This is a genomic window from Isoptericola haloaureus (assembly GCF_036689775.1).
Lineage (GTDB): Bacteria > Actinomycetota > Actinomycetes > Actinomycetales > Cellulomonadaceae > Isoptericola > Isoptericola haloaureus.
In genome coordinates this window covers 570,512-626,967 of record NZ_JBAGLP010000118.1, presented here as the reverse complement: position 1 = coordinate 626,967, position 56,456 = coordinate 570,512, and the positions used below count along the sequence as shown (strand labels likewise).

Annotated in this window: 53 protein-coding genes (2 of these 53 running past the window's edge); 33 read left to right on the top strand and 20 right to left on the bottom strand. The window is 73.8% G+C overall.

Annotation, left to right across the window (positions count from 1 at the left end; translation table 11 throughout):
* The 10 genes in view from pdhA to V5O49_RS13000 are tightly spaced (at most 53 nt apart) and all read left to right on the top strand, a layout consistent with a single transcriptional unit that may run on beyond the window.
* Positions 1–948, top strand: partial view of a pyruvate dehydrogenase (acetyl-transferring) E1 component subunit alpha gene (gene pdhA, locus V5O49_RS13045; RefSeq protein WP_332902577.1) — the 3' portion only. The gene continues 348 nt to the left of window position 1, outside the view; 948 of the gene's 1,296 nt are visible here — the last part of the coding sequence; the start codon falls outside the window, past its left edge; it ends in the stop codon at positions 946–948.
* Entirely contained in the window at positions 945–1,982 is a 1,038-nt protein-coding gene (locus V5O49_RS13040; protein WP_332902576.1) for an alpha-ketoacid dehydrogenase subunit beta, read from the top strand. The genes pdhA and V5O49_RS13040 overlap by 4 nt, the downstream gene beginning before the upstream one ends.
* Entirely contained in the window at positions 1,979–3,340 is a 1,362-nt protein-coding gene (locus V5O49_RS13035; protein WP_332902575.1) for a dihydrolipoamide acetyltransferase family protein, read from the top strand. The genes V5O49_RS13040 and V5O49_RS13035 overlap by 4 nt, the downstream gene beginning before the upstream one ends.
* Positions 3,337–4,959: a carboxyl transferase domain-containing protein gene (locus tag V5O49_RS13030; protein WP_332902574.1), complete on the top strand. Its 1,623-nt coding sequence runs from the start codon at positions 3,337–3,339 to the stop codon at positions 4,957–4,959. Before V5O49_RS13035 ends, V5O49_RS13030 begins: the two co-directional genes overlap by 4 nt.
* Before the next feature lie 17 nt (positions 4,960–4,976).
* A complete protein-coding gene (locus V5O49_RS13025) occupies positions 4,977–7,061 on the top strand; it encodes an acetyl/propionyl/methylcrotonyl-CoA carboxylase subunit alpha (protein ID WP_405001194.1) in 2,085 nt (694 codons plus the stop codon).
* Positions 7,058–8,239, top strand: coding sequence for an acyl-CoA dehydrogenase family protein (locus tag V5O49_RS13020; RefSeq protein ID WP_332902572.1), 1,182 nt, complete (start codon positions 7,058–7,060; stop codon positions 8,237–8,239). Before V5O49_RS13025 ends, V5O49_RS13020 begins: the two co-directional genes overlap by 4 nt.
* 11 nt (positions 8,240–8,250) lie before the next feature.
* Positions 8,251–8,748, top strand: a complete 498-nt coding sequence (locus V5O49_RS13015; protein WP_332902571.1) for a MaoC family dehydratase — start codon at positions 8,251–8,253, stop codon at positions 8,746–8,748.
* Positions 8,745–9,614 (top strand): HpcH/HpaI aldolase/citrate lyase family protein, encoded by an 870-nt coding sequence (locus tag V5O49_RS13010; protein ID WP_332902570.1) that lies wholly within the window; start codon positions 8,745–8,747, stop codon positions 9,612–9,614. Before V5O49_RS13015 ends, V5O49_RS13010 begins: the two co-directional genes overlap by 4 nt.
* Before the next feature lie 53 nt (positions 9,615–9,667).
* Positions 9,668–10,267, top strand: a complete 600-nt coding sequence (locus tag V5O49_RS13005; protein ID WP_278236421.1) for a thymidine kinase — start codon at positions 9,668–9,670, stop codon at positions 10,265–10,267.
* A 13-nt stretch (positions 10,268–10,280) separates the two neighbouring features.
* Entirely contained in the window at positions 10,281–11,000 is a 720-nt protein-coding gene (locus V5O49_RS13000) for a ThuA domain-containing protein (protein WP_332902569.1), read from the top strand.
* A 21-nt stretch (positions 11,001–11,021) separates the two neighbouring features.
* On the opposite strand, the gene V5O49_RS12995 is transcribed toward V5O49_RS13000, so the two are convergent.
* Positions 11,022–11,513, bottom strand: a complete 492-nt coding sequence (locus tag V5O49_RS12995) for a tRNA (cytidine(34)-2'-O)-methyltransferase (protein WP_332902568.1) — start codon at positions 11,511–11,513, stop codon at positions 11,022–11,024.
* 137 nt (positions 11,514–11,650) lie between these two features.
* On the opposite strand from V5O49_RS12995, the gene V5O49_RS12990 reads away from it, so the two are divergent.
* Both V5O49_RS12990 and V5O49_RS12985 read left to right on the top strand, forming a co-directional pair.
* On the top strand, positions 11,651–12,760 hold the full coding sequence (locus tag V5O49_RS12990) for an alcohol dehydrogenase family protein (RefSeq protein WP_332902567.1): 1,110 nt from the start codon (positions 11,651–11,653) through the stop codon (positions 12,758–12,760).
* Complete coding sequence (locus tag V5O49_RS12985) at positions 12,750–13,808, top strand: proline racemase family protein (protein ID WP_332902566.1); 1,059 nt, start codon at positions 12,750–12,752, stop codon at positions 13,806–13,808. The genes V5O49_RS12990 and V5O49_RS12985 overlap by 11 nt, the downstream gene beginning before the upstream one ends.
* 10 nt (positions 13,809–13,818) lie before the next feature.
* On the opposite strand, the gene V5O49_RS12980 is transcribed toward V5O49_RS12985, so the two are convergent.
* Entirely contained in the window at positions 13,819–15,081 is a 1,263-nt protein-coding gene (locus V5O49_RS12980) for a cation:proton antiporter domain-containing protein (RefSeq protein ID WP_332902565.1), read from the bottom strand.
* Positions 15,082–15,217: 136 nt separating this feature from the next.
* Complete coding sequence (locus V5O49_RS12975) at positions 15,218–17,134, bottom strand: phosphoenolpyruvate carboxykinase (GTP) (protein ID WP_332902564.1); 1,917 nt, start codon at positions 17,132–17,134, stop codon at positions 15,218–15,220.
* A gap of 128 nt (positions 17,135–17,262) precedes the next feature.
* On the opposite strand from V5O49_RS12975, the gene V5O49_RS12970 reads away from it, so the two are divergent.
* Positions 17,263–18,744 (top strand): helix-turn-helix domain-containing protein, encoded by a 1,482-nt coding sequence (locus tag V5O49_RS12970; RefSeq protein ID WP_332902563.1) that lies wholly within the window; start codon positions 17,263–17,265, stop codon positions 18,742–18,744.
* Here V5O49_RS12970 and V5O49_RS12965 read toward each other — a convergent pair.
* Positions 18,741–20,066, bottom strand: a complete 1,326-nt coding sequence (locus V5O49_RS12965) for a hemolysin family protein (protein WP_332902956.1) — start codon at positions 20,064–20,066, stop codon at positions 18,741–18,743. The genes V5O49_RS12970 and V5O49_RS12965 overlap by 4 nt on opposite strands.
* Positions 20,067–20,193: 127 nt before the next feature.
* Between V5O49_RS12965 and V5O49_RS12960 the strand changes: the two genes are divergently transcribed.
* From V5O49_RS12960 to V5O49_RS12925, 8 genes are all read left to right on the top strand, one after another.
* A complete protein-coding gene (locus V5O49_RS12960; protein ID WP_332902562.1) occupies positions 20,194–20,607 on the top strand; it encodes a DUF4260 domain-containing protein in 414 nt (137 codons plus the stop codon).
* Between the two features lie 10 nt (positions 20,608–20,617).
* Entirely contained in the window at positions 20,618–21,346 is a 729-nt protein-coding gene (locus V5O49_RS12955) for a GntR family transcriptional regulator (protein WP_332902561.1), read from the top strand.
* A gap of 139 nt (positions 21,347–21,485) precedes the next feature.
* Positions 21,486–22,544 carry a BMP family ABC transporter substrate-binding protein gene (locus V5O49_RS12950; RefSeq protein ID WP_332902560.1) on the top strand — a complete coding sequence of 353 codons (1,059 nt, stop codon included), beginning with the start codon at positions 21,486–21,488 and terminating at the stop codon, positions 22,542–22,544.
* Between the two features lie 64 nt (positions 22,545–22,608).
* Positions 22,609–24,294 (top strand): ABC transporter ATP-binding protein, encoded by a 1,686-nt coding sequence (locus V5O49_RS12945; RefSeq protein WP_332902559.1) that lies wholly within the window; start codon positions 22,609–22,611, stop codon positions 24,292–24,294.
* Positions 24,291–25,511, top strand: coding sequence for an ABC transporter permease (locus tag V5O49_RS12940; RefSeq protein WP_332902558.1), 1,221 nt, complete (start codon positions 24,291–24,293; stop codon positions 25,509–25,511). Before V5O49_RS12945 ends, V5O49_RS12940 begins: the two co-directional genes overlap by 4 nt.
* Complete coding sequence (locus tag V5O49_RS12935) at positions 25,508–26,434, top strand: ABC transporter permease (RefSeq protein WP_332902557.1); 927 nt, start codon at positions 25,508–25,510, stop codon at positions 26,432–26,434. The genes V5O49_RS12940 and V5O49_RS12935 overlap by 4 nt, the downstream gene beginning before the upstream one ends.
* 71 nt (positions 26,435–26,505) lie before the next feature.
* Positions 26,506–27,495 carry an ornithine cyclodeaminase family protein gene (locus V5O49_RS12930; RefSeq protein WP_332902556.1) on the top strand — a complete coding sequence of 330 codons (990 nt, stop codon included), beginning with the start codon at positions 26,506–26,508 and terminating at the stop codon, positions 27,493–27,495.
* Positions 27,492–27,980, top strand: coding sequence for a nucleoside deaminase (locus tag V5O49_RS12925; protein WP_332902555.1), 489 nt, complete (start codon positions 27,492–27,494; stop codon positions 27,978–27,980). The genes V5O49_RS12930 and V5O49_RS12925 overlap by 4 nt, the downstream gene beginning before the upstream one ends.
* Positions 27,981–28,122: 142 nt before the next feature.
* On the opposite strand, the gene V5O49_RS12920 is transcribed toward V5O49_RS12925, so the two are convergent.
* The 4 genes from V5O49_RS12920 to V5O49_RS12905 form a co-directional block, all read right to left on the bottom strand.
* Positions 28,123–29,439 carry an alpha/beta fold hydrolase gene (locus V5O49_RS12920; RefSeq protein WP_332902554.1) on the bottom strand — a complete coding sequence of 439 codons (1,317 nt, stop codon included), beginning with the start codon at positions 29,437–29,439 and terminating at the stop codon, positions 28,123–28,125.
* A 190-nt stretch (positions 29,440–29,629) separates the two neighbouring features.
* Complete coding sequence (gene glpK / locus V5O49_RS12915; protein WP_332902553.1) at positions 29,630–31,144, bottom strand: glycerol kinase GlpK; 1,515 nt, start codon at positions 31,142–31,144, stop codon at positions 29,630–29,632.
* 60 nt (positions 31,145–31,204) lie between these two features.
* On the bottom strand, positions 31,205–31,939 hold the full coding sequence (locus V5O49_RS12910) for an MIP/aquaporin family protein (protein WP_278236432.1): 735 nt from the start codon (positions 31,937–31,939) through the stop codon (positions 31,205–31,207).
* Positions 31,940–32,062: 123 nt separating this feature from the next.
* Complete coding sequence (locus V5O49_RS12905) at positions 32,063–33,805, bottom strand: glycerol-3-phosphate dehydrogenase/oxidase (protein WP_332902552.1); 1,743 nt, start codon at positions 33,803–33,805, stop codon at positions 32,063–32,065.
* A gap of 111 nt (positions 33,806–33,916) precedes the next feature.
* On the opposite strand from V5O49_RS12905, the gene V5O49_RS12900 reads away from it, so the two are divergent.
* The gene (locus V5O49_RS12900) at positions 33,917–34,870 is read left to right on the top strand and encodes a sugar-binding transcriptional regulator (RefSeq protein ID WP_278236434.1); all 954 of its coding nucleotides are present in this window, start codon (positions 33,917–33,919) and stop codon (positions 34,868–34,870) included.
* Positions 34,871–34,943: 73 nt separating this feature from the next.
* Positions 34,944–35,462 (top strand): amino-acid N-acetyltransferase, encoded by a 519-nt coding sequence (locus tag V5O49_RS12895; protein WP_332902551.1) that lies wholly within the window; start codon positions 34,944–34,946, stop codon positions 35,460–35,462.
* A 9-nt stretch (positions 35,463–35,471) separates the two neighbouring features.
* Here V5O49_RS12895 and V5O49_RS12890 read toward each other — a convergent pair whose 3' ends face one another.
* A complete protein-coding gene (locus V5O49_RS12890) occupies positions 35,472–36,542 on the bottom strand; it encodes a LacI family DNA-binding transcriptional regulator (protein ID WP_332902550.1) in 1,071 nt (356 codons plus the stop codon).
* 230 nt (positions 36,543–36,772) lie between these two features.
* On the opposite strand from V5O49_RS12890, the gene V5O49_RS12885 reads away from it, so the two are divergent.
* On the top strand, positions 36,773–38,815 hold the full coding sequence (locus V5O49_RS12885; protein WP_332902549.1) for a beta-galactosidase: 2,043 nt from the start codon (positions 36,773–36,775) through the stop codon (positions 38,813–38,815).
* A 182-nt stretch (positions 38,816–38,997) separates the two neighbouring features.
* On the opposite strand, the gene V5O49_RS12880 is transcribed toward V5O49_RS12885, so the two are convergent.
* A complete protein-coding gene (locus tag V5O49_RS12880; protein WP_332902548.1) occupies positions 38,998–39,867 on the bottom strand; it encodes an HhH-GPD family protein in 870 nt (289 codons plus the stop codon).
* Between the two features lie 546 nt (positions 39,868–40,413).
* Between V5O49_RS12880 and V5O49_RS12875 the strand changes: the two genes are divergently transcribed.
* The gene (locus tag V5O49_RS12875; RefSeq protein WP_332902547.1) at positions 40,414–41,304 is read left to right on the top strand and encodes a hypothetical protein; all 891 of its coding nucleotides are present in this window, start codon (positions 40,414–40,416) and stop codon (positions 41,302–41,304) included.
* A gap of 3 nt (positions 41,305–41,307) precedes the next feature.
* Here V5O49_RS12875 and disA read toward each other — a convergent pair whose 3' ends face one another.
* Positions 41,308–42,393 carry a DNA integrity scanning diadenylate cyclase DisA gene (gene disA / locus V5O49_RS12870; protein ID WP_278236442.1) on the bottom strand — a complete coding sequence of 362 codons (1,086 nt, stop codon included), beginning with the start codon at positions 42,391–42,393 and terminating at the stop codon, positions 41,308–41,310.
* 31 nt (positions 42,394–42,424) lie between these two features.
* On the bottom strand, positions 42,425–43,855 hold the full coding sequence (gene radA / locus V5O49_RS12865) for a DNA repair protein RadA (protein ID WP_332902546.1): 1,431 nt from the start codon (positions 43,853–43,855) through the stop codon (positions 42,425–42,427).
* On the opposite strand from radA, the gene V5O49_RS12860 reads away from it, so the two are divergent.
* The 3 genes from V5O49_RS12860 to V5O49_RS12850 are packed head-to-tail and all read left to right on the top strand — an operon-like array spanning position 43,848 to position 46,101.
* Positions 43,848–44,630, top strand: coding sequence for a hypothetical protein (locus V5O49_RS12860; protein WP_332902545.1), 783 nt, complete (start codon positions 43,848–43,850; stop codon positions 44,628–44,630). The genes radA and V5O49_RS12860 overlap by 8 nt on opposite strands.
* A gap of 11 nt (positions 44,631–44,641) precedes the next feature.
* Positions 44,642–45,469, top strand: a complete 828-nt coding sequence (proC, locus tag V5O49_RS12855) for a pyrroline-5-carboxylate reductase (protein WP_332902544.1) — start codon at positions 44,642–44,644, stop codon at positions 45,467–45,469.
* 20 nt (positions 45,470–45,489) lie between these two features.
* On the top strand, positions 45,490–46,101 hold the full coding sequence (locus V5O49_RS12850; protein ID WP_278236446.1) for a TetR/AcrR family transcriptional regulator: 612 nt from the start codon (positions 45,490–45,492) through the stop codon (positions 46,099–46,101).
* Here the strand turns inward: V5O49_RS12850 and V5O49_RS12845 are convergent.
* The 6 genes from V5O49_RS12845 to V5O49_RS12820 all read right to left on the bottom strand — a co-directional run bounded on the left by V5O49_RS12845 (position 46,067) and on the right by V5O49_RS12820 (position 51,483).
* Complete coding sequence (locus V5O49_RS12845) at positions 46,067–46,942, bottom strand: ABC transporter ATP-binding protein (RefSeq protein WP_332902543.1); 876 nt, start codon at positions 46,940–46,942, stop codon at positions 46,067–46,069. The genes V5O49_RS12850 and V5O49_RS12845 overlap by 35 nt on opposite strands.
* Positions 46,939–47,751 carry an ABC transporter ATP-binding protein gene (locus V5O49_RS12840; RefSeq protein ID WP_332902542.1) on the bottom strand — a complete coding sequence of 271 codons (813 nt, stop codon included), beginning with the start codon at positions 47,749–47,751 and terminating at the stop codon, positions 46,939–46,941. The genes V5O49_RS12845 and V5O49_RS12840 overlap by 4 nt, the downstream gene beginning before the upstream one ends.
* Entirely contained in the window at positions 47,751–48,803 is a 1,053-nt protein-coding gene (locus V5O49_RS12835) for an ABC transporter permease (protein WP_332902955.1), read from the bottom strand. The genes V5O49_RS12840 and V5O49_RS12835 overlap by 1 nt, the downstream gene beginning before the upstream one ends.
* Positions 48,804–48,871: 68 nt before the next feature.
* Complete coding sequence (locus V5O49_RS12830) at positions 48,872–49,393, bottom strand: P-loop nucleotide/nucleoside kinase family protein (protein WP_332902541.1); 522 nt, start codon at positions 49,391–49,393, stop codon at positions 48,872–48,874.
* Positions 49,390–50,058: a potassium channel family protein gene (locus tag V5O49_RS12825; RefSeq protein WP_278236449.1), complete on the bottom strand. Its 669-nt coding sequence runs from the start codon at positions 50,056–50,058 to the stop codon at positions 49,390–49,392. The genes V5O49_RS12830 and V5O49_RS12825 overlap by 4 nt, the downstream gene beginning before the upstream one ends.
* Before the next feature lie 30 nt (positions 50,059–50,088).
* On the bottom strand, positions 50,089–51,483 hold the full coding sequence (locus tag V5O49_RS12820; protein ID WP_332902540.1) for a TrkH family potassium uptake protein: 1,395 nt from the start codon (positions 51,481–51,483) through the stop codon (positions 50,089–50,091).
* Between the two features lie 85 nt (positions 51,484–51,568).
* On the opposite strand from V5O49_RS12820, the gene V5O49_RS12815 reads away from it, so the two are divergent.
* Complete coding sequence (locus tag V5O49_RS12815) at positions 51,569–52,744, top strand: acetoin utilization protein AcuC (RefSeq protein ID WP_332902539.1); 1,176 nt, start codon at positions 51,569–51,571, stop codon at positions 52,742–52,744.
* A gap of 169 nt (positions 52,745–52,913) precedes the next feature.
* Entirely contained in the window at positions 52,914–53,012 is a 99-nt protein-coding gene (locus V5O49_RS12810; RefSeq protein WP_012085056.1) for a 30S ribosomal protein bS22, read from the top strand.
* A gap of 104 nt (positions 53,013–53,116) precedes the next feature.
* On the opposite strand, the gene V5O49_RS12805 is transcribed toward V5O49_RS12810, so the two are convergent.
* Positions 53,117–53,932, bottom strand: coding sequence for an HAD family hydrolase (locus V5O49_RS12805; protein WP_332902538.1), 816 nt, complete (start codon positions 53,930–53,932; stop codon positions 53,117–53,119).
* A gap of 80 nt (positions 53,933–54,012) precedes the next feature.
* Between V5O49_RS12805 and V5O49_RS12800 the strand changes: the two genes are divergently transcribed.
* Together V5O49_RS12800 and V5O49_RS12795 are read left to right on the top strand one after the other, a co-directional pair.
* Positions 54,013–54,255, top strand: coding sequence for a glutaredoxin family protein (locus V5O49_RS12800; RefSeq protein WP_278237443.1), 243 nt, complete (start codon positions 54,013–54,015; stop codon positions 54,253–54,255).
* Positions 54,252–54,944, top strand: coding sequence for a redox-sensing transcriptional repressor Rex (locus V5O49_RS12795; protein ID WP_332902537.1), 693 nt, complete (start codon positions 54,252–54,254; stop codon positions 54,942–54,944). Before V5O49_RS12800 ends, V5O49_RS12795 begins: the two co-directional genes overlap by 4 nt.
* A 217-nt stretch (positions 54,945–55,161) precedes the next feature.
* Here the strand turns inward: V5O49_RS12795 and V5O49_RS12790 are convergent, their stop codons facing one another.
* The gene (locus V5O49_RS12790) at positions 55,162–55,713 is read right to left on the bottom strand and encodes a YceI family protein (RefSeq protein WP_332902536.1); all 552 of its coding nucleotides are present in this window, start codon (positions 55,711–55,713) and stop codon (positions 55,162–55,164) included.
* 229 nt (positions 55,714–55,942) lie between these two features.
* On the opposite strand from V5O49_RS12790, the gene V5O49_RS12785 reads away from it, so the two are divergent.
* A protein-coding gene (locus V5O49_RS12785) for a histidine phosphatase family protein (protein WP_332902535.1) crosses the window boundary here: on the top strand, positions 55,943–56,456 show its 5' portion. Its footprint extends 131 nt past the window's final position; the window shows 514 of its 645 coding nt (coding positions 1–514); its start codon is at positions 55,943–55,945; the stop codon falls past the right edge of the window.

The following is a 56,456-nucleotide window of genomic DNA, read 5'->3' as shown; positions in this document are numbered from 1 at the left end:
GCCGCGCAGATCGGGTCGGCCCGCGCCCTGCGCCCCGACGACTTCGTGTTCTCCAGCTACCGCGAGCACGGCGTGGCACACGTGCGCGGCGTCGCGCCCACCGACCTGTTGCGCGTGTGGCGCGGCGTCTCCGGCTCCGGCTGGGACCCGTACGAGCACCGCATCGCCCCGATGCAGGTCATCATCGGCGCCCAGACCCTGCACGCCGTCGGCTACGCCGTCGGGATGCTCGTCGAGAACGCCACGGCCGGTGGAGGACCGGACATCGCTCCGCCCGCGGCCGACGACCAGGACGCCCCGGAGCGGACCGCGGCCACGATCTCCTACTTCGGCGACGGCGCGACGAGCCAGGGCGACGTCCACGAGGCGATGACCTTCGCCGCCACGTGGGCCGCCCCGACCGTGTTCTTCTGCCAGAACAACCAGTGGGCGATCTCCGAGCCGGTGGCCCTGCAGTCCAAGGTGCCGCTGGTCGAGCGCGCCCGCGGCTACGGGATGCCCGGCGTGCGCGTCGACGGCAACGACGTGCTCGCCTGCCTGGCGGTCACGCGCGAGGCCCTGCACCGGGCCCGCACCGGCGGCGGACCGACCCTCGTCGAGGCCGTCACCTACCGGATGGGCCCGCACACCACGGCCGACGATCCCACGCGCTACCGCACCCCCGACGACCTGGAGGCGTGGGCCGAGCGGGACCCGATCGACCGGCTGGCCGCCCACCTGAGCGAGCGCGGCGTGCTGGACGACGACGCCCGGGCCGCGGCGCAGCAGGCTGCGGACGACCTGGCCGCCGAGCTGCGTGCCGGCATCACCGAGATCCCCGACCCGTCGTGGACCACGGTCTTCGACCACGTCTACGCCGAGCCGCACGCGCCGCTGGACGCCGAGCGGGACGCCTACGGGCGCTACCTGGCCGGCTTCGCCGACGCCCCCGAGGAGGCCGCCCGATGACCGACATGACCCTGGGCCAGGGCCTCAACACCGGCCTGCGGCAGGCCCTCGGCGACGACGACAAGGTCGTGCTCCTCGGGGAGGACATCGGCACTCTCGGCGGCGTGTTCCGCGTGACCGACGCGCTCCAGCGCGAGTTCGGCCCGCACCGCGTGATCGACACCCCGCTGGCCGAGTCCGGCATCCTCGGCACCGCCGTCGGGATGGCCTGGCGCGGGTTCCGGCCGGTGGTGGAGATCCAGTTCGACGGGTTCGTCCAGCCTGCCTGGGACCAGATCGTCAACCAGGTCGCCAAGATGCATGCCCGCACCGGCGGGGCCGTGCGGATGCCGATCACCGTGCGTATCCCCGTGGCCGGGGGCATCGGCGCCGCCGAGCACCACTCGGAGTCTCCGGAGGCGTACTTCGTGCACACCGCCGGGCTGCGCGTGGTGTCGGTGTCGAACCCGCAGGACGCCTGCACGGTGCTGCGCCAGGCGATCGCCAGCGACGACCCGGTCGTCTTCTTCGAGCCGAAGCGGCTCTACCACGTCAAGGGTCCGGTGGAGGTGGAGGACCTGGCCGCCGTCCGTCCGATGGGCGCGGCCCGCGTGGTCCGCCCGGGCGAGGACGTCACCGTCGTCACCTGGGGCTCGCACGTGTCGACGTCCCTGGACGCGGCCGAGGCGATGGCCGACGACGGCGCCTCGGTCGAGGTCGTCGACCTGCGCTCGCTGTCCCCCTGGGACTCCGACGCCGTGGTGGCCTCGGTGCGCCGCACCGGCCGGCTCGTCGTCGTGCATGAGGGCCCCCGCCAGGGTGGCGTCGGCGCCGAGATCTGCGCCGCCGTCACCGAGCGGTGCTTCGTCGAGCTGGCGATGCCACCGGTCCGGGTGACCGGCCACGACGTGCCCTACCCGCCGGCGAAGGTCGAGGGGCACTACGTGCCCGACCTGGACCGGGTGTGCTTCGGCATCGACCAGGCGCTCGGCCGGGTGCCGCTGGAGACCTTCGCACCCGCCCCGACCATGACGACCGGAGAGGTGGCCGCATGAGCGCCCAGGAGATCTTCCGCCTGCCGGACCTCGGCGAGGGCCTGACGGAGTCCGAGATCGTCGAGTGGAAGGTGTCCGTGGGCGACACGGTCACCCTCAACCAGGCGATCGCCGAGGTCGAGACGGCCAAGGCGATGGTCGAGATCCCGTCGCCCTTCGCCGGGACCGTCGCCGCGCTGCACGCCGAGGAGGGCGACGTCGTCGAGGTCGGCGAGCCGCTGGTCACCTTCGGCACCGGCGACGGCGACGACATCGGCGACGACGCCCCCGCCGGTGCCTCGGCCGACGACGTCGCGTCCGCCCCCGAGCCGGCGCCCGCGGCGTCGGCGTCGTCGGCGTCGGCGAACGGGACGTCGGGGGAGTCCTCCGGGGCGAACCTCGTCGGCTACGGCACCCGCGCCGCCCGCAAGGGCAGACCGACGCGACGGCCCCGCACGCCCGTCGAGGCACCACCCGCCCCGGTGCGGAACACCGGACCCAGCACCGGTCAGGCCACCGCCCCGGCCGCCACCTCGACCACCGCGCGGACGGCCGAGCACCGCGTGAAGGTGCGCAGCGTGCGCAAGCACACCGCGGCCGCGATGGTCGCCAGCGCGCGCGTCCCGCAGGCCACGGTCCACCTCACCTGCGACGTGACCGAGACGCTCGCCCTGGTGGCCCGCCTGCGCGAGCACCCGCGCACCCGGCACACCAAGGTCGGGCTGCTCACGGTCGTCGCCCGCGCGGTCTGCGGGCTGGCCCTCCAGCACCCGGCGCTCGTCACCCGCTGGGAGGAGCACGACGGCGGCGCGGCCGAGCTCGTCCGCTCGCCGCACGTCAACCTGGGCATCGCGGTCGCGACCGACCGTGGCCTGGTGGTGCCGCACGTCCCGCGGGCCGACGAGCTGTCGCTGGTGGGGATGGCGCGCGCCCTGCGCGAGCTGACCACGACCGCCCGGTCCGCGCGCACCCGTCCGGACCGCCTCACCGGCGGCACCCTGACGCTGACCAACGTCGGAGTCTTCGGCGTCGATGCGGGAAGTCCGCTGCTCAACCCGGGCGAGTCGGCGATCCTCGGCATCGGGCAGATCGCCCGCCGACCGTGGGAGCACGACGGCGAGATCGCGCTGCGCGAAGTCGTGACGTTCAGCCTCACCTTCGACCACCGGGTCGTCGACGGCGAGCAGGGCGCCCGGTTCCTCGCGGACCTCGGCGGACTGCTCACCGACCCGGCGCTGGCGGTGCTGCTCGGTGGACGCGACGAGCCCGAGCACGACGAGCCCGCGCCGGACGCGGCGGAGCAGGACGACGCGGAGCCCCACGACGGCGCCGCGGGGCGCAACGGCACGGCCGCGCCGCGCGAGGCGGTGACCGTATGACCGTGCTGACCTCCGCCGTCGACCCCGCCACCGAGGAGGTCCGGGCCAACGCCGACGCGCAGCGGGCGCTCGCGGCCACCCTGCGCGAGCGCACCGCCGTCGCCGCGCGCGGCGGTCCCGAGCACGCGCGGGCCAAGCACGTCGGGCGCGGCAAGCTGCTGCCGCGCGAACGGGTCGAGCGGCTGCTGGACCCGGGCAGCGCGTTCCTGGAGATCTCCCCGCTGGCGGCGTACGGCGTGGACGACGCCGCGGGCGGCCGCGGCGAGTGGCCCGGCGCCGGCGTGGTCGCCGGCATCGGCCGGGTCGCCGGGCGGCAGGTGATGGTCGTGGCCAACGACCCCACGGTCAAGGGCGGCACCTACCACCCGCTGACCGTGAAGAAGCACCTGCGCGCCCAGGAGATCGCGCTGGAGAACCGACTGCCGTGCGTCTACCTCGTCGACTCCGGCGGGGCGTTCCTGCCCCGCCAGGACGAGGTCTTCCCCGACCGCGACCACTTCGGGCGGATCTTCTACCACCAGGCCCGGCTCTCCGCGGCGGGGATCCCGCAGCTGTCCGCCGTGCTCGGGTCGTGCACCGCCGGGGGCGCCTACGTCCCGGCGATGAGCGACGAGACCGTCATCGTGCGCGGCCAGGGAACCATCTTCCTCGGCGGCCCGCCGCTGGTGAAGGCCGCCATCGGCGCCGACGTCACCGCCGAGGAGCTCGGCGGCGGCGAGCTGCACGCCCGCCGCTCCGGCGTCGTGGACCACCTCGCCGAGGACGACGAGGACGCGCTGGACCGGGTGCGACGCATCGTCGCGACGCTGCCGCCGGACCCGGACGCCGTGTGGGCCGTGCACCCCGCCGAGGAACCCGCCGAGGACCCGGCCGGGCTCTACGACGTCGTGCCGGTGGACGTCCAGCAGCCGTACGACCCGCGCGAGGTGATCGGCCGGATCGTCGACGGCAGCCGCCTGGACGAGTTCAAGGCCGAGTACGGCACCACGCTGGTGTGCGGTTTCGCGCGCATCCACGGGCACCCGGTCGGGATCCTGGCCAACCACGGGGTGCTGCTCGGCGAGTCCGCGCTCAAGGGCGCCCACTTCGTCGAGCTGTGCGACCAGCGCGGCGTGCCGCTGCTGTTCCTGCAGAACATCTCCGGGTTCATGGTCGGCCCGGACGCCGAGGCCGGCGGCATCGCCAAGGACGGCGCCAAGATGGTCACCGCCGTGGCCACCACCCGGGTGCCGAAGCTGACCGTCGTCGTCGGCGGGTCCTTCGGCGCCGGCAACTACGCGATGTGCGGTCGCGCCTACTCGCCCCGGTTCCTGTGGACCTGGCCGAACGCCCGCGTGTCCGTCATGGGCGGCGAGCAGGCCTCGGCCGTGCTCGCCACCGTCAAGCGCGACCAGCTCGCCGCCCGCGGCGAGGAGTGGGACGCCGACGAGGAGGCCACGTTCCGCCGCGGCATCCGCGACACCTACGAGGCCGCCGGCGAGGCGTACCACGCCACCTCGCGCCTGTGGGACGACGGCATCCTCGACCCGCCCGACACCCGCCGGGTGCTCGGCATGGCGCTCGCGGTCTGCGCGCGCACCCCGCTGCCCGAGCCCGCCTTCGGGCTCTTCCGGATGTGAGGGCCGTGCGCACCGAGATGTTCTCCACCGTCCTGGTCGCCAACCGCGGCGAGATCGCCTGCCGCGTCATGACCACCCTGCGCCGCCTCGGCATCCGCTCCGTGGCCGTGCACACCGGCGCCGACGCCGGCGCGCGCCACGTGCGCGAGGCCGACGTCGCCGTGTCGCTCGGCGAAGGACCCGCCGGCTACCTGGACCCGGACGCCGTCGTGGCGGCCGCCGTCGCGTCCGGCGCCGAGGCGGTCCACCCCGGGTACGGCTTCCTGTCCGAGAACCCGGCGCTCGCCCGGGCCTGCGCCGAGGTCGGGATCGCGTTCGTCGGCCCGCCCGTCGCGGCGATCGAGACGATGGCCGACAAGGTCGCCGCCAAGCGCCTCGTCGCCCAGCACGAGGTTCCTGTGCTGCCCGGGACGCTGGACGCCGCGCTGCCCGACGACGCCCTCGTCGCCGCGGCCGAGGGCGTCGGGTTCCCGCTGCTGGTCAAGCCCGTCGCGGGCGGGGGTGGCAAGGGCATGGTCGTCGTGCGCGACGCCGCCGCGCTGCCCGAGGCGCTCGCCTCGGCCCGTCGCGTGGCGACCTCCGCGTTCGGCGACGACGGCCTGCTGCTGGAGCGGCTCGTGGACACCCCGCGGCACGTCGAGGTCCAGGTGCTCGCCGACTCCGCCGGCACCGTCGTCCACCTCGGCGAGCGCGAGTGCACCCTGCAGCGCCGCCACCAGAAGATCGTCGAGGAGGCCCCCTCCCCGGCGTTGGACGACGCCGCCCGCGACCGGATGGGGCGGGCCGCCTGCGAGGTGGCCCGCTCGGTCGGGTACGTCGGCGTCGGCACCGTGGAGTTCCTGGTGCCCGCTGAGGCGCCCGAGGAGTTCTCGTTCATCGAGATGAACACCCGCCTGCAGGTCGAGCACCCGGTCACCGAGATGGTCACCGGCCACGACCTGGTCGAGGCCCAGCTCCGGGTCGCCGCGGGGGAGAAGCTGTGGTTCGCCCAGGACGACGTGCACCTGACCGGGCACGCGATCGAGGCGCGGATCTACGCCGAGTCCCCGGCGCGGGACTTCCTGCCCTCGGTCGGGGACGTCCTCGTCCTCGACGACGCCGGGGTGGGGGCCGGGCCGTCCGCGGCGCCGCTGCGGCTGGACGCCGGCGTCGAGACCGGGGATGCCGTCTCCGGCCACTTCGACCCCATGATCGCCAAGGCGGTCGCGCACGGGGCTGACCGCGACGAGGCCCTGGCCCGCCTGGACGGGATGCTGTCCCGCCTGGCCGTGCTCGGCGTGGAGACCAACACCGGGTTCCTGCGCGACCTGCTCGCCGACGCCGACGTGCGGGCCGGCCGCCTGGACACGGGGCTGGTGGACCGGCTCACCGCGCGTCCGGCCGCGACCGACGACGCGGGCGGGACCGACGACGTGGGCGGGACCGTCGGAGCAGGTGGGGCGGGCCAGGTGGCCGCGGCGCTGCTCGCCGGTCTGCCCGCGCCGTCCGCCGGCGTGCCCGACCCGTGGGCCGCCGACGGCTGGCGCCTCAACGCCGGGGCCGCACCGCGCCGGATCGGCCTGCGCGGCCCGGACGGCACGATGGCCGACCTCGAGCTCACCGGTGCGCGGGACGGCGCCACCCTCGTGCCCGACGGCGGTGACCCCGTCGACGCCGCGCTCCGGCCCGCCGGCGGTCCGGCGCACCGGTGGCTGCTCACCACGGCCGGGCGGACCCGACCGGTCTCGGCGCTGCGGGTCACCGCCGGTGACACCGACACCGTGTGGGTGGCCGTCGAGGGCCGCACCTCCGCGTGGACGGTGCTCGACCGTGCCGCCTGGGCGAGCCTGCGCCGCGCCGAGCGGGTCGCCGGCGCCGCACCGGACGGCGGTACCGCCGTCGGACCCCTCGAGCTCCGGGCGACGATGCCCGGCACGGTCACTGCGACCCACCCCGCAGGACCCGTCGACGCCGGCGCCGCCGTCGTCGTCGTCGAAGCCATGAAGATGGAACACCCCCTCACCGCACCGGCCGCAGGGACCCTGCGCGTCCTGGTGCGCCCCGGCGACCAGGTCCGCCTCGACCAGGTGGTCGCCGTCGTCGAACGCGAAGGAGCGTCATGATCGCCGATACCTCGTCCACCGCCCTGACCGACCGTCAGCGCAAGCTCAGCCAGACCGTCCGCGAGTTCGCCGACGAGGTCGTCGCGCCGGCGGTGTACCAGTACGACACCGAGCGGCGCCTGCCGATCGAGATCATCCACCAGATGGGCGAGCTCGGGCTGTTCGGGCTGCCGTTCCCCACCGAGGTCGGAGGGCAGGGCGAGGACTACGTCTCGCTGTGCCTGGCCGTCGAGGCGCTCGCCCGCGTCGACCAGTCCATCGCCGTCACCCTCGAGGCCGGTGTGGGGCTCGGCATCATGCCGATCTACCGGCACGGCACCGACGCCCAGCGCGAGCAGTGGCTGCCCGACCTCGTCACCGGCAAGGCCCTGGGCGCGTTCGGGCTCACCGAGGCCGGGGCCGGGTCCGACGCCGGAGCCACCCGCACCACCGCCCGCCTCGAGTCCGGAGCGGCAGGTGACGAGTGGGTCATCGACGGCTCCAAGCAGTTCATCACCAACTCCGGGACCCCGATCACCAGCGTCGTGACCATCACCGCCGTCACCGACCGGCGCGACGACGGGACGCCCGAGCTGTCCACCATCCTCGTCCCGTCCGGCACCCCGGGCCTGACGGTCGGGGAGAGCTACGACAAGGTCGGCTGGCACACCTCGGACACCCACCCCCTGACCCTCGAGGACGTGCGGGTGCCGAAGGACAACCTGCTCGGCGAGCGTGGTCGCGGGTACGCGAACTTCCTGCGGGCGCTCGACGAGGGCCGCATCGCCTTCGCGGCGCTGGCCACCGGTGCCGCCCAGGGCTGCCTCGAGGAGGCCGTGCGGTACGCGACGGAGCGCGAGGTGTTCGGCCACGCCATCGGGCAGAACCAGCACATCGCGTTCACCATCGCGCGCATGCAGGCCCGCGTGCACGCCGCCCGGCTGTGCTGGCTCGACGCCGCCCAGAAGCTCATCCACGGCAAGCCCTTCAAGGCCGAGGCGTCCGTCGCCAAGCTGACCTCCGGTGAGGCGGCGATGGCCAACGCCCGCGACGCCTCGCAGATCTTCGGCGGCTACGGCTTCCTCAACGAGAACCCCGTGGCCCGGCACTACCGCGACGCCAAGGTGCTCGAGGTCGGCGAGGGCACCACCGAGGTGCAGCTCATGATCATCGCCCGCGACCTCGGCCTGGCCTCCTGAGGGGAGACACCATGCGTGAGGAGACCCAGCGCGGGTACTACTACGACGAGCTGGAGCCGGACGTGCGCTACGTGCACCGGCCCGGGCGCACGATGACCGAGGCCGACGACGTGTTGTTCACCTCGGTGACGATGAATCCGCAGGCCCTGCACCTCGACGCGGCGTGGGCGGCGACCCAGCCGTTCGGGCGGCCCCTGGTCAACTCGATGCTCACCCTCGCCACGCTCGTCGGGCTGTCGGTGGCGCACCTGACCCGGGGCACCATCGTGGCCAACCTCGGGTTCACCGACGTCCGGTTCCCGGCCCCGATGTTCCACGGGGACACCCTGTACGGCGAGACCGTCGTGACGGGCCGGCGCCTCTCGGCGTCGCGCCCGGGCCAGGGCATCGTCACCCTGGAGCACACCGGACGGAACCAGGACGGGGACGTGGTCGCGACCGCGACCCGGTCGGTGCTGATGTGGACCCGCGCCGCCCACGAGGCCGACGCCGCCGGGGAGACCCCATGAGCCCGCGACCGTTCACCCTCGGCCCGGCGCTGCTGTTCTGCCCCGCCGACCGTCCCGACCGGTACGCCAAGGCCGCGGAGCGGGCCGACGCCGTCATCCTCGACCTGGAGGACGGCGTCGACCCGGCGGCCCGCGCCGACGCACGCCGGGCCGTGCGCGAGCATCCCCTGGACCCGGCTCGCACGATCGTGCGGGTCAACCCCGTGGGGACCGCGGACCACCAGCGCGACCTCGACGCGCTGGCCGACACCGCCTACCGGGTACTCATGCTGCCCAAGGCCGACGGCCGGTACGTCGGCCCCCTGCTGCGGCCCGACGGCGGCCCGTACGCGATCGTCGCGCTGTGCGAGACGGCGGCCGGCGTCCTGGCGGCCCCGGCGCTCGCCGCGCGGCCGGACGTGGTGGCCCTGGCCTGGGGTGCCGAGGACCTCGTGGCCTCGCTCGGTGGGACCTCGAGCCGACGGGCCGACGGCGGCTACCGGGACGTGGCCCGGCACGCCCGGTCGGCGGTGCTGCTGGCCGCCGGGGCGGCGGACAAGGTCGCGATCGACGCCGTGCACCTCGACCTGGAGGACCTCGACGGGGTACGGGCGGAGGCCGAGGACGCGGTCGCCGTCGGCTTCGCGGCGACGCTGTGCGTGCACCCCTCGCACGCTGCCGCGGTGCGGTCGGCGTACGCGCCGTCTCCGGACCAGGTCGCCCGGGCCCGGGCCGTGCTCGCGGCGGCGGGCGGCTCGTCGGCCGGGGTGCCGCCGTCGGGCAGCGGTGCGGTTCGCGTGGACGGCCAGATGGTCGACGCCCCGCTGCTGCGGCACGCCGAGACGGTCCTCGCCCGGGCCGAGGGGGCCGTGAGCGGCGGGCGTTAGGGTGCTGTCCGGCGGGGCCCGGCCCGCCACCGACGAGCGGGGGAGGTGCACCGGTGGAGCTGTCGCTGGTGCTCGGCCCGATGAAGTCCGGCAAGTCGCTCGACCTCATCGCGCAGATGGCGCCGCTGGCGTACTCGCGGCTGAGCTGCGCGGTGGTGCAGTCGTCGCGCCACGTGCGCGACGACAAGATCGTCTCGCGCACGGGCGCGTCGGTGCCGACGATCAAGCTGGAGACCCTCGAGCCGCTGCTGCACACGACCGAGGACGTCGTCGCCATCGACGAGGTGCACATGTTCACCCCGGCCGACGTGCGCGTCGTCGAGGAGCTCGTGCTGCGCGGCACCCGGGTGCTGGCCTGCGGCATCGACCTGGACCACCGCGGCGAGCTGTTCGCCACGATCCGGGCACTGCTCGAGCTCGGGCCGACGGACGTGCGCTACCGGCGGGCGGTGTGCGACCGCTGCCAGGACCTGCACGCCGCGTTCACCCAGGTGCTGCGCGACGGCGTGCCGTTCCTCGAGCCGCTCGGGGCCTCGGAGCCGCTGCCCGACGACGGCACCTTCACCTACGAGGCGCTGTGCCGACGTTGCTTCGTGCTGCCGGAGACGGCGATCGTCACCGGCTCCACCGTGCCGCGCCCGGCCCGTCCGTGACACGATCGGAGACGTGACGACGACGCGCGACGACAGCTCCCACCGGATCCTCGTCCTGGCCGGCCGCGGCCGCTACGAGGACCCCTGGCACGACCACGCCGCGACCAGCCACCGGCTCGCCGAGGCGCTGAGCGAGCTGACCGTGCACGACCGGCCGACCTCCGTCGTCGTCCGCTCGACCTTCCCCGACGCGCTCGACGACCTGGACGCGGTCGACCTGCTGGTCGTCAACGCCGGGACCTCGTGGCCGGGCTTCCTCGAGGCCGGGATCGGACCCGACGACGAGGCGTGGCGGCCCTTCCACTCCGCGCTGTCCCGCTGGGCCCGCGACGGCGGCCGCGTGCTGGCCGTGCACCAGGCGGCGAACACGTTCGCCGACTCCGAGGACTGGCGGGACCTGCTCGGCGGCCGCTGGGTCCCGGGTGAGTCGTACCACCCGCCCTTCGGCCCGGCCACGGTGCGGCTCGCCACCGGCGGGCACCCCATCGTCGCCGGGGCGCCCGACACCGTCGAGCTGGAGGACGAGCGCTACTGCGACCTGCGGGTCGCGGAGTCCTCGGAGGTGCTGGGCTGGGTGCCGGACGACGAGGGCGCCTCCCAGCCGGTGCTCTGGACGACCGAGGAGCACGGCGGACGGACCGTGTACTGCGGTCTGGGCCACGACGTCCGGGCCTACGACTCGCCGTCGTACCTGCGGCTGCTGGCACGGGCGGCCACCTGGCTGCTGTCCTGATCCCCGCTCCGGGGGCCCGTCTCAGGACCCGGCGAAGCCCGTCTGCCGCCACGCCTCGTAGACCGCGATCGAGGCCGAGTTCGTGAGGTTCAGCGAGCGGCGTCCGGGCAGCATCGGGATCTTCAGCTGGCCGGTGATCCGCGGGTGCGCCAGCACCTCCTCCGGCAGGCCGGTCGGTTCGGGGCCGAAGAGGAGCACGTCGCCGGGCGCGTAGGTCACGTCCGTGTACGACGTCGTGCCGCGGGTGGAGAAGGCGAAGACGCGGGCGTCCCGCAGGATGTCCAGGACGGCGTCCAGGCTCGGGTGCACGTCCATGACGGCCAGGTCGTGGTAGTCCAGGCCGGCGCGCTTGAGCTTCGCCTCGGACAGGTCGAAGCCGAGGGGCTCGACCAGGTGCAGCCGTGCGCCGGTCACCGCGGCAAGCCGGATGGCCGACCCGGTGTTCCCGGGGATGCGCGGCTCGAAGTAGACGATGTGGGCGAACGGCGCGGCGGGCTGGTCTGGAGCGGGCACGACGACGATTCTCCCACCGTGCGGCCGGGTGTCTGGTCGGCAGTTCGTCGTCGGATCGGCAGATCGAACTGCCGATCCGACGACGAACTGCCGACCAGATCAGGCGAGGATCCGGCCTGGGCCCCTAGGCTCGGTGGATGGAGCCGATCCCAGCCCAGATGAAGGCGGTCCAGCTCGTGGGTCACGGCGGCCTGGACCAGCTCGTTCACCGCGACGACGTTCCCACCCCGACGCCCGGGCCCGGCGAGGTCCTCATCGACGTCCACGCGTGCGGGATGAACAACACCGACGTGTGGGTGCGCGAAGGCGCCTACGGCACCGAGACCGACGCCGCGGAGGTCTCCACCTGGCGCCGCGGCCGGTCGACGCTCCAGTTCCCCCGCATCCAGGGCGCCGACACCGTCGGGGAGATCGTCGCCGTCGGCGAGGGCGTCCCTGCCGGGCGGGTCGGCGAGCGCGTCATGGTCGACTTCTCGATCTACCACAGGCCGGAGGGCGACGACTCCCTGGCCGACATCGACTACATCGGCCACGGTCGCGACGGCGGGTACGCGGAGTACCAGACGGTGCCGGCCGAGAACGCCTACGAGATCACCAGCGACATCACGGACGCCCAGCTCGCCACCTTCTGCTGCGCCTACCTGACGGCCGAGCAGATGCTCGACCGGGCCCGGCTGGCCGACGGCGAGCGCGTCCTGGTCACCGGGGCCTCCGGCGGCGTGGGGTCGGCGATCGTCCAGCTCGCCCGGGTCCGCGGCGCGATCCCCTACGCGGTCACCAGCGCCGGCAAGGAGGACGCCCTGCGCGAGATCGGCGCCGAGGACGTGATCCTGCGCGACGCCGACGACCTCGTGTCCGAGGTGGCGCGCGTCGTCGACGGCCCGGTGGACGTCGTGGCGGACCTCGTGGCCGGGCCGATGTTCAACGACCTGCTGCGCATCCTGCGCCCGGAGGGCCGGTACACCACGGCCGGGGCGATCGGCGGGCCGGTCGTGAACCTGGACCTGCGCACGATGTACCTCAAGCAGCTCGAGCTGCACGGGTCCTCGCAGGGCACCCGCACGGCGTTCCGGCGGCTGGTGCGGTACATCGAGAACGGCGACATCAAGCCGCTGCTGGACCGGACGTTCCCGCTGTCCGACTTCCACGACGCGCAGCGCACGTTCATGAGCAAGACCTACATCGGCAAGCTGGTCGTGGTTCCCGACCGGCACTGGGAGACCGTGGGGGCGTCCTATGCACCGTGAGCGCACGCTGCACCTCATCGACACGCAGTCCGGCGGCGACGTCTCGCGCATCGTGACCGCCGGCGTCGAACCCCTGCCCGGGGCCACCGTGCTCGAGAAGGCCCGCTACCTGCAGCACGAGGGCGACGGCCTGCGGCGCCTGCTGCTGTCCGAGCCGTACGGCGACCCGGCGATGTCGGTGGACCTCATCGTCGAGCCGAGCCACCCCGAGGCCCAGGCCGGGTACATCATCATGGAGGCGATGGGCTACCCGTTGTACTCCGGGTCGAACACGATCTGTACGGCGACGGCGCTGCTGTCCAGCGGCATGATCTCGATGGTCGAGGGGGAGCAGAGCGTCGTGCTCGAGTCCCCGGCCGGCCTGGCCCGCGTCACGGCGCACAACGCGGGCGGCCGGGTCCGGTCCATCACCACCCAGGGCGAGCCCGCCTACGTGGCCGACGAGGGACTCTCCGTGGACGTGCCGCACTACGGTCACGTCGAGTTCGATCTCGTGTGGTCCGGGGCGTACTACGCGCTCATCGACGCCGGCCGGTACGGGTTCACCATCGACGCCGAGAGCCAGATCGCGCTGACGGCGTTCGGCGATGCCTTCGTGCGGGCCGCGCGACCCGGGCTGCGCGAGGAGCACCCCGAGCTCGGCCACGTCGGCCCCCTGCCGTTCGCCCACTTCATGGGCCCGGTCCGGCAGCTCGGCGAGGGGCGCTACGAGTCGCCGTCGGCCACCTACGTCCACCCCGGCGTCCTGTGCCGCAGCCCCACGGGGACCGGGACCTCGGCGCGCCTGGCACTGATGGCCCGTCGCGGCCAGATCGCCCGCGGGGAGTCGCTCGAGACGATCTCGCCCCGGGGCAACCGGTTCGTCGGCACGGTGCTGGACGAGGCGAAGGTCGGGGAGTACGGCGCCCTGCACTCGACGATCACCGGCGGGGCGCGGCTGCTGGCGCACTCGCAGATCACGGTCGACCTGGACGACCCGCTCGTGGACGCCTCCGACCTGGAGCACGTCCTGGTCGCCCAGGCGCCCGTGCCGCCGGGCGCCTACTGACACCGTCGGGTCATCGGCGTCCGTGCGGCGGGCCGAGCCTGCTCGCCCGTGCCCGCACGTGCACGTCGTCCCGCACCCCGTACCGGGCGGCGACCGGTCCCGCCGACCCGCCGTGCAGCAGCACCGACAGCATCACGGTCGTGGCGATCGTCGCGACGGCCGACGTCACCGGCTCGGACTCGCCGAGGCTCTCGACCGCCAGGAGGGCGAACACCACCGAGGCGAGACCACGCGGCCCGAACCAGCCGAGGAACAGCACGTCCCGGCGCGGTAGCCCCGTGCCCACGAGCGCCAGCACGACGGGCAGCATGCGGACCACCGTCAGGCTCAGCAGGGCGTAGCCCACGGTCGCCAGGCTCAGGTGCTCCAGGGCGATCGGCACCAGGGCGGCGCCGAACAGGAACCACACGACCAGGGTCATGAGCTCGCCGCCGAGCTCGGCCAGCTCGGTGAGCTCGTGCTCGTCGCCCTGCTCGCGGTCGACGACCAGACCGAAGACCAGGCCGCCCACGAACGCGGCCACGAACCCGTTGCCGGAGAGGGAGAGCGACACGGAGAAGGCCGCGACCCCGGTGGCCAGCGTCCCGATCGGCAGCGCACCGGGTTCGGCCCACCCGCGCCGGGCCGAGGCCGTGACACCCCATGCTCCGAGCAGGCCGAACCCGCCGCCGACCAGCACGCCGAGGCCGAGCTCCAGCAGGGCGCCGCCGGGTCCGGTGCGCTCGAGCGACCCCACCCCGAGCGTCGTCGCCGCCAGGGCGACGGCGAGCGTCACCACCGGGGTGACGAGGCCGTCGTTCAGCCCGGACTCGACGTTGACGGCGATGCGCAGCCGTCCGGGCACCCGCCGGTCGCCGATCACCTGGGCGCTGAGCGCGGCGTCGGTCGGGGCCAGCGCCGCGGCGACGAGGAGCGCCAGCTCCCACGGCAGGTCGGAGAGGATCAGCACCGCGGCCCCGAGCCCGAGCAGCAGCGTGAGCGGGAAGCCGACGAGGAGCAGACGCAGCGGCAGGGTCGCGTGGCGGCGCAGGTTGCGCAGGTTGATGCGGGCGGCGTCGGTGAACAGCACGAGGGCCAGCGTGATCTCGGCGAGGGTGTGGACCGACGCCGTCTCGATGTTCACCGGGAACGGGCCCCAGGCGTCGTTGGCGAGCAGGGCCCCCGCGGCGACGAAGACGAGCGGCCCGGTCACCTCCCGGCGCCGCAGAGCACCGGACAGGAGCGCCCAGGCGAGCACCAGGACGGCGAACGGGGCGAGCACCTCGATTCCCATGGATCGATCCTGGCAGGAGGGCCGCCGGCCCGCCCTGCGCTGCGCTGACCCCTCCGGTGCGCATCGAGCGTGCTGGCTTCTCCCTCAACCTGGCTGGATAGGGGAGAAGCCAGCACGCTCGACGGTGAAGCCGGGGTCAGCGGAGTCGGCCGCGCAGGCGTTCGAGCTGCGTGGTCATCTCCTGCGGCAGGTGGTCGCCGAACCGGGCGAAGAACTCCTCGGTGAGGTCGGTCTCGGCCAGCCACGCCTCGGCCGGGACGTCGAAGAGCGCGTCGAGCTCGGTGTCGGTGAGGCCGAGGCCGTTCGTGTCGAGCGCGCCCTGGGCCGGCAGCAGCCCCAGCGGCGACGTCACCGCGCCGCGGTCGGTGCGGATGCCGCGCGAGCGGTCGATCTGCTCGGCGATCCACTTCACCACGCGGGAGTTCTCGCCGAACCCGGGCCAGATGAACCGGCCGTCGGTGTCCTTGCGGAACCAGTTGACCTGGAAGATCTTGGGCCGCCGGGCGTCGTCGACGAGACCCGCGACCCGCAGCCAGTGGGCCCAGTGGTCGGCCATGTTGTAGCCGCAGAAGGGCAGCATCGCGAACGGGTCGCGGCGCAGCTCGCCGACGGCGCCCTCGGCGGCCGCGGTCCGTTCGGAGCTGATGGTGGCCCCCATGAAAACGCCGTGCTCCCAGCTGGTCGCCTGCGTCACCAGGGGCACGTTCGACGCCCGGCGGCCGCCGAAGACGATCGCGTCGACGGGGACCCCGGCCGGGTCCTCCCAGCCGTCGGCGATCGTCGGGCACTGCGCGGCCGCGACGGTGAACCGGGAGTTCGGGTGGGCCGCGGGCCGGTCGGAGTCCGGTGTCCAGTCGTCGCCCCGCCAGTCGATCAGGTGCTCCGGCGGCTCGGGCGTGAGCCCCTCCCACCAGACGTCGCCGTCGTCGGTGAGGGCCACGTTGGTGAAGATGACGTCGTGCGTCAGCGTCTCGATCGCGGTCGGGTTGGTGTCGGGCCCCGTCCCCGGCGCGACGCCGAAGAAGCCGGCCTCGGGATTGATGGCCCGCAGGGAGCCGTCGGGACCGGGCCGCATCCACACGATGTCGTCGCCGAGGGTCTCCACCGTCCAGCCGGGGACCGTCGGCTGCAGCATGGCGAGGTTCGTCTTGCCGCAGGCGCTGGGGAAGGCGGCGGCCAGGTGGTACTGCCGCTGCTCGGGGGAGGTGACCCGGATCAGCAGCATGTGCTCGGCCAGCCAGCCCTCGTCGCGCGCCATGGCCGAGGCGATGCGCAGCGCGAAGCACTTCTTGCCGAGCAGCGCGTTGCCGCCGTAGCCGGAGCCGTAGGACCAGATCTCGCGGCTCTCGGGGAAGTGGACGATGTACTTGTCGTCGTTGCACGGCCAGGCGACGTCCTCCTCGCCCTCGGCGAGCGGGGCGCCCACGGAGTGCACGGCCGGCACCCACTGCTGCCCGCCGTCGATCAGGTCGACGACCCGGGGCGAGACGCGGGTCATCACGTGCATGGAGACGACGACGTACGGCGAGTCGGTGACCTCCACGCCGACCTGGGAGATCGGGCCGCCCACGGGGCCCATCGAGAACGGCACGACGTACATCGTGCGGCCCCGCATCGACCCCTCGAAGACGCCGTCGAGCTCGTCGCGCATGGTGGCCGGGTCGCACCAGTTGTTGGTGGGGCCCGCGTCCTCCTCGTGCTCGGAGCAGATGAAGGTCCGGGACTCGACCCGGGCGACGTCGGACGGGTTCGACCGGGCGAGGTAGGAGTTCGGGCGCTTGTCCTCGGCGAGCTTGACCAGGGTCCCGGCCTCGACCATCTCGCCGATCAGGTGCTGCTTCTCCGCGGCCGACCCGTCGCACCACACGATTCGGTCGGGCTGGGTGAGCTCGGCGATCTCGGCGACCCACGCGCGCACGTCCCGCGGCGACGGGTGGCCCGCCGGTCCGGCGTCGCTCGCGGTGAGGCCGAAGCCGTCGGTGCGGTCGAGGATGTCCGGGGTGAGCTCGGCGAGGGCCAGCCGGGTCCTGCGGGGGTTCGCGGTGAAGGTCATGGCTGCTCCGTCCGTCGGGTGCGCCCGCCGACCCGACGGGCTTCTGCTTCACACTGTGGACCCCCATCGCCGTACTTTGGGGCTCCGGCGTCTGTGAAGATCAGCTGTTCTTGACGTAGCGTGAATCCATGACCGTCGAACCGTCGTCGGAGGCCCCGGACCTCATCACCCTGGGCCGTCGCATCCGGCACGCGCGCACCGCCCGCGGCCTGACGCTCGAGGCGCTGGGCAAGCAGGTGGAGTCCGCCCCGAGCCTGCTGTCGCTGGTGGAGAACGGGCGCCGCGAGCCCCGGCTCTCGCTGCTGCGGTCCCTGGCCGAGGCGCTCGAGGTGCCGCTGGCCGACCTGCTCGCCGACGAGCCGCCGTCGCGCCGGGCCGCCCTGGAGATCGCGCTGGAGCGGGCGCAGCGCGGGCCGCTGTTCGGCGCGCTCGGGCTACCGGTCGTCAAACCCAGCCAGCGGCTGCCGGTGCCGGTCCTGGAACATCTCGTCGGGCTGCACGAGGAGCTGGCACGCCGCGAGGAGGAGGCGATCGCCACCCCGGAGGAGGCGCGCCGCGCCAACACGGTGCTGCGTCACGAGCGCCAGGAGCGCGACAACCACCTGCCGGAGATCGAGTCCCTGGCCGAGGACATGACCCGGCGTGCCGGGTACACCGGGGGCGCGCTCACGCACCGGACCGTGGCGCAGATGGCGGGCGCGCTCGGGCTGACGATCCTGCACGTGGACGACCTGCCCCGGTCGGCCCGGTCGGTGACCGACTGGAAGAACGGACGCATCTACCTGCCGCCGGCGTCCATCCCGGGCGGGCACGGGCTCCGGTCGCTGGCGCTGCAGGCGATCGCGCACCGGGTGCTCGGGCACGAGCGCCCCCGGTCGTACGGCGACTTCCTGCGCCAGCGCGTCGAGATCACCTACTTCGCCGCGGCGTGCCTCATGCCGCAGACGGCGGCGGTGGCCTTCCTCGAGCAGCGCAAGCGGGCCAAGGACCTCGCCGTCGAGGACTTCCGGGACTCCTTCGGGGTCACCCACGAGGCGGCGGCGATGCGGTTGACCAACCTCGCCACCGTCCACCTCGGCATCCCGCTGCACTTCCTGCGGGTGGGGGACGACGGCGCGCTCTTCCGCGGCTACGCGAACGACGGCCTGCCCCTGCCGCAGGACGTCACGGGTGCGATCGAGGGTCAGCTCGTGTGCCGGTGGTGGCCGGGGCGGGAGGCCTTCACGCGGCGCGACCGGGCCACGGAGTCCTACCAGTACACCGACACCCCGGCGGGGACGTTCTGGGACTCGGTGCAGACCGGCACCGCGGCCGACGGCCGGCAGTTCTCCATCACGGTGGGGGTGCCGTACGCGCACGCCAAGTGGTTCCGGGGGCGGGACAGCCGGGTGCGGCGGACGTCGACGTGCCCCGAACCGGCGTGCTGCCGCCGCCCGCCGGAGGACCTGAGCGACCGGTGGGAACGGGCCTCCTGGCCGAGCGCCCGCATGCACCAGCAGATCCTCGCCGCGCTGCCCCGCGGGGTGTTCCCCGGGGTCGACGACACCGACGTCTACCGGTTCCTCGAGCGGCACGCGCCGGACCCGGAGGACGCGGGTGCGGAGGCCTAGACGTCGCCTGCGGCGTCGGGGCCGTCCGTGGCGCCGGGGTCGTCCGCAGGACCAGGACGCTCGACCCGCACCGCCCGGATCCGCTGACGGTCGACGGCGGTCACCGTCAGGGTGGCTCCGTCGGTCTCGACGACGTCGCCCGGGACCGCGAGCCGTCCGAGCGTCGCGAGCACGAACCCGGCGGCGGTCTCGTACGGGCCCTCGGCCAGCACGACGCCGGTCTCCCGGGCGAAGTCCTCGAGGGACAGCCCCGCGTCGACCTCGTCGGCGCCGAGCTCGGGGCGGCCCGGGTCCGGTTCGGAGCGGATGTCCCGCACGAGCTCCTCGACGAGGTCCTCCAGCGTGACGATCCCGTCCGTCCCGCCGTACTCGTCCCGCACGACGGCGAGGTGCACGCCGTCCTCGCGCATCGTCGTCAGCGAGGGCAGGAGCCGGTTCGTGCCCGGCATCTCCAGGGCGGGCCGGGCGAGGTCGCGCACGGTCCGCCGCCGTCGGCCCGTCGGCGCGCGCAGCTCGCGCACGAGATCGCGCAGATGGACGAAACCGACGACGTCGTCGACCCCGTCACCGACGACGGGGAACCGCCAGTACGGCTGGTCCTGCACCGCGTCGACGGCCTCGGCGACGTCGAGGGTCGAGACCAGGAACGTCACGTCGGTGCGGGGGCGCATGACCTCGGTGAGCCGGCGCTCGGAGGCGGTGAAGACGTCCGTGACGATGTCGCGCTCCTCGCGCGAGAGTCCCGGGTGCTCGAGCACGATGCGACGCAGCTCCTCGTCCGACATCTGCGGCGCGCGCACGCCCGGGTCGCCGCCGAGCAGCCGGACCACGGCGTCGGTGGAGCGGGACAGCAGCCAGATGACCGGTCGGATCAGGCGGGAGAAGCGGTCCAGCGGTGGTCCGACGACGAGCGACACCTGGACCGAGCGCTGCAGCGCCAGGCGTTTCGGCACCAGCTCGCCCAGCACGAGCGAGGCGTAGGCGATCAGCAGCGTCAGCAGGACCAGGGCGACGGTCGAGGCCGCGCCCGGCGTCAGTCCCAGCGCCTCCAGCGACGGGGCGACGTCGGGCGCCAGGGTCGAGGCCCCGTAGGCCGCGGAGAAGAAGCCGGCCACGGTGACGCCGATCTGCACGGCGGCCAGGAACCGGTTCGGGTCCCGTGCGACCGCGGCCACCCGGCGTCCGCGCGACCCGTGACGCTCCAGCTCGTCGATCTGCCCCTCGCGCAGCGAGACGAGCGCGAACTCGGTCCCGGCGAACACCCCGCCGAGCAGCACGAAGCCCAGCACCAGGGCGATGTTCCACCAGGTCTGACCGTCCACGGGCTCCCTCCGGGTCCAGGCCGCCGTCGCGGCGTCGCTGGTCACGAGGTTTCCGCAGGTCGGCGCCGTTCGCGAGCCGCACGGTCCTGGCCGGGTGGGCTCCGCCGGGTGCGCGTACGGTGCCGGCATGAGCGTCCTGACCCGACCGCGCGTCGTGCTGCGTCTCGAGGGCCTGGTCCTCGCCGTCGCGCTGCTCGGGGCGGCCGTGTGGCTGGTCCCGGACTGGTGGTGGGTGCTGCCGGCCGGCTTCCTGCTGGTCGACCTGTCGGCGCTCGGGTACCTGCGCGGTCCCCGAGCGGGTGCCGCCGGGTACAACGCCGGGCACTCGACCGTCGGACCGGTCCTCCTCGGCCTCGTGGCGGGCGGCCTGGCCGCGAGCGGCGCGGACGGCACGGCGCAGGTGGTGTGCACGACGACGGCGCTCACCTGGGGGTTCCACGTCGGGGTCGACCGGGCGTTCGGCTACGGGCTCAAGGAGCCCGACTCGTTCCACCACACGCACCTGGGGTGGTTGGCGGGCCGGTCGCCCGGCAATCCTTAGGATCGGGGGCGTGACCATCAGCCCCGCCCCCCTCGACGGTGCCCGTCGCTCCCTGCGCGAGACGGCGTACGAGACGCTCAAGGCGCGCATCATCGGGCTGGACCTCGCCCCGGGGCAGCGTCTGGTCGAGCGCGACATCGCGACGGAGCTGGGTGTCTCCCGGGTCCCGCTGCGCGAGGCGCTGCACCAGCTCGAGAGCGAGGGCCTGGTCGTGCTGGTCCCGCGGCAGGGCGCTCTGGTGGCACCCTTCACGCGCGACGACGTCGAGCACCTGTTCGAGGTCCGAGAGAGCGTCGAGGTGCTCGCCTTCCGGCTGGCCGCCCTGCGTCGGTCCGCAGCGGACCTCGCCGCGATGTCGGCCGCCGTCGACGCCGCCCGCGACGCCCTGGCGCGGCGGGACGACGCGGCGACGGCCGCCGCGAACGCCGGGTTCCACGCCGTGGTGGTCCAGGCGTGCGGCAACCCGCTGCTGCAGTCGATGCTCGCGCCGCTGGACGCCCGGGTGCGCTGGCTGTTCCACCTGACGAAGCGGCGCGACACGCACGAGCAGTGCGAGGAGCACGCCGCGATGCTGGCGGCGATCGAGGCGCGGGACGCCGACGCCGTGGCCGACCTCGCGCACCGGCACGTCACGTCGGGCCGGGAGCCGAGCCTGGCGCTCGCGGAGACGTGGGCGTCCGCGCCCATCGACCCCGTCGCGGTGACGCGCACCCGCAACCGGGGGCGGCAGACCCCTTGAGCCGGCGCCCGGGGAGGCCTCCCCGGGACGCGGTGTGCGGTCGGTCACGCACCCTTTACGGCTGATTGATCCATCGGAAACACAGGGGCAGCAGACTCCTCGATTAGTGGTATACCGCTAACTCGACCAGGAGGACTCCATGCGCACCATCCGCCCCACCGCCACCGCCCGCCCGCACCGCTCCGCCCGTCGCACCGCCGCCGTCGGCGCCGTCCTCGCCGGAGGGCTCGTCGCCCTGACGGCCTGCAGCACCGGGTCGGCCGACGCCGGCACCGACGCCGACGAGGAACCCGCCGCCGCGGAGGAGGCGCTCGCGGTCGGCGTGTTCCTGCCCGGCTCGACGTCGGACACCGGGTTCATGGAGTCGGCCTACCTCGGCTACCAGCGCGTCGAGGAGGAGCTGGGCGACCAGGTCGAGATGTCGTTCGTCGAGGAGGTGGCGGCCGCCGACTACGAGCAGACGCTCGTGCGGTTCGCCAGCACCTCCGACCTGGTGATCTCGGTGGGTGGCCAGACGGACGCCGACCTGCGCAAGGTCGCCCCGCAGTTCCCCGACGTGACGTTCGTCGAGATCGGCGGACCCGCCGACGCCGAGCCCCTGGACAACCTCGCCTACTACGACCCGCAGCAGGCCGAGGCCGAGTACCTCTCGGGCGCCGTCGCCGCACTGTCCTCCGAGACCGGCAAGGTCGGCTTCATCGGCGGCGTCGAGCTGCCGGCCATCGTCAACGCCTCGGTCGCGTTCGCCAACGGCGCCGAGGCCGCGGCCCCCGGCACCGAGGTCGTCACCCCGCAGTACCTCGGCGACTTCAACGACCCGGCCAAGGCCAAGCAGGCCGCCGCCGCGAACTACGGCGTCGGCGTGGACGTGATCGGTCAGATCGTCAACCTCGGCAAGCAGGGCATCGAGCAGGCCGCCCAGGACGCCGGCACGTCCATGATCGGCGGCCCCATCCCCGGCGAGTGCGCCGCGGACAGCCCGTACGTCGGCTACGTCCGCACCGACATCGGTACCGAGGTCGAGTACGCGGTGCAGTCCGTCCTCGACGGCACCTGGGAGGCCGCGCAGGTGCCGTTCGGCCTGACGACCGACCGTGACGGGACCGAGTTCGTGCTGTGCACCGAGGACCCGGAGACCGTCGCCGCTCTCGAGGAGATCACCGCGTCGGTCGCCGACGGCGAGGTCGCCCCGTACTGACCCGGTCCCGCCGGACCGGACCACCAGCCCCGCACCGGGCGACCACGACCGAGAGGAGCCGACCATGCCGACGACCCACCCGCCGGCCCCGGCACGCGATCACCAGGACACCGGCACGACGGCGCCCGCCCTCGCCCTGCGGGGCGTGACCCGGGTCTTCGGCGCCCACACGGCGCTCGAGACCGTCGACCTGGAGATCGCCGCCGGGGAGGTGCACTGCGTGCTCGGCGAGAACGGCGCCGGCAAGTCCACGCTGTGCAACATCGTGTTCGGCTCGCTGCCGCCCACCGCCGGCGAGGTGCTCCTCGCGGGGGAGCGGTTCGCTCCTTCCTCGCCGGCGGACGCGCTCGCCCGCGGGGTGGCGATGGTCCACCAGCACTTCTCCCTGGTGCCCACGCTCACCGTCCAGGAGAACCTGCTGCTCGGTCGGGGCGTGCGCCGTCTGCGCCCCGACCGGGCGGGGCTGTCCGCGCGGCTGTCCGCCATCTCCGAGACCCTGGGGCTGGAGGTCGAGCTCGGAGCCCGGGCCGGTGACCTGAGCGTCGGGGCCCGCCAGCGCGTCGAGATCGTCAAGGCGCTCCTCGACGAGCCGGCGATCCTGCTGCTCGACGAGCCCACGGCGGTCCTCGGGCCCGAGGAGGTCGACAGCCTGCTCGCGACGTGCCGACGGGTCGCCGCGGCCGGGACCGCCGTCGTGCTGGTGACCCACAAGCTCGGCGAGGTGATGCGTGTCGGCGACCGGGCCACGGTGCTGCGCGACGGGCGGGTCGCCGGGAGCGGCCCGCTCGCCCGCCGCGGCGGCACCGCCGGGGAGCCGGGCGTCGACGGCGCCGGGCTCGAGGCGGCCGACCTCGTCGGTCTCATGGTCGGGCGCGACGCCTCCAGCCTCGACCCGGTGCTGGCGGCGAGCGTCGGCGTCGTGTCCGGCGCGCCGGACGACGACGGCGGAGCGATCCCCGCGCGTGCGGTCGCGCGTCCCCGGGCCGAGGCGGAGGCGGCGCAGCCCGTGCTCGCCGTGCACGGCCTGACGGTGGACGACGCCGAGGGGGCCCGACGCGTGGACGGCGTCGACCTGTCGGTCCGGCCGGGGGAGATCGTGGGGATCGCCGGCGTCGAGGGCAACGGCCAGAGCGAGCTCGTCGCCGCCCTGTCGGGGGCGTTGCCGGCCTCGGCCGGGGCCGTCCTGCTCGACGGCGTCGACGTCACCCGGGTCGGGCCGCGACGTCGCACGGCCCTCGGCCTCGGCGTCGTGCCCGAGGACCGCCACCACGAGGCGGTGGTGACCGGGCTCAGCGTCACCACCAACCTGCTGCTGGGCAAGCTCCACCGCTTCCGCCGCCTCGGGCTGCTCGACCGCCGTGCCATGCACGCCGCCGCGTTCGACCTGACGCAGCGCTTCGACGTGCGCACCGCGAGCCTCGACGCCCCGATGTCGTCCCTGTCCGGCGGGAACCAGCAGAAGGCCGTCCTGGCCCGCGAGCTCAGCCTCGACCCGCTGCGCTGCGTCGTGGCGGCGCAGCCCACCCGCGGTCTGGACCTCGGCGCGGTGGACGACGTCGTCGCCCACCTGCGCTCCGCGGCGGACGCCGGCGTCGGCGTGCTCGTGGTCTCGAGCGAGCTGTCGGAGCTGCTGGTCCTCTGCGACCGCGTGCACGTCGCCTACCGGGGCGGTCTGCGCGGGCCGGTGCCCACCGACGGACCCGACGCCCGCGAGCGCGTCGCCCACCTCATGACGGGAGCCACGGCATGACCGCCCCGACCTCCACGGGACCGACCACCGACGTCGTCCCCGCCGACGCCGGCGGCGCCCCGCCGGCGCCGGCACCGGCCGCGCCGACGGGCACCGCCTGGCGCGACCGCCTCCTGGACGCCCGACCCGTCCTGGTGCCGCTCGCCGCCGTCCTCGGGGCGCTGGCCGTCAGCACCGTGCTCGCCGCGCTCGCCGGGGCGACACCGGCCGAGGCCGCCACCGCCCTGTGGGAGGGCATGGTCGGCACGCCGTACGCGATCGGGTCCTCGCTCAACGTCGCGGCCGTGCTGCTGCTCGTGGCCACCGGGTTCCTCGTCGCGCACCGCGCGGGTCTGGTGAACGTCGGCGGCGAGGGACAGATCGCCCTCGGTGCCGTCGCCGCCACCGCGGTCGGCACCTCGTTGCCGCCCGACGTCCCGGCCGCCGTCGCCCTGCCGCTGCTCCTGCTGGCCGCCGCGGTCGGCGGCGCCGCCTGGGCGTCGATCGCGGCCTGGCTCGCCGTGCGCCGGGGGGTCAGCGAGGTCATCACGACGCTGCTGCTCAACTTCGTCGGCGTCGCCGTGCTCGTGCTGTCCATCCACGAGGAGGCCCTCCTGCGCCAGCCCGTCACGAGCTCGGAGACGCTCCCGCAGTCCTCCCCGCTCGTGGAACCCGCCCACCTGCCCCTGCTCGGGATCCCGGAGTCCCCGGCCACGGCGGCCGTCGTGCTCGCCCTCGCGGGCGCCGTCGTCGGCTCGGTGGTGCTGCGTCGCACGGCCACCGGTGTCCGGCTGGAGGCCGTCGGCCGGTCCCGGCCCGCCTCGCTGCGCCTCGGGCTCCCGGTGGACCGGCTGCGGTTCTCGGCGCTCACGACGGCGGGCGCCACCTCCGGCGTCGCCGGCGGCGTCCTCGTCGCCTCCGTGCCGCACGTGCTCGACGAGGGCCTGGCCTCCGGGTACGGGTTCTCCGGGCTCGTCGTCGGGCTGCTGGCCCGGGGCTCCTTCACCGCCGCCGTCGGCATCGCCGCGGCCCTCGGGTTCCTCGTCTCCGGCGGGATCAACCTGCAGCTCGCCGCCGGCGTGCCGGCCTCGATCACCCAGATCGCCGAGAGCCTCATCATCCTCGGCGTCGCCGGGACCGCGATCTGGACCGTGCGCCGCACGTCCCGGAGCGCACCCCGGCGGCCCCGGCGGCGCCCGCGCACCGCCGTCCGCACCGCACCGGAGGTCTCCTCGTGATCCCCACCCTCACGGACCTGCTCGTCGCGAGCATCGCGCTGGCCGTCCCCGTCCTCGTCGCCGCCAGCGGCGAGCTCGTCGGCGAACGCGCCGGCGTCCTGACCATGAGCGTCGAGGGCATGATGCTCACCGGTGCGTTCGCCTCCGTCGTCGGGGCCACCTCGAGCGGCTCGGCGCTGTTCGGCGTGGCCTGCGGCGCCGTCGCCGGGCTGCTCGTCGGAGTGCTGCAGGCCGTGCTCAGCGTGCTGCTGCGGGCCGACCAGATCGTCACCGGCCTGGCCGCCAACGCCCTCGCACTGGCCGGTACGACGTTCGGCGCACGGCTCCTGCTGGAGCGCGGGGCACAGGTGCCCGGATTCGCGCGGATCGAGATCCCCCTGCTGGCCGACATCCCCGTCGTCGGGCCCGCCCTGTTCCGGCAGACCGGGCTCGCCTACGTGCTCATCGCCGTCGTCGTCCTGCTCGCGATCCTCACGTCGCGGCGCACGGGCTGGGGCCTCGCCGTGGACGCCGTGGGGGAGGACGCCGCCAGCGCGGACCGCTCCGGCATCCCCGTCCTGCGCGTGCGGTTCGCCGCCGTGCTCGTGGTCGGGCTGCTGTCCGGCCTGGCGGGCACCCAGCTCGCGCTGTCCGAGGTGCACACGTTCACCGACAACATGACCGCCGGGACGGGCTACCTCGCCGTGGTCGCCGTCATCGCCGGCAGCTGGCGTCCCGTCGGGGTCGCCGTCGCCGCCGTCGTGTTCGGGCTCGCCCAGGCCCTGCAGTTCACGCTGCCGGCCCTCGGCGTCGACGTGCCGTTCGCGCTGCTCGTGATGCTGCCGTACGTGCTGGCGCTCCTCGCCGTGGCCGGTCTGGTCAGCCACAGCCGGCCTCCGGCCGGGCTCAACACCTCGTTCGTGCGCCAGGGACGGCTGTCGTGACGCGGCCGCCGGGCCCCGCGCCGTCCCCTGCCGTCCCGCCCCTCGCCGCCCGCTCGACCTCCGGAGATCCCGTGCCGCTCGTCCTGACCCGCTCCGACCTCACCGGGCTCGTGTCGCCCGCGGCCGTCGTCGACGCCGTCGAGAAGGCGTTCGCCGACCTGGCCGAGGGTGCCGCCTCCCAGGCGCCGCTCGCCGTCGCCGCCGTGGACGACGCCGCCCACTTCCTGCCGATGACGGCCGTGTCCCGCCGGGCCGGGCTGGCCGGGTCCAAGCTGCTCGCCGACGTCCCCGGCAACCGGGGCCGCGGGCTGCCCGCCCAGCGCTCGGTGCTCGTGCTGGCGGACGCCGACGACGGCGCACCGGTCGCGGTGCTCGACGGCGGACTGCCCACCCGGTTGCGCACCGCCGCGGCCAGCGCCGTGGCCACGCGCTGGCTCGCCCCGCCGTCGGCCCGGGTGCTCGGGCTCGTGGGTGCCGGGGGACTGGCGCTGGAGCACGTCAGTGCGCTGGCGGCCGTGCGGCCGCTCGAGCAGGTGCAGTTCTGGACGCGGTCGGACGCCACGGCGGCGACCTTCGCCGAACGGACCGCGGCGCGCCACCCGGAGATCAAGGTGACCCGCGTGGACTCGCCGGCCGCCGCCGTCGGGACGGCCGACGTCGTGTGCACGCTGACCCCGTCGCGCGAGCCCGTGGTGCGGGGGGAGTGGTTCCACCCCGGCCTGCACGTCAACGTCGTGGGGGCTCCGCCCCGCCCGGACCACCGGGAGGTCGACGGCGTCGCGATGGCGCGCTCACGGGTCGTCGTGGACTCGGTGTCGACCGCGCTGGGCGAGTCGGGGGACGCGCTGCTGGCGATCGCCGAGGGGGCGATCGACGAGGCGGCGTGTCGCCTCGAGCTCGGTGACGTGGTCGCCGGTCGGTCGCCGGGACGGCGCTCGGCCCAGGAGATCACGCTGTTCGACTCGGTCGGCCTCGGGCTGCTCGACGTGGTGATCGGTCGGCTCCTGGTGGACGCCGCCCGGGCGGCCGGGCGCGGGCTCTCCGTAGAGTTGTCGGCATGAGTGCGGTGGAGCTGTCCCCGGTGGACCGGGCGCACCTGGCCGAGGCGCTGCGGATCGCCCGCGAGACGCAGGCCGAGGGCAACAAGTCGTTCGGCGCGGTGCTCGTGGCCCCGGACGGGCGGGTCCTGGCGACCGGCCGCAACGCCGCCGCGCAGACCGGTGACCCGACGTCGCACGCCGAGCTGGACGCGGTCCGGGCGGTCGGCCCGCGCGATCGTGACGCCGTCGCGGGCGCGACGATGTTCGCCAGCGGCGAGCCGTGCCCGATGTGCGCGGCGGCACTGGTGTGGTCCGGCGTCGGGCGGATCGTGTTCGGGACCGCTGCGGCCGACATCCGGGCGGTGGCCCCGGGACCGCCGGGGTTCCGCCTGCCGTGCGCCGAGGTGGTGGCGGCGTCGGAGGCGGAGATCGAGGTCGTCGGCCCGGCGCTCGGCGAGGAGGGCCTCGCCCCCTTCCGCGAGGTAGGCAACCCTGGGCCGAGGTAGGCAACCCTGGGCCGAGGTAGGCAACCCTGGGCCGAGGTAGGCAACTTTCCCGCGAGGTAGGCCTACCTCGTGGGGAAGTTGCCTACCTCGCCGTGGTCCGGCCTACCTCGGCGGGAACCTGCCTACCTCGCCGAAGAGTTGCCTACCTCGCGGGGCGGGGACCGCCGCGGGCGTCGAGCCGGTCCAGGAGCGTGGTGAACACGTTCCCGGCGCGCAGGCCGTCGTGCTCGAACTCGTTCGTCACCCACGCCCGGGCGTTGCGCACGTGATCCGCGGTGTCGAGGGACAGGTCGGCGTCGACGAACATGTCGTCGAAGTACACCGCGGCCTCCAGGGGTACGTCGTTGGCGGCGAGCGCCTCCATGTCGTACAGCGCGGGCCAGTCGCGTCGGGCTGCGAGCGCGTGCGCCGCGTCCCGGAAGGGGCGGAGGGCGCTGATCTGGTCGAACATCCAGGGGTAGATCATCTCGCCGGTGAACAGCAGCGGGCGCTCGTCGGGTCCGAACGCGCCGTCGGTGGCGCGGACCTCGGCGGCAGCCCAGGGGACGAACGCCCCGCCCTCGGCGTAGATGGACTCGTGCAGGACGGCGTACAGCGGGTTCGTCGCGAACGACGTCGCGGCCTCGACCTCGGCGAGGAAGGTGTCGGTCAGCTCGTCCGGGACGCCGTCGTCGAAGGCCTCGTCGACGATCCAGTGCACCCGCTCGAACCCGGGGCCCATCCCGAACGCCATCCCGAGCGACTGGAACCGCTCGACGCTCAGCAGGTCGCCACCGGGCAGGTGCACGTCACCGACGGCGATCCGGTCGGCGATCCGCGCGATCCGCTCGACGTCGGCGGGGTAGCGGTCGCGGTATTGCGCGTTCTTCGCGACGACGCGTGCCTGGGTGCGTTCGTAGACCTGCTCGGCGCTGTCGTGCAGGCCGGCCAGGCCGCCCGTGACGTAGCAGGCTGCCAGGCCCTCGGGGGCGAAGGAAAGGTAGGTCAGGGTGATGAACCCGCCGTAGGACTGACCGAGGCTGGACCACCGTCGACCGCCGTAGACGGTGTTCCGCACGTGCTCGGCGTCGCGCACGATCGAGTCGGCGCGGAAGTGGGTGAGGTACTCCGCCTGGGCCTCCGGGGAGCCGAGCCGCTGCAGCGCACCGGCGCGCACCGCCGTCGAGCGCCCCGTGCCACGCTGGTCGAGGAGCACCACCCGGAACCGCTTCAACGCTTCGCCGACCCAGCCCTCGGCGCCGGTCGGTCGCGGACCCTTGCCGCCCGGGCCGCCCTGGAGGAACACCAGCAGAGGCAGGTCCTCGGACCGCTTGGTCGGGGCGACCAGCTCGCGGACGAACACGCTCAGCGTGCGGTCGTCGGCCGGAGCGGTCCAGTCGAGGGGGACCGTGAGGGTGCGGTCGGTGACGTGGACGCCGGGGATCGTGTACGAGGACTCGCTCGTGACGGTGCTGCTCACCCGACCACCCTACGAGCCGGACGACCCGCACGTCCGGTGGCGTGGACAGGGCCGGGGGCCGGCACCGTGCGAACCTGGACGAGCCGAGGGGACGGCACGACCAGCGCGACCGTCGACGTTCCCGAAGTGGAGCGCCCCCAGGGCGCGTGAACGCGGTCGTGCTGGTCGTGCCGTCCCCTCGGCGGCAGTACTACTTGGTGTCGGCGTCGACCCAGTCGAAGGTCTTCGTGACGGCCTTCTTCCACTCGCGGTACAGCCGCTCGCGCTCGTCCTGCGGCATGGACGGCGTCCACCGCTGACCCTCGACCCAGTTGTCGCGGACGTCCTGCTCGCCCTGCCAGAACCCGACGGCGATACCGGCGGCGTAGGCCGCACCGAGGGCCGTGGTCTCGGCGACCTCGGGCCGCACGACGTCGACCCCGACCTGGTCGGCCTGGAACTGCATGAGCAGGTTGTTGGCGACCATGCCGCCGTCGACCTTGAGCTCGGTCAGGTCGACCCCGGAGTCGGCCCGCATGGCGTCCATGACCTCGCGGGTCTGGAACGCGACGGACTCGAGCGCGGCACGGGCGACGTGGTTGCGGTTGACGTAGCGCGTCAGACCGACCAGGGCGCCGCGGGCGTCCGGGCGCCAGTACGGGGCGAACAGGCCGGAGAACGCCGGGACGAAGTACGCCCCGCCGTTGTCGTCGACCTTGCTCGCGTAGTACTCGACGTCCGGGGCGTCGTCGAACAGGCCGAGGTTGTCCCGCAGCCACTGCACCAGCGATCCGGTGACGGCGATGGCTCCCTCGAGGGCGTAGACGGCGGGAGCGTCGCCGACCTTGTAGCAGACCGTGGTGAGCAGGCCGTTCTCGCTGGCCACCTTCTCCGTGCCGGTGTTGAGCAGCATGAAGTTGCCGGTGCCGTAGGTGTTCTTCGCGGTGCCGACCTCGAAGCACGCCTGGCCGAAGGTGGCGGCCTGCTGGTCGCCGAGGATGCCGGCGATCGGCACTCCCGGGACCATGCCCTTGGCCCGGCCGTGGCCGTAGATCTCGGACGACGAGCGGATCTCCGGCAGCATCGACAGCGGGACGCCCATGTCCGCGGCGATGTCCTCGCGCCACGAGAGCGTGTCGAGGTCCATGAGCATCGTGCGCGAGGCGTTGGTGACGTCGGTGACGTGGACGCCGCCCTCGGTCCCGCCGGTCATGTTCCACAGCACCCAGGTGTCGGTGTTGCCGAACAGCAGGTCGCCGCGCTCGGCGGCCTCGCGGGCGCCCTCGACGTTCTCGAGGATCCACGCGATCTTCGGTCCGGAGAAGTAGGTCGCCAGGGGCAGGCCGACGATCGACTTGTACTTCTCGGGCCCCTCGTCGCCGGCCAGGCGGTCGGCGATCGCCTGCGTCCGCGTGTCCTGCCAGACGATGGCGTTGTAGACCGGCTTGCCGGTGGTCTTGTCCCACACGACGGTGGTCTCGCGCTGGTTGGTGATGCCGACGGCGGCGATGTCGTCGTGCGAGAGGTTCGCGCGGGTGAGAGCGAGGCCGACGACCTCGCGGACGTTGTTCCAGATCTGCTCGGGGTTGTGCTCGACCCAGCCCGCCTGCGGGAAGATCTGGTCGTGCTCGAGCTGGCCGGTCGAGACGATCCGGCCGGAGTGGTCGAAGATGATCGCCCGGGAGCTCGTGGTGCCCTGGTCGATCGCGAGGACGTAGTCAGCCATGGTGGGTCCTTCGTGTCGTTCGTGCGTCGTTGCGGTAGGGGTGGTGGTCGTGAGGGCGTCTCAGCCGAAGGCGACCACGGGGGCGAGCAGGCCGGCGAGCACGCCGCCGACGATCGGGCCGAGGACCGGCACCCAGGAGTAGCCCCAGTCGCTGGAGCCCTTGCCCTTGATCGGCAGCAGCGCGTGCGCGATGCGGGGGCCGAGGTCACGGGCCGGGTTGATGGCGTAGCCGGTGGGGCCACCGAGGCTCGCACCGATCCCGACCACCAGCAGGGCGACGGCGAGCGGTCCGATGTCACCGGGCCAGTTGCCGAAGTTCAGCACCACGAACACCAGCACGAAGGTGCCGATGACCTCGGTGACGAAGTTCCACGGGTAGGAGCGGATCTCCGGTCCGGTGGAGAAGACCGCGAGCTTCGTCGCCGCGGGGGCCTCCTCGTCGAAGTGCTTCTTGTAGGCGAGGAACGCGATCGCCGAACCGAGCGCCGCGCCGACGATCTGTGCGCCGATGTAGGTGACGCCGTTCGCCAGCGTGACGGGGATACCGGGGCCGAACTCCGCGGCGCCGCTGGCCCAGATGCCGAAGGTGACGGCCGGGTTGATGTGCGCGCCGCTCGCGAAGGCGACGTACACACCGGAGAACACACCCAGGCCCCATCCGAAGTTGATGAGCAGCCATCCCCCGTTGAAGCCCTTGTTCTTGGGCAGGATGACGTTCGCCACCACGCCGGCACCGAGGAGCAGCAGCATCCCGGTCCCGAGCATCTCGGTGACGAAGAGTTCGCCTGTTGACATCGTCGTCTCGCTTTCTTGGTCTCCCGGGACCTCGCCCGGGTCGTCGTGCCGCGGCAGCGGTGCCGCGACGTACCGGTCCCGGCCCGGCCGCCACCAGCAGGTGGCGGCCGGGCCGGAGTCTTCTCAGGTGCGCAGGGGTCGCATCGACGCCACGTCGCCGGCCCGGCCGCGCGCGACGGCAGCGGCCTCGTCGTCGGTCGCGGCGGCGGCCGCGTCCTCGGCGTCGGCCCGGGCGGTGTAGCTGTCGATCTCGCTCTGCTTCGTGGCGTCGTCCCAGCCCAGCAGGGGTGCGACGACGTCGGCGATCTCGGGCAGCGCGGCCCGGCCCTTGTCCGCCACCTCGTAGACGAGCCGTGTCCGGCGGACCAGCAGGTCCTCCAGGTGCAGCGCGCCCTCGTGGCTGACGGCGTAGTGGATCTCGGCGCGCAGGTAGGCCGGCGCGTGCTCGAGCGGCTCGGCGAGCGAGGGGTCCTCCTCGCAGAGCGTGACGAGCTCGCGCAGCGCGGAGCCGTACCGGTGCAGGAGGTGGTCGACCATCGCCGGGCTCCAGCCGTACCGCTGCGCCCAGGACCGGGCCTGGCGCCGGACGGCGGACAGCCCGACCGCGCCGACGAGCGGGATCTGGTGGGTCACCGACGGCAGGGCGTGCGCCCGCTGGCCGATGGCGAAGTCGACGGCGTCCTTGGCCATGACGCGGTAGGTGGTCAGCTTGCCGCCCGCGATGACGGTCAGGCCGGGCGCGGGGGAGGCGACGGTGTGCTCACGCGAGACCTTCGCCGAGCTGGTGCCCTCCTTGGTGCCCGGCTGCAGCAGCGGGCGCAGGCCGGCGTAGGTGCCGATGACGTCCTCGCGCGTGAGCGGGTGGGCCAGCACGGCGTTGGCGTGGTCGAGCACGTAGTCGATGTCGGCGGCCGTGGCCACCGGGTGCACCGGGTCCAGCTCCCACGGGGTGTCGGTGGTGCCGATGATCCAGTACCGGGACCAGGGGATGATGAACAGCACCGACTTCTCGGTCTGCAGGATCAGGCCGACCTGCCCCTTGATGCGCTCCCGGGGGACGACGATGTGGATGCCCTTGGAGGCCAGCACGTGCAGGCCCCCCTCGTCGCCGGCGAGGGCCTCGGTGTCCTCGGTCCACACGCCGGTGGCGTTGATGACGTGCCGCGCGCGGACGGTGATCTCGCGACCGGTCTCCAGGTCGACGACGACGGCGCCGTTGACGGTGCCCGTGGCGCTCTTGGTGAGCTCGACGACCTGGGTGCGGGTCGCGGCGTGGGCGCCGTAGTCGACGGCGGTGCGTACGAGGGTCGCGACCAGGCGCGAGTCGTCCACCGACGCGTCCCAGTACTGGACGGCGCCGATGGCGGCCTCGTGCGCCAGGTCGGGGAACTTGCGGCTGATCTGCCGGCGCGTCAGGTGCCGGTGCAGCGGCATCGCGCGCTTGCCGGGGGCGACCGAGGCGAGGGTGTCGTACAGGGCGATGCCGGCGCCGACGTAGGCGCGTTCCCACATGCGGTGCTCGAGCGGGTACAGGAACGGGACCGGCTTGACGAGGTGCGGGGCGAGCTCCTTGAGGAGCAGGTCGCGCTCGGTCAGGGCCTCGTGGACGAGGGAGAAGTCGAGCATCTGCAGGTAGCGCAGACCGCCGTGGACGAGCTTGCTGGACCAGCTCGAGGTGCCGGCGGACCAGTCCTGGGCCTCGACGATCGCGGTGGACAGGCCGCGGGTGACGGCGTCCAGCGCGATGCCGGCGCCGGTGACGCCGCCGCCGATGACGAGGACGTCGAGCTCGGTGGCGGAGTCCTGCGAGCTCTCGAGCGCCGCCAGGGCGCGGGTGCGTGACTCGGCAGTGAGTCGGGAGGCCATCGGTCGTGCTCCTCTCGGTCGGGCTGGTACCCAGAGCAACACCGGTCGAACGTTCTCGCAAGCGGGATGCACGAACGTGCAAAAGTGCGGCGATCGCGCCATGCTGGTCTGGTGACGACCGATCGGGAGCGGGACGTGGTCATGGCGGCGACCATGTACTACCTGCAGGACATGAAGATGGAGTCGATCGCGAGGCACCTGCGCACCTCGCGGTCGACGGTCTCGAGGCTGCTCAAGAGGGCGCGGGAGACCGGCGTCGTCGAGATCACGCTGCGCCCGACGCACACGCGTGCACCCGGGCTGGGCCAGCGGCTCGCGGCGGAGCACGACATCGACACCTACGTCGTGCCCGTCCCGGACGCCGCCGACGACGCGGAGCGGCTCCGGCAGGTGGCCCGCACGACGGCGCGACTGGTCACCCGGTGGTTCGACTCCGACATGGTCCTGGGCATCGCCTGGGGCACGACGCTGGCCGCCGTCGCGGAGCATCTCATGGACAAGCCCACGCGCGGGTCCGCCGTCGTCCAGCTCAACGGCGCGGCCAACAACCGCACCTCGGGGGTGGCCTACGCCGGCGATCTGCTCGACCGGATCGCGGCGACCTTCGAGGCCCAGGCGCACCCGTTCCCGGTGCCTGCCTTCTTCGACTTCGCCGAGACCCGCGACGCGATGTGGCGGGAGCGGTCGGTGCGTCGCGTGCTGGACGTGCAGGCCCGGACCGACCTCGCCGTGTTCTCCGTGGGGGCACTGACCGGCGGCGTCCCGTCGCACGTGTACACCGCGGGCTACCTCGAGCCCGAGGACGTCGCGGCGCTGGAGGCCGCCGACGTCGTCGGCGACGTCTGCACGGTTTTCCTGCGCCCCGACGGGTCGTTCCGCGACATCGCCATCAACGCCCGGGCGACCGGCCCCACGCCCGACCAGCTGCGGCGGTTCCGTCGTCGCCTGTGCGCCGCCGCGGGCGACAACAAGGTGGCACCGCTGCGGGCGGCGCTCGCTGCCGGCGTCGTCACCGACCTGGTGATCGACGAGATCACCGCGGCGCGGCTCGTCGGCCAGGACTGACGACTCCCGCGGGCCACGGTGCGCCCGGCGGTTCTGCGGGACCGCCGGCGGGCGGCGCGCGTAGGGTGCTGACGTGCACGACCACCAGAACGCGCCCTTCCGCATCCGGCCCGCGCTCCCGGCGGACATCCGCGGCGTGCGCGACCTGGTGGCGCCCTACGCCGCCGAGCGGATCCTGCTGGCCAAGGAGCTGGTCGGCTACTACGAGTCGGTGCAGGAGTTCCTGGTGGCCGACGCCGGGCCGGACGGGCTGGTCGGCTGCGGTGCCCTGCACGTGATGTGGTCCGATCTCGCCGAGATCCGCACGCTCGCCGTGGACCCGACGTGGAAGGGTCGCGGGCTCGGGCACGCGCTGGTGGAGGAGCTGATCCTCCGGGCGCGCCAGATGGGTCTGCAGCGCCTGTTCTGCCTGACCTTCGAGGTGGAGTTCTTCGCCGCCCACGGGTTCCACGAGATCGACGGCACGCCCGTGACCGGCGAGGTGTACACCGAGCTGCTGCGGTCGCACGACGACGGCGTCGCCGAGTTCCTCGACCTGGCGCGGGTGAAGCCGAACACCCTCGGCAACACCCGCATGCTGCTGGATCTCTGACCCGGAGGGTCAGGCGGGCGGCGGGGCGGTGCTCGCCCGCTCGACGAGTCGGACGGGGACGAGCGTCGCGCCGTGGTCGGCCGCTCCGGCGTCGAGCCGGTGCAGCACGAGCTCGACGCACCGCCGTCCGACCTCGGCGAAGTCCTGGTGGATGGTGGTCAGCGGCGGTCGGTAGGCCACGGCGTCGGGGACGTCGTCGAACCCGACGACGCTGACGTCGTCGGGGACCGCGCGGCCCGACTCGGCGAGGGCACGCATCAGCCCGAGCGCCATCTGGTCGTTGGCGGCGAAGACGGCGGTGGCGTCGGTGCGCGCGATCTCGCGGCCCACCTCGTACCCGGACCAGGCGCTCCAGTCCCCCCGGTAGACCTCGGGGACCTCGCACCCGGCGTCGGTGAGGGTGCGCCGCCACGCGTCCTCGCGACGCTGGCCGGCGAAGGACTGCTCCGGGCCGGCCAGGTGCACGACCGTGCGGTGACCGAGGTCGAGCAGGTGCTGCACGGCCGTGCGACTGCCGTCCGCCTGGTCGGTGTCGATGACGGGGTACCGGTCGTCGGCGTCGGAGTCGGCCACGACGACGGGGACGCCGTCCGGCAGGGTGAGGTCGGCCGCGTCGAGCAGGTGCACCTCCATCAGCAGGATGACGGCGTCCACGGCGAGCTCGCCGAGCCGGGTGAAGGCGCCGCGCACGCCGCCCTGGGTCGGGGCCTCGACCGGAATCACCGTGATGGCGTAGCCCTGGGCGGCGGCGGACGTCGCGATGGCCTCGAGGGTGCGCACGTTGCCGGTGGTGGACAGCGAGAAGAGGATGACGCCGATCGTGCGGAACCGGCCGCTGCGCAGCGCCCGCGCCGCGCTGTTCGGTCGGTAGCCCAGCTCGGCCATCGCGTCGAGGACCTGGCGCCGCGTCGCCTCGACGACGCCGGGGTACCCGTTCGACACACGGGAGACCGTCTGCGAGGACACGCCGGCGCGGCGTGCGACGTCGGCCATCGAGACCCGTCGGACGGGCGCGGGGGGGAGCGGGCGGACGGCCGCGGGCGCAGCGGCGCCCGGGTCCTCGGTGATCCGCTCGGTCACGGTGCTGCTCCTCGGGTCTCGGCGACGGTGCCGCTCCGCTGGGGTTGACGACCGCCGGGGGGCGGGTGCACGATCACCCTAGTCCATGTTTACGTCAACATCCGTCACCGCGGATCGCGATGTTTACGTCAACATCGGAAGCCGACCATCCCTTCGAGGAAGACGAGGACCATGACGACGACGTCTCCCGTGGCGCCCCCGGCGTCCGTGCCGCACGCGCAGGAGCACCCATGACCGACGCACGCCGTCTGCTCGGCGGTCCCGAGCTCGACATCCCGCCACGGATCGGCTTCGGCGCCGACTACAACCCCGACCAGTGGCCGCGCGAGGTGTGGGCCGAGGACGCCCGGCTCATGCAGGCTGCCGGTGTCAACGTCGTCTCGCTCGCCATCTTCTCCTGGGCGCGGCTGCAGCCTGGGCCGGACGAGTGGGACTTCGCCTGGCTCGACGAGGTCATGGACCTGCTGCACGCCCACGGCATCAGCGTCGACCTCGCCACCGCGACGGCCTCGCCTCCGCCGTGGCTGACCGCGCTGCACCCCGAGATCCTGCCCGTGACCCGGACCGGGGAGACCCTGTGGCCGGGCGGCCGCCAGCAGTGGCGGCCCACCTCGCCGGTGTTCCGCCGGTACGCCCTGGCCCTGGTCGAGAGGCTGGCCGAGCGCTACGGCGACCACCCGGCGCTCGCCGGGTGGCACGTCAGCAACGAGCTCGGGTGCCACAACGCGCACGACTACTCCGACGACGCCGCGCGTGCCTTCCGGCACTGGCTCCAGGAGCGCTACACGACGCTGGACCGGCTCAACGAGGCCTGGGGCACGGCCTTCTGGTCGCAGCGGTACACGGACTGGGAGCAGATCCTGCCTCCGCGGCTCGCGGCGTCGTACCCGAACCCCACCCAGCAGATCGACTTCAAGCGGTTCTCCTCGGACGCCCTGGTCGAGCACCTGCGCGTCGAGCGCGACGTGCTGCGCCGCATCACGCCCGGGATCCCCGTGACCACCAACTTCATGGTGATGGGCGAGACCCAGGCCATGAACTACCCGACCTGGGCGCCCGAGATCGACTTCGTGTCCAACGACCACTACCTCCACCCCGGCCCGCAGGGCTTGGACGAGCTGTCGTTCTCCGCGAACCTCACCAGCGGCGTGGCCGGCGGAGACCCCTGGTTCCTCATGGAGCACTCCACGTCAGCCGTGAACTGGCAGGAGATCAACACTCCCAAGCTGCCCGGCGAGCTCGCGCGGGACTCGCTCACGCACGTGGCGCACGGTGCCGACGCCGTCTGCTTCTTCCAGTGGCGGCAGTCCGCGGCCGGGGCCGAGAAGTACCACTCGGCGATGGTCCCGCACGCCGGCGAGGACAGCCGGCTGTTCCGGGACGTCGTCGCGCTCGGCGAGACGCTGGCCGGCCTCGCCCCCGTCGTGGGTGCGGGTCGTGCCCGAGCACGGGTGGCGATCCTGTTCGACTGGGAGTCCTGGTGGGCGAGCGAGCTCGACTCGCACCCCACCGAGCGGCTCCGCTATCGCCAGGAGGCCCTGGACTGGTACTCCGCGTTCCTCGCCGCGGGCCACCGGGCGGACGTGGTCCCCGCGGCGACGGACGTCGACGGGTACGACGTCGTCGTGGCCCCGGTGCTGCACATGGTCTCGGCCGAGCGCGCAGCGAGCCTGCGGGAGTTCGTCGAGCACGGCGGCCACCTGGTCACCACCTACTTCTCGGGCGTCGTGGACACCGACGACCACATCTGGCTGGGCGGCTACCCCGGTGCCTTCCGCGACCTGCTCGGCATCCGTGTCGAGGAGTTCGCCCCGCTGCGCGACGGGGACGACGTCCGCCTCGACGACGGCTCGGTCGGCACGCTGTGGGCCGACCCGGTCGACCTGGTCGCCGAGGACGTCGAGGTGCTCGCGTCCTACGCCGACGGCCGGTACGCCGGCCGACCGGCGATCACCCGCCGTCCGGTCGGCCAGGGCTCGGCCGCCTACGTCGCCACGCGGCTCGGGCCCCACGGGCTCGTGCCCGGTGTCGAGCGGCTGCTCGCCGACGCCGGCGTGACCAGCGAGCTGCCGACGACGCTGCGGGGGAAGGTCGAGCTCACGGTGCGACGCCGGGACGACGTCACGTTCTGGTTCCTCGTCAACCGCACCGCGGAGCCGCTCCCGCTGGCGGGGATCGAGGGAGAGGTCCTGGTCAGCACCGGGGCCGGGGACGACGTCGGACCCGACCACCTGCAGCCCCGCGGCGTCGTCGTGCTGCGCCGACCCGCCTGATCCCGGGTGGCGTCCCGTCCACGGGGCGCCACCCGATCCTTGGCGGCGCACCGTGCTCGACTGACGGGCCCCCGCTGTGGGCATGAAATCTGCAGCTCTGGAACGGTCCAGGACTGCAGATTTCACGCCCACAGCGAGTGGGGGACGGTGTGCACGGCGTGCGGGCGGGACCGGACCGCGTGTCAGACCGGGAGCATGAAGCGACCGGCGTCGTCGGTCTCGGCGAGCCCGTCCTCGACGAGCCCGGCCAGGCACCGGTCGAGCTGGGCCTCGGGACCGGCGTCGGTGAGCAGCGCGCGGGGGACCGGCCCGTCGGCTCCGCGCAGCGTCGCCATCACGCGCCCGCGCACCTGCCGGTCGGTCCCGTCCCACGACTGGGTGCGCCGGCGGTGGGCGTGCTCGTCCGGAGGGAAGCCCGCCAGGCGCCAGGCGCACAGGTCGCGGACCGGGCAGGCGTCGCACCGCGGGACACGGGCCGTGCACACCACGGCACCGAGCTCCATCGAGGCCGCGGCCCACGCGGCGGCGTCCGTGTCGCCGTCGGGCACCAGGGACGTGGCGAGCCGACGCTCGGCCGCCGTGTACGACGGCGCCGGGAGGGCGTCGCCGGTGACGGTGCGTGCCTGCACGCGGCGCACGTTCGTGTCCACCACGACGGCCCGGCGCCCGAAGGCGAAGGCCCGGACCGCGGCGGCGGTGTACTCGCCGACACCCGGCAGCGCCCGCAGCGCCTCCTCGTCGGACGGCACGGCGCCGCCGTGGCGCTCGACGATCGCCCGGGCGCAGTCGGCCAGCCGCAGCGCCCGGCGGGGGTAGCCGAGCCGGCCCCAGGCGCGCAGCACCTCGGGCGTCGGCGCCGCGGCGAGGTCGGCCGGGCTCGGCCAGCGTCCCATCCACTCGCGCCAGACCGGCTCGACGCGGACCACGGGGGTCTGCTGGAGCATGACCTCGCTGACGAGCACGCCCCAGGGCGTCCGGTCCGGGGCGCGCCAGGGCAGGTCGCGGGCGGCGTCGGCGAACCATGCCGTGACTCGTTCGACCAGAGCATCCACGGTCGCCCATTGTGCCTGTTCGCCCGGCGTGTCCGGCACGGCGGCGCGGCGTCACCACCGGTGCCCTGCCACGACGTAGCGTGACGCTCAGCAAGTAGTTCGTCGAGATGCGGGGACAGGGTGGCGACAGCGAAGGACCGAGGTCGAGGAGGCTCTGCGCGGGGGCGCCAGACGCCCTCGGCGCGGGGCGCGTCGACGCGCTCGTCGACGTCGCGCTCCACGGCGCGCCCGGGCTCGACCGCGCGGAAGCCGACGACCGGGCGCTCGACCGCGTCGTCCGGCGGCAGCGCGAAGAAGCCCGCCCCGAAGAAGCCCGCCCCGAAGCAGCCGGCCGCCGGGCGTTCGACGACGGCCACCGGCTCCTCCCGCTCACGCACGCAGAGCTCCACGTCGCGAGGTCGGAGCGGCGCCGGGGCGAGCGGCTCCGCGCGCTCAGGTTCCTCGACCCGGCGCGCACCGTCGAACGCCGCGCGGTCGGGCCGGTCGACCGCTGCGGGGCAGCGACCGGCCGCGCGCTCGGGGTCCCGGGGCGGCGGTCGTCGGACGGTGACGACCAACGGGCTGGTGGCCCCCGGGAGCACGCCGCGGCCCCGGTCGCGCACGGCCCCGGCGAAGCGTCGACGGCGCACCCACCGCGGGTTCGCCGTCGTCCTGCTGGTGATCGGGCTGCTCGTGGGCACCGGGACGGCGGCGGGCTACGGCATCGGCCGGGCCGTGGACTGGGTCCGGGACGCCTGGCCCGAGCCGCCGCTGGAGCTGGTGGCCGACAAGGCCGCGCCGCCCGAGGCGCTCGACCCCGCGGGTGTCGCCGAGACCTGCGACCCCTCGGCGGTCCGCGCCGAGCTCACCGGGAACCGGACCTCTCTCGTGCTCGACGAGGCGATGTCGATGACGATGAGCGTGACCAACGGGGGACGGGTGCCGTGCCTGCTGGACGGGCACCGCTCGAGCATGCAGGTCGTCGTCACGGAGGCGGACGGCGGCGACCGCGTCTGGTCCTCGGCGGACTGCGTCGGAGGGGGCGAGGAGCTCGTTCTGCTCGGTACCGACCAGCGCTGGGAGCTGACGGTCCGGTGGACCGGCAGCGGCTCGACGCCCGACTGCGAGTCGGTGGGTGACGTCCCGGCCGGCGCCTACACGGCCTCGGTCCGGCTCGACGACGTCCCCGGGGTGCGGGGCGAGCCGCTCACGATCGCGGTGGAGGAGGCGCCGGAGCCCGAGCCGCAGGACGAGGACGGCGCCCGGGCGGCCGACGGCGAGGCATCCGGGGACACGGCGGACGGTACTCAGGAGCAGGCCGACGGCGAGACGTCCGAGCAGGACGGCCCCGGGGACAAGGCGTCCGAGAAGTCGGGCGGCCGGTCCGAGTCCGGGCAGAAGAAGGGGGACAAGCAGGACGGCGAGGCGTCCGACCGGAGCGGCCAGGGCGGGGACTGAGGCTCAGACGTACCGTTCGAGGATGCTGGACTCGGCCAGACGCGACAGGCCCTCGCGGACGGCGCGCGCCCGGTGGTCGCCGACGCCCTCGACGCTCATGAGGTCGTCGACGCTCGCGGCGAGCAGCTTCTGCAGGCCGCCGAAGTGGGCGACCAGACGCTCGACGATGGTGCCGGGCAGGCGCGGGACCTTGGACAGCAGCCGGTAGCCGTGCGGCGCCACGGCGGCGTCGAGCGCGACGCCCGCGCCGGGCATCCGCAGGACCCGGCCGATCTCCGACAGGTCGAGGAGCTGGGAGGAGTCGAGCCGCGCCAGGTCGGCGTGCACGGCCGTCAGGCTGCGGCCCGTACGTTCGACGTCGACGTAGTCGCGCACGACGAGGTCGCGGTCCGAGCCGATGCCGCCGAGCAGCTCGTCGAGCTGGAGCGCGAGCAGGCGGCCGTCGGTGCCGAGCTCGACCACGTAGCCGTCGATCTCGTCCGAGATGCGCCGGACCATCTCCAGGCGCTGGACCACGGCGCAGACGTCCCGCACGGTGACCAGGTCCTCGATCTCCAGCGCGGACAGCGTGCCGGAGACCTCGTCGAGGCGGGAGCGGTAGCGCTCGAGGGTAGCCAGGGCCTGGTTGGCGCGGCCCAGGATGGTGTCGGAGTCCTCCAGCACGTGACGCACCGACCCGGTGTAGATCGCCACGATCCGCATCGACTGGCTGACCGAGACGATCGGGAACCCCGTCTGCTTCGCGACCCGCTCGGCGGTCCGGTGCCGGGTGCCCGACTCGCTGGTCTCGATGGTCGGGTCCGGCAGCAGCTGGACGGCGGCGCGGCGGATGCGGGTGGCGTCCCGGTCGAGCACGACCGCGCCGTCCATCTTGGACAGCTCGCGCAGGCGCGTCGCGGAGAACTCGACGTCCAGCTCGAACCCGCCGGAGCAGATCTCCTCGACCGTCTTGTCCAGGCCGAGCACGATCAGGGCGCCGGTGCGGCCCCGCAGGATGCGCTCCAGACCGTCGCGGAGCTCGGTGCCCGGCGCGACGGCGGCAAGCGTCTCCCGCAGCAGGGCGTCGGGTTGCGCGATAGAGGGGGCCACCTGGGCATTCTACGGCCTGACGGCGTTCTGTTCAGCGGCTACGGGCGGGTTCGGCCGGCGCGGCGGAGGCCAGCTCGACGGCCTCGGCGATGTGCCGCGCCTCGGCCAGCCGCAGACCCGCCGGCGCGCGGACCGAGACGCCTGCCGGGACGACGGCGCGGCTGAACCCGAGCCGGGCCGCCTCGGTGAGCCGCCGCTCCAGACCCGTCACAGGACGGATGTCGCCGGCGAGCCCGACCTCCCCGACGGCGACGGTGCCGGCGGGCAGCGCCTCGCCGTTGCGTGCGGAGACGATCGCCAGGGCGGTGGCCAGGTCGGCGGCGGGTTCCGTCACCCGGGCCCCGCCGATCGTGGAGGCGTACACGTCGGCGTCGGCCAGGCGCAGGCCGGCGTGCCGGTGCAGCACCGCGAGGATCATCGCGAGCCGCTGCGACTCGACGCCGCTGGTGGCCCGGCGCGGGTTGGCCAGCGGCGACGGCGCCACGAGCGACTGGATCTCCAGCGCCAGCGGACGGCGCCCCTCGAGCGTGACGGTCACGCAGGTGCCCGGCACGCCGGCCCCGAGATGGGAGAGGAACAGCCCGCTCGGGTCGCTCAGCCCCTCGATGCCCGACTCGGACAGGTCGAAGCACCCGACCTCGTCGGTCGGGCCGAAACGGTTCTTGACCGCCCGGACCATCCGCAGCCGGGAGTGCCGGTCCCCCTCGAACTGGCAGACGACGTCGACGAGGTGCTCCAGGGTCCGCGGGCCGGCGACGGCGCCGTCCTTCGTCACGTGCCCGACCAGGAGCACGGGCACCTGCCGCTCCTTCGCGGCGGCGATGAGGGCGCCGGCGACCTCGCGGACCTGGCTCACGCCGCCGGGGACCCCGTCGACCTCGGCCGACGCGATCGTCTGGACCGAGTCCACGACGAGCAGCGCGGGGTCGGCGGCGTCCAGGTGGCCGAGCAGGGTGGCCAGGTCGGTCTCCGCCGCCAGGAGCAGGGTGGGGGCCAGCGCGCCGATCCGCTCGGCACGCAGCCGCACCTGACCGGCCGACTCCTCGCCGGTCACGTACAGCACCGTGCGCGGGTCCTCGCCCTCGGTGCCGCGCGCCGCGTTCGAGGCGACGGACAGCAGCAGCGTGGACTTGCCGACGCCGGGCTCGCCGGCGAGCAGGACGACCGCTCCCGGCACCAGCCCGCCGCCCAGGACGCGGTCCAGCTCCGCCACGCCCGTCGGGGTGGCGCGTGCCGCGTCGACGTCGAACTCCGCGATCGGCCGGGCGGCCGAGCGCACCGGGTTCACCGCCGTCGTGCGCGGCCCGGCGGCTGCCGGCCCCTCCTCGGCGACGGTGCCCCACGCCTGGCACTCGCCGCAGCGACCCACCCACTTCACCGTCGTCCAGCCGCACTCGGTGCAGCGGAAGGTCGGCCGGGAGCTCTTGGCGCGGCCCGCGCGCGAGGAGGTCGTGGTGCTCACGAAGGTCACGCTAGGCGGTGCCACCGACACCCCGCGGGTGCCCGGACGTCGTAGGCTGCACGGCGACGCCGTCGTCGGCGCACGCCACGGGCAGCAGAGCAGGAGGACGTCGATGGCCGACCGCAAGCCGGGGTACATGACCCCGGGATTCCGGACACCGGGGGAGAAGGTGCACCAGAAGAGCTCACGTGCGGCGCAGGTGCGCCGTCGCCGCGTCGTCCTGGCCGTCGTGCTCCTCGTCGTGGCCGCCGTCGCCGTCGTCACCGCGTTCTTCTGGCCCGGGTTCGCCCGGCAGGAGGCCGAGCCCCTCCCGGAGGTCACCGTCACCGCGGCCCCGCCGACGCCCACGGCCGAGGCGAGCCCGCTGCCCGAGGACGCCACCGACTTCCTGTCGGCGATGCCGGACTCCGCGCTGCAGCTCGTGCGTCTCGACACCGCCGAGGGCGCGTGGATCGAGGAGGCCGACGCCGTCGAGGCGTGGGAGATCGTGTACGCCGACGGGTCCGAGGGCGGCGAGCAGGTCGACCTCGTCACCGGTCAGTGGTCCGACGGGGACGCGGCCGCCGAGGTCTACACCTCCTTGCTGCAGGCCGCCGGCGAGCCGGTCGCCGAGGGGGACGTGACGGTCGGCGGCGAGGCGGTCGGCGACTACGCCGTCACCCCCGGGTCGGCGGCGGGCGAGTCCGTGGTCACCTGGCGCAACGACACGGCCGTCTTCCAGGCCACCGGCCCCGACCAGCTCGTCCAGGACTTCTACGAGACCTTCCCGATGTGAGGAGACAGCACGTGAGCACGCAGATCGCCGGGACCAGGGTCGCCGTCGTGGGGACCGGGACGATGGCGGAAGCCGTCCTGGCCGGCGCCCTGGCCTCGGGACTCGAGCCGGCCGACGTCGTGGCCACCGCACGGCGCGAGGCCCGCGGGGCCGAGCTGGCCCGGACCTACGGCGTGGCCACGACGGCGGACAACGCCGCCGCCGTGGCCGACGCGCGGGTCGTCCTCGTCGGGGTCAAGCCCAAGGACGTCGCCGCGGTGCTCGACGAGATCGGCCCGGCCCTGCCCGCGGACGCCGTGGTCGTCAGCGTCGCGGTCGGCCTGCCGCTGTCCCTGTACGCCCGGCACCTGCCCGACGGCCAGCCCGTGGTGCGCACCATGCCCAACACGCCGGCGCAGGTCGGCGCCGGGGTCACCGCCGTCGTGCCCGGACCGACGACCGCGGAGCCCGACGTCGCCCTCGTCGAGGCCCTGCTGGCCGGGACCGGGCAGACCCTGCGCATCACCGAGAAGGAGATCGACGCGTTCGGCGCGCTCGCCGGGTCCGGCCCCGCCTACGTCTTCTACGTCGTGGACGCCATGGCCGAGGCCGGCGTGCTCATGGGCCTGACCCGCGAGGTGGCGCGCAACCTGGCGGTGCAGACGGTGCTGGGCTCCGGGCGGCTCCTCGCCGAGACGGGGGAGCACCCGGCGATCCTGCGCGAGAAGGTCTCCTCGCCCGGCGGCACCACGATCCAGGCGCTCAAGCGGCTCGACGACGGCGGCGTCCGGGCGGCCTTCCTCACCGCCCTGGAGGCGGCACGGGACCGCTCGGCGGAGCTCGGTCGCGAGCTCGGCTGAGCCGGAGGGCCCGCCGACCGATGTCCGACCAGCCGCGCCGCGGACGCCGTCCTGCCGGTCACAGCACCCGCAGGACGGTGCTGGAGGCCGCCCGGGCGGAGTTCGACGAGCGGGGCTACGAGGCCGTGTCCGTGCGGGGCGTGGCCCGGCGGGCCGGTGTCGACCCGGGCACCGTGCGGCACTGGTTCGCCGGCAAGACCGAGCTGCTCGCCGCCACGCTGGGCCTGACCGACATCGACCCGTCGGCCATCACGCGGTCCGCCGCCGAGGGCCCGGTCGAGGACCTGGGCGAACGGCTCGTGCGGGCGGTCGTGCGGGCGTGGGACGCCGACGGCGGCGCGACGGTGCGCATGGTGGTCCCGGCGATCATGGCCGACCCGGGGCTGCGGACCCTGCTGCAGCGGTTCCTGGGCGCCGAGGTGCTCGGGCCGATCGTGCGGCGGCTGGACGTCTCGGACGCCGAGCTGCGCACCACGCTGGCCGGTTCGCAGGTGGCCGGTCTGATGATGCTGCGCTACGTGGTCGGCGTCGAACCGCTGGCGTCCCTGCCGGCCGACGAGCTCGCACCGCTGGTGGGTCCGACGCTGCAGCGCTATCTCACCGGGGACCTGGACGCGACGACTGCTCGATGAGCACCATCGCCTCCTCGAGGGTGGCCGGTTCCGCGGTGACCTCGGCGTCCACGCCCGCCGCGTCCAGGACGGCCCGCACGTCCCCGGGCTCCGTCCCGGCCACGCGGCTGGTGCGGCCGGCGAGCACGACGGGCAGCTCGGCGTCGTCCAGCGCGGCGAAGGCCGCGGCCCAGTCCTCGGCGCGCACGACGGCGGTCCGCGAGGACGCCGTGATGTCGTCGACCGTGCCGCGGGCCACGCCGCGTCCCCGGGACATGATCACCAGGCGGTCGCACTGCTCGCCCTCCTGCATGTAGTGCGTCGTGACGAGCACACCGGTCCCTGCCTCGGCCTGGGCGTGGATCGTGTCCCACAGCCGCGCCCGGGCGAGCGGGTCGACCCCGGAGGTCGGCTCGTCGAGCACGAGCAGCCGCGGGGAGTGCAGCAGGGCGCAGTGGAAGGCGAGCTGGCGCTGGCGACCGAGGCCGATGCGCCCGACCGGTTCGTCGGCGACGGCCTGCAGAGCGGCGGGCAGCGCCGGGGCGTGGCGCACCGAGAAGGTGGCGGCCATGAAGTCGACGTTCTGCCGCACGCTGAGCGACTGCGAGAGCCCGAGCCCCTGGGGCACGTAGCCGAGGGCGTGACGGTCGGCGTCGGCCGGCGGGTCGCCGAGGACCTCGACGCGGCCCGCGTCGGCGGCCTCGAGCCCGAGCAGCACGCGCAGGAGGGTGGTCTTGCCGGCGCCGTTGGACCCGAGCAGACCGACGATCTCCCCGGGACGGACCTCCAGGGACATGTCCTCCACGGCGGCGAAGCGGCCGAAGCGCTTGGTGACGTCGTCGGCGCGGACGAGGACGGTCATCGGGGCTCCTCGGACCGGGCGAGCGTCAGGGCGATGAGGGTGTCCTCGAGGTCCGGCACGACCGGTCGGCCCGGGGGCTCCTCCCCGTCGGGCGTCCAGCTGTGGAACGAGCGCCCGCGACGCCAGGCACGGTGCCCACCGGGTGGGTCGTCGCCGACCGAGACGGTCCCCGGCACGGTGCCGACGACGTCGTCGGGCCCGCCGGACGCGAGGACACGGCCCTCCTGGAGGGCCACGACCGTCGCGGCACGCTCGGCCTCGTCGAGGTAGGTCGTGGTCATCAGGACGGAGGCCCCGTCCCGGGCGGCGGCGGTGACGAGCCGCCACAGCTCGACCCGGCTGACCGGGTCGACGCCGGTCGACGGCTCGTCCAGCAGCAGCAGGTCGGGGGAGTGCAGCATCGCCAGGCAGAACCCGAGCTTCTGCCGCATTCCGCCGGACAGGTCCCGACCGAGGCGGTCGGGCACGTCGTCGATCCCGGCCGTCGCCAGCAGCGTGGCGGCGCGGGAGCGGAGCCGGTCGCCGGAGAGCCCGTAGGCGGAGCCGACGAACTCGACGTTCTCGCTGACCGACAGGGTGGGCCAGACCCCGGACGTGGACGGCTCGTAGCCGATGCGCTCCGGGGGCGGGACGTCTACCGTGCCACCGCTGGTGGCGACGCGGCCCAGCAGTGCACGCAGCAGCGTCGTCTTGCCGGCTCCGTCGCCGCCGACGACGGCCGTCACCTGACCGCGAGGGAGGTCGACGCTCACGCCGGACAGCGCCGTCGTGCCGCCCAGCTCGACGGTGAGGTCGCGGGCGCCGGGCATCAGCGGGCTCCCCGTGCCGGGGCGATGTCGCGCCGCAGGCGGATCACCGCGACGCCGAAGACGAGGATCGCCATCCCGGTCAGGACGAGGACAGGCAGCCACATCGACTCCCAGCCGGCGCCGCGCAGCATGACGCCCTGGGAGAGCTTGACGAACCACGTCAGCGGCAGCAGGTAGCCGATCCAGCGCACGCCCGCGGCCATGGCGTCCAGGGGGAAGATCATCCCGGACAGCAGGATCTGCGGCAGCATCGTCATCAGGGCGACCTGCACGGCCTGGCCGGTGGTCTGCGAGACGGTCGAGATGAGCACACCGATGCCGAGGACGGCGAACAGGAAGATCGCCGCGCCGATGGCGAAGAGCAGCACCGAGCCACGGAACGGGACCCCGAACAGCCAGACGCCGAGCAGGGTCACCAGGACCATGTCGAAGCAGGCGAGCAGGAAGTACGGCGAGATCTTGCCCGTCACGACCGACGTCGGGGACAGCGGCATCACCGCGAGCTGCTCGAGGGTGCCCGCCTCCCGTTCCCTGACGAGCCCGATGCTCGTGATGATCGTCCCGATGAAGGTCAGGATCAGGCCGATGATCGCCGGGACCATCACCCAGGAGGTCTCGAGGTCCGGGTTGTAGAGGATCTCGGACTCGACGCGGTCGCCGAGCTGGGCGACCAGGACCGACGCGCTCTGGGCGGCGAAGAGGTTGGAGCCGTCGACGAGGACGGTGGGGCGGCCGCCGTCGGCGTCCGACGCGTCCCCGGTGAGGATCGCGAGATCGACCTCGTCGTCGCGGAGCGCGTCGCGTGCCTGCTGAGCGCCGGCGTCCGGGTCGACGTCGACCAGGTCCAGCGTGGCGGGCGCGTCGGCGGGCACCTGCTGGGTGATCTGCTGCTCGGCCTGCTCGGCCAGGTCGCCCACGACGGTGACCCTCAGCTCGTCGACGGTGAAGTTGGCGGCGTACCCGAAGATCACCAGCATCAGCAGGGGCAGGGCGACGAGCATCGCGACGGTGCGCCGGTCCCGGCGCAGCTCGCGGAACTCCTTGACGATCATCGCGCGCACGACGGGCTCCCTCGGTCCGCGACCCATAATTCCTCGGGTGAGGAATTCTTGGCTCGACCCTACTCCACGATCGTGGCGCGGTCAGCCCCGTCGAGCACGACGAGCGGGCCCTCGTCCGGCGTCGGCGCCTGGAAGCCGTCGAGGTAGGCGGCCGCACGGTCGGGCGGCACGAGGACGTCGTCCGGTCCGCCGTGGCGACGTGCGGCCAGGCGTGCCAGGACGACGTCCCGCGGGGTGTCGAGGTAGTGCACCTCCGCCTCGACACCGAGCGGGCGCACGAGGTCGCGGTAACGGTCGCGCAGGGCGCGGGACCAGAACGACGTGTCGACGACGACCCGCTCGCCCGTGGCGACCAGCTCGACCAGGCGGGCCTGCAGCGACCGGTGCAGCGCGGCGGCGTCACGGTCGCTCAGCGGGTGGGACCGCAGGCCCCGTGCCCAGGCCTCGCGGTCGAAGGACAGCACGACGTAGCCCGCGCGACCCAGCGCCCGGGCGTACGTCGACTTCCCCGCGCCCGCCGGGCCGCAGACGAGGACGACACCGGCCGCTGACGCGGGTCCCGACGGTCGGGCCGTGCTCACGGCCGCGCCGAGAACCGCTCCAGCAGGTCCGCGTGGCCGGAGCAGACCAGCAGGTCGTTGGCGCTGACCCGCGTCTCCGGGGTCGCGTAGGTGAACTCGATGCCCGGCGACTTCACGCCGATCACCGTGATGCCGTACTTCTTGCGGATGTCCGACTGGGCGAGGGTGAACCCCTGCATCTCGCGCGGCGGACGCATCTTGACGATCGTGAACCCGTCCTCCACCTCGATGTAGTCGAGCATCTTGCCGCTGACCAGGTGCGCGACCCGCGAACCGGCGTCGGACTCGGGGTAGACCACGTGGTGGGCACCGATCCGGGTCAGGATGCGACCGTGCTCGGCCGAGACCGCCTTCGCCCAGATCTGCGGCGTGCCCAGGTCGACGAGGTTGCCGGTGATGAGCACCGACGCCTCGAGCTCCGTGCCCACACCGACCACCGCGACGCCGAAGTCCTGCGCACCGAGCTGCTCGAGCGCCTCCGGGTTGGACGCGTCCGCCTGGACCAGCGGCAGGCGCCCCGACCACTGCGTGACGAGGCGGTCGTCGTTCTCGACGGCGAGGACGTCCTGGCCGAGCCGGTCCAGGGTCGTCGCCAACGACGAGCCGAAGCGGCCCAGCCCGATGACCAGCACGCCGGCGTCGCGGTCGTCCTTCTTCTCTGCCACGGTTCTCCTCCGGTGTGGGGGTCTCGGGCCTCACCCGATGATGGGGCGCTCCTCGGGGAAGCGTATGACGCGGCGCCGGTCGCGCAGCGCCAGCGCACCGAGCACCGAGATCGTGCCGACGCGTCCGAGGTACATCAGGGCGCTCAACCAGTACTTCGCGCCGTCCGGCAGGTCACCGGTGATCCCCGTCGACAGTCCCACCGTCGCGAAGGCGGAGATGACCTCGAACAGGATCTGCGAGAGCGAGAAGTCGGTGAGCCGGACCAGCGCGATGCAGGACACCAGCACCATCGTGGCGCCGATGAACACCACCGCGATGGACAGGCGCAGGGTGTCCCGCGGGATGCGTCGGCCGAAGACGTCGACGTCCCGGTCACCGCGCGCCTCGGCCACGATCGCCAGGAGCATGACGGCCAGGGTGGTGACCTTGATGCCGCCGGCCGTGGAGGCGGACCCGCCGCCGACGAACATCAGCGCGTCGGTGATGAGCCACGACTCCGCCCGCATCTCGCCGACGTCGAAGGTGCTGAAGCCGCCGGAGCGGGGCATCACCGCCGCCATGAGGGCCGAGAGGAACTTGGTGTGCAGGTCCTGACCGCCGAGCGTGGCCGGGTTCGCCCACTCCATCGCCCCGATCGTCACGAACCCCGCGACCATGAGAGCCACGCTGGTCGTGATCGTCAGCTTGGTGTGCAGCGACAGGTGCCGCACGAACCGGCGCCCGTACCGGCGAGCCTGCAGGAGGTTCAGCATCACCGGGAACCCGAGGGCGCCGACGAACACCCCCACGACGATCGGCACGATGACCAGCCAGTCCGAGGCGTAGGGCGCCAGACCGTCCACGGTGGGCACGAAGCCGGCGTTGTTGAAGGCCGAGATGCCGTAGAACGTCGAGTGCCACACGGCGAGCCCCAGGTGCTCGTCGAGGGCGATGAAGCGGGGGAGCAGGATCAGGGCGATCGCCAGCTCGATCGAGGTGGAGACCACGATGATCAGCCGGATCAGGGAACCGACCTCACCGAGCCGCGTGGTACCGGTCTTGGTCTCCGAGGCGGTCAGCAGCTTCTGCGTCAGACCGATGCGCCGCGAGACCGCCAGCCCGAGCAGGGAGGCGAGCGTCATGACGCCCAGGCCTCCGACCTTGATCCCGACGAGGATGACGGCGCGCCCGTACTCCGACCAGTACGTGGCGGTGTCCACCACCGTCAGGCCGGTGATGCAGACCGCGGACGTCGCGGTGAACAACGCGTCCACGAACCGTGCCCCGGTGTCGGACGCGGTCGCCCACGGCGGCAGGAGCAGCACCGTGAACAGCGTGATGACGGCGGCGAAGACGGTCATGGCCAGACGGGCCGGGTACTCCCGTGCCGTCCGGTCCACCCATTCGCGGACCGAGGTCGCGCGGTCCTGCACCGATCGTGCCACCGGCCGCGCCCTCCTCGTCCTGTCCACCAGTCTCGTCCACCGCACTCGCCGCCCAGCCTGCCACGGCTTGGGCTACCGTGGCGGGATGTCGGTCGCCCAGTTGCTGTGGAGTCCCGAGCTGCTGCGCTACGACTTCGGCCCCGGTCATCCCATGGCACCGGCGCGGCTCGACCTGACGATGCGCCTCGTGGAGGCCCTCGGGCTGCTCGACGCGCCCGGTCTCGAGGTCGTCGACCCGGTCTGCGCGCCCGACGAGGTCGTCGAGACGGTGCACGACGCCGAGTACGTCGCCGCCGTGCGGCGGGCGGCCGAGACGGGGGAGCCGGACGTCGCCCGCGGGCTCGGGACCGAGGACGACCCCGTGTTCCCGGCCATGCACGAGGCCGCTGCCCGTCTCGTCGGCGCCTCCGTCGGCGCCGCGGACGCCGTGTGGGAGGGCCGCGCCCAGCACGCGCTGAACATCGCGGGCGGCATGCACCACGCCCAGCGGGGTGCGGCGTCGGGGTTCTGCGTCTACAACGACGCCGCGGCCGCCGTGCAGCGCCTCCTCGACCGGGGCGCCGAGCGTGTCGCGTACGTCGACCTCGACGCCCACCACGGCGACGGCGTCGAGGCCATCTTCTGGGACGAACCGCGGGTGCTGACCTTCTCGATCCACCAGGACGGCCACACGCTCTTCCCGGGCACCGGGAACCCGGCCGACACGGGCGCCGGTCTGCACCACTGCACCGCGGTCAACGTGGCGGTCCCGCCGCGGACCGACTCCGCGCGCTGGCTGCGCGCCGTCGACGCGGTGCTGCCGACGGTCCTGCGCGAGTTCGCCCCCGACGCCATCGTGTCCCAGCACGGCGCCGACGCCCACGGCAACGACCCGCTCACCGACCTGTCGGTGGGGGTCCACGCCCAGAAGACGGCGGCGCACTGGGTGCACGACCTGGCGCACGAGCTCTGCGACGGCCGGTGGGTCGCCCTGGGCGGCGGGGGCTACGCCGTCGTCGACGTCGTCCCCCTCGTCTGGGCGGCCCTCGTGGCCGAGGCGGCGCACGCGCCGCTCACGACGGGGATGCCGCTGCCGACGGCGTGGCGCGAGGCGGCCGAGGAGATGTCGGGGCTGCGGGCGGCCTCGATGCTGGGCCGGGGCGAGGTCTCCTGGCAGCCCTGGTCGCAGGGGTACGACCCCTCGGACCCGATCGACCGGGCCGTCCTCGCCACCCGACGGCACGTCTTCCCCGAGTTCGGGCTGGACCCGTACCTGGACTGACGCGACCGGCGCCCGCGTCGTGACCGGGAGCACGCCGGCCGCGGGCCGGGGCACCGGCGGCGATCGGGTATCCTGATCGACGGACTTTTCTCGCGTTGGTCGGCTCACCCGGGCTCACGGGGGCCGGGACCAACGTCGTCCGACCACCGATCAGCATTGTGAGGACCTCATGGGCTCCGTCATCAAGAAGCGCCGCAAGCGCATGGCGAAGAAGAAGCACCGCAAGCTGCTGCGCAGGACGCGTCACCAGCGTCGCAACAAGAAGTGAGGCGCCGCCCGCCGTCCGGCGGGCCGTGCTGAGCGAGCCCGGCACCCCTGAGGGGTGCCGGGCTCGCTGCGTCTGCGGGGGAGCAGGGAAGGGCGAGCGCCCGTTCAGCGGCCCCGGATGCGTCGGCGCACGGTGCGCTGCGCCGCCCGCAGCACGAGGCCGGCGACCCAGGCCGCGCCGGCCCAGGACGCCGTCCGCACCCCGCGGTGGGCGACGCGCTGTCCCCGCCCGCGGAACTCCCGGATCGGCCAGCCGACCTCCTTGGCGTACCGGCGCAGGCGTGCGTCCGGGTTGATCGGGCACGGGTGGCCGACCGACCGCATCATCGGCAGGTCGTTCAGCGAGTCGCCGTAGGCGTAGGACCCCTCCAGGTCCAGGCCCTCGCGCTCGGCGAGCTCGCGGACCGCCGCGCCCTTGGCCTCGCCGTGCATGAGGTCTCCCACGAGGGCTCCCGTGTAGTACCCGCCCTCGTGGTCGGCGATCGTCCCGAGGCAGCCGGTCGCCCCGAGCCGGCGGGCGATGAGGCCGCCGATCTCCACCGGGGTGGCGGTGACGAGCCAGACCTGGTCGCCGGCGGCCAGGTGCTCGTCGAGGAGGCGCTTGGTGCCGGGGAAGATCCGCAGCTCCAGCACGGTGTCGTACACCTCGTCGCCGACGGCGGTGATCTCGGCGACCGAGCGGCCCGCGATGAGGGACAGCGCTCGGCTGCGGACGGTCTCGATCTGGGAGCGTGACTCGCCGAAGAGCAGGTACTTGGCCTGGATCACCCCGAACCTCAGCAGGTCCACGGTCCCGAAGAACCGACGCCGGTAGAGCGCGCGGGCCAGGTGGAACGAGCTGGCGCCGCGGATGATCGTGTTGTCGACGTCGAAGAAGGCTGCCGCCGGCGGGCTGACCGGGGAGTCGGCATGAGACGGCATGCGGCCCACTGTAGTCGCGCCGATACGCTGTCCTCGTGAGCAGCGCCCCGACGACACCCGAGGAGACGGCACGGGTGGTGATGTACACCCGCCCCGGCTGTCACCTGTGCGACGACGCACGGGAGGTCGTGGCCTCGGTGTGCGAGCGGGCGGGCGCGGCGTGGCGGGAGATCGACATCGAGACCGATGCCGCGCTGACCGAGCGGTACGGCGACTACGTGCCCGTCGTCGAGGTGGACGGCGTGCAGCAGGGGTTCTGGCGGGTGGACGCGGCGAGGCTGGCGCGACGTCTGGCGGCACCTGCGGGAGGGAAGCGGACGTGATCGAGATCGGCGAGGTGACGGTGCCCGCGGCGACGGTGTCGCGGCTGCCGTACTACTTGCGCGCCCTGCGCGACCTGCTGCGGGACGGGGTGACGACGACGTCGTCCTCGGCGCTGGCGGAACGCTCCGGCGTGGGCTCCGCGCAGCTGCGCAAGGACCTGTCCTACCTGGGGTCGTTCGGGACGCGCGGCGTCGGCTACGAGGTCGAGACGCTCGCGTCCTCGATCAGCACGGCGCTGGGCCTGGGCTCGGAGCACCGGCTCGCGATCGTCGGCGTCGGCAACCTCGGCAACGCGCTGGCGAACTACTCGGGCTACGCGGCGCGGGGGTTCCGGCTCGTGGCGCTGATCGACGCCGACCCGGACGTCGTCGGCCGACGCGCGGCGGGGCTGGAGGTGGAGCACTCCGACCGGCTCGAGGAGATCCTGGCCGCGCGGGGAGTGTCCATGGTGATCCTGGCGACCCCCGGCGCGGCGGCGCAGGCCGTCGCCGAGCGGATCGTGGAGTGCGGTGTCCGGGAGATCCTGTCGTTCTCCCCGGTGGCGCTGCAGCTGCCCGACGACGTCGTCGTGCGCAGCGTCGACGTCGCCGGCGAGCTGCAGATCCTCGCGTTCCACGCGGCGGCACGCCACGCGCAGGAAGGCGCGACGGTCGACGGCCGGACCGCCCCGGCCGCCACCGCGAGGTAGGCGGACCACTGGCGAGGTAGGCAAACCGCCGGCGAGGTAGGCAACTTCCCCACGAGGTAGGCACCAAGACGGCGAGGTAGGCAACTCCGCCCCCAGGGTGCGTCCGGCGCGGTGTCCCGCCGTCCTGACGCGCAGCTCGCCTACCTGGCCGAGAAGTTGCCTACCTCGGCGGAGAGCTGCCTACCTCGGGGAGAAGTTGCCTACCTCGCCGCAGGGGTCAGTTCTGCTCGATCGCGGAGACGTCGAGAGCGATCTTGACCTTCTCGCCCACCAGGACGCCGCCGGTCTCGAGCGCGGCGTTCCAGGTCAGGCCGAAGTCCTTGCGGTTGATGACCAGCTCGGACTCGAAGCCGGCACGCTTGTTGCCGAACGGGTCCACCGCGGCGCCCTCGAAGGCGACCGGCAGGTCGATGCTCTGGGTCACGCCGTTGATCGTCAGGTCGCCGGTCACGACGTAGCCGTCGTCGTCGGCGGTGACGGCCGTGGACGTGAAGGTCCAGGTCGGGCGCTCCTCGGCGTGCCAGAAGTCCGCGCTCTTGAGGTGCTGGTCGCGGTTCTCGTCACCGGTGTTGATCGCGGCGGCGTCGAGCTCGACGGCGACGGCGGAGGACTCGAGGTCCTCGCCGACGGTGATGGTGCCGGCGGCGATGCCGATGGTCCCGCGGACCTTCGAGATCCCGGCGTGGCGGACGGAGAACGACGCGGTGGAGTGGCCGGCGTCGACGGCGTAGGTACCGGTGGACAGGTCCGAAGGCAGGGGCGTGGCCATGGAGGGGCTCCTTGTCGAGTGGTGTTGCTGGACGTGTGGCAACCGTCCCGGGCCGGACCCGGGGCGATTCCATCGAAACGCATGAACATGGCGTCCCGCCGGAGTATTCCCGGTCGCCGTCGTCGATGCGAGCCCGTGGCGCCCGACCGGTCGCCGGGGCACCGTGACCCGCCTCACGACGGCGCCCCGGACGGCGGGAGCACCCGCAGGATCTGGGACACTAAGGCTCATGGCCACCACCACCGTCCATCTGTTGCGGCACGGCGAGGTCCACAACCCCGACGGCGTCCTGTACGGACGCATCCCCGGGTACCGGCTGTCCGACCGCGGCCAGCAGATGGCCCGGCGTGTCGCGCAGCACCTGTCCGGCGCGGGCCGGGACGTCGCCGCCGTCGTGGCGAGCCCGCTCCAGCGCGCCCAGGAGACGGCGCAGCCGATCGCCGACGCCTTCGCACTCGACCTGGCCACCGACGACCGCCTGATCGAGGCCGGCAACCGGTTCGAGGGCACGACCATCGGCAAGAACCCGTCCCAGCTCGCGCACCCGCGGTACTGGAAGCTGCTGTGGAACCCGCTGCGGCCGTCGTGGGGCGAGGCCTACGCCGACCAGGCCGTGCGCATGCGGGCCGCCGTCGACGACGCACGTCGCGCCTTCGCCGGGCACGAGGTCGTCCTGGTCAGCCACCAGCTGCCCGTCTGGCTGACGCGTCGGTCCTACGAGGGGCGCCGGCTGGCGCACGACC

Excerpts from the sequence above, each read along its gene's own strand:
- V5O49_RS12905 (WP_332902552.1), bottom strand. The coding sequence starts at position 33,805 with ATGGCCTCCCGACTCACTGCCGAGTCACGCACCCGCGCCCTGGCGGCG.
- V5O49_RS12980 (WP_332902565.1), bottom strand. The coding sequence starts at position 15,081 with ATGGGAATCGAGGTGCTCGCCCCGTTCGCCGTCCTGGTGCTCGCCTGG.
- V5O49_RS12850 (WP_278236446.1), top strand. The coding sequence starts at position 45,490 with ATGTCCGACCAGCCGCGCCGCGGACGCCGTCCTGCCGGTCACAGCACC.
- V5O49_RS13040 (WP_332902576.1), top strand. The coding sequence starts at position 945 with ATGACCGACATGACCCTGGGCCAGGGCCTCAACACCGGCCTGCGGCAG.
- V5O49_RS12985 (WP_332902566.1), top strand. The coding sequence starts at position 12,750 with ATGCACCGTGAGCGCACGCTGCACCTCATCGACACGCAGTCCGGCGGC.
- V5O49_RS12790 (WP_332902536.1), bottom strand. The coding sequence starts at position 55,713 with ATGGCCACGCCCCTGCCTTCGGACCTGTCCACCGGTACCTACGCCGTC.
- V5O49_RS13010 (WP_332902570.1), top strand. The coding sequence starts at position 8,745 with ATGAGCCCGCGACCGTTCACCCTCGGCCCGGCGCTGCTGTTCTGCCCC.
- V5O49_RS12925 (WP_332902555.1), top strand. The coding sequence starts at position 27,492 with ATGAGTGCGGTGGAGCTGTCCCCGGTGGACCGGGCGCACCTGGCCGAG.
- V5O49_RS12805 (WP_332902538.1), bottom strand. The coding sequence starts at position 53,932 with ATGCCGTCTCATGCCGACTCCCCGGTCAGCCCGCCGGCGGCAGCCTTC.
- V5O49_RS12845 (WP_332902543.1), bottom strand. The coding sequence starts at position 46,942 with ATGACCGTCCTCGTCCGCGCCGACGACGTCACCAAGCGCTTCGGCCGC.
- V5O49_RS12840 (WP_332902542.1), bottom strand. The coding sequence starts at position 47,751 with ATGCCCGGCGCCCGCGACCTCACCGTCGAGCTGGGCGGCACGACGGCG.
- V5O49_RS12960 (WP_332902562.1), top strand. The coding sequence starts at position 20,194 with ATGAGCGTCCTGACCCGACCGCGCGTCGTGCTGCGTCTCGAGGGCCTG.
- V5O49_RS13025 (WP_405001194.1), top strand. The coding sequence starts at position 4,977 with ATGTTCTCCACCGTCCTGGTCGCCAACCGCGGCGAGATCGCCTGCCGC.
- V5O49_RS12910 (WP_278236432.1), bottom strand. The coding sequence starts at position 31,939 with ATGTCAACAGGCGAACTCTTCGTCACCGAGATGCTCGGGACCGGGATG.
- V5O49_RS13020 (WP_332902572.1), top strand. The coding sequence starts at position 7,058 with ATGATCGCCGATACCTCGTCCACCGCCCTGACCGACCGTCAGCGCAAG.
- V5O49_RS12815 (WP_332902539.1), top strand. The coding sequence starts at position 51,569 with ATGTCGGTCGCCCAGTTGCTGTGGAGTCCCGAGCTGCTGCGCTACGAC.
- V5O49_RS12945 (WP_332902559.1), top strand. The coding sequence starts at position 22,609 with ATGCCGACGACCCACCCGCCGGCCCCGGCACGCGATCACCAGGACACC.
- glpK (WP_332902553.1), bottom strand. The coding sequence starts at position 31,144 with ATGGCTGACTACGTCCTCGCGATCGACCAGGGCACCACGAGCTCCCGG.
- V5O49_RS12990 (WP_332902567.1), top strand. The coding sequence starts at position 11,651 with ATGGAGCCGATCCCAGCCCAGATGAAGGCGGTCCAGCTCGTGGGTCAC.
- V5O49_RS12940 (WP_332902558.1), top strand. The coding sequence starts at position 24,291 with ATGACCGCCCCGACCTCCACGGGACCGACCACCGACGTCGTCCCCGCC.
- V5O49_RS12810 (WP_012085056.1), top strand. The coding sequence starts at position 52,914 with ATGGGCTCCGTCATCAAGAAGCGCCGCAAGCGCATGGCGAAGAAGAAG.
- V5O49_RS13015 (WP_332902571.1), top strand. The coding sequence starts at position 8,251 with ATGCGTGAGGAGACCCAGCGCGGGTACTACTACGACGAGCTGGAGCCG.
- V5O49_RS13030 (WP_332902574.1), top strand. The coding sequence starts at position 3,337 with ATGACCGTGCTGACCTCCGCCGTCGACCCCGCCACCGAGGAGGTCCGG.
- V5O49_RS12835 (WP_332902955.1), bottom strand. The coding sequence starts at position 48,803 with ATGATCGTCAAGGAGTTCCGCGAGCTGCGCCGGGACCGGCGCACCGTC.
- V5O49_RS12800 (WP_278237443.1), top strand. The coding sequence starts at position 54,013 with ATGTACACCCGCCCCGGCTGTCACCTGTGCGACGACGCACGGGAGGTC.
- V5O49_RS12970 (WP_332902563.1), top strand. The coding sequence starts at position 17,263 with ATGACCGTCGAACCGTCGTCGGAGGCCCCGGACCTCATCACCCTGGGC.
- V5O49_RS13035 (WP_332902575.1), top strand. The coding sequence starts at position 1,979 with ATGAGCGCCCAGGAGATCTTCCGCCTGCCGGACCTCGGCGAGGGCCTG.
- V5O49_RS12885 (WP_332902549.1), top strand. The coding sequence starts at position 36,773 with ATGACCGACGCACGCCGTCTGCTCGGCGGTCCCGAGCTCGACATCCCG.
- V5O49_RS12975 (WP_332902564.1), bottom strand. The coding sequence starts at position 17,134 with ATGACCTTCACCGCGAACCCCCGCAGGACCCGGCTGGCCCTCGCCGAG.
- V5O49_RS12950 (WP_332902560.1), top strand. The coding sequence starts at position 21,486 with ATGCGCACCATCCGCCCCACCGCCACCGCCCGCCCGCACCGCTCCGCC.